Genomic DNA, 42,943 nt, shown 5'->3' on the forward strand with positions numbered 1-42,943 from the left:
CGAAGGCCTTCTTCATACACGCGGCATGGCTGCATCAGGCTTTCGCCCATTGTGCAATATTCCCCACTGCTGCCTCCCGTAGGAGTCTGGACCGTGTCTCAGTTCCAGTGTGGCTGATCATCCTCTCAGACCAGCTAGGGATCGTCGCCTTGGTGAGCCATTACCTCACCAACTAGCTAATCCCACCTAGGCATATCTTGACGCGAGAGGCCCGAAGGTCCCCCTCTTTGGCCCGTAGGCATTATGCGGTATTAGCCATCGTTTCCAATGGTTATCCCCCACATCAAGGCAATTTCCTAGGCATTACTCACCCGTCCGCCGCTCGACGCCCATTAACGCACCCGAAGGATTGTTAGTGTCGTTTCCGCTCGACTTGCATGTGTTAGGCCTGCCGCCAGCGTTCAATCTGAGCCATGATCAAACTCTTCAATTTAAGATTTTGTCGGCTCAATGAATACTGACTTCAAAACTACAAAAAGTAATTCTAAAGCTATTATCTTTCCAACAGAAAGATAATGAATTGACTGTGCCAAATACCTTCTTTCTACAAGAGAAAGTAGTTATTTGTATTGGTCACTCAGTTCATTGAAACCAAAGTTGATTCCGAAGAATCTGTTTTATCTAACGATAAAACGTTTTGATATTCATCAACGAGTGCCCACACAGATTGATAGGTTTAAATTGTTAAAGAGCTTTGCTTCTTAAGCGTTCCTTTTAAGTAAGGAGCCTCTCGAAGTGGACGGCCATTCTAGCGAATTAACATTCAGTGTCAAACACTTTTTTAAAATTAATTTTTTGTCGCTTTCCGTCTTACTGATTCTTGCTGAAGCCTTGTGGCGTCTGCCGTCTCAGTGGTGTCGCATTATAGGGAACCCTCTCAGCTTAGCAACTACTTTTTCATAAAAAATGAATAAATAGGGGTTAACTGCCTAATAGTTCACCTAAACGTAAAAAAGAGAGCATTTCTGCTCTCTTTTCACTCAAAATCTAAAGGTATTGTTAGATAAATGCGTAAGCATCAGCGTACATATGAGCACGCTTTGCTTCTTTATTCTGAGTAAATAGGTCTCTTGCAGCACCCGCCATTTCAAAACGACCTGCAATATAGATATCAAAATCAGCTAATGATTCGAAACTTTGCGTGATAGCCTCAAGCACATTACCTGTTTGACCGTGCCACACTTCCGGTGCTTCTTCTACTACTGGTACAAAATGTACGTTGCTATGCTTTTCTGCAATGCCAACCAGCTCTTCTTTCGCATATAACTGGCACTCATCTTTCGCGCCCCAATATAGGTAGATCTCTTTCGAGCTATTTTGCGCGATGCAATGATCCAGAATAGAACGCACGTAACTGAAACCAGTACCACCAGCAATCAATAATAGAGGGCGATCGCTTTCTTCTTTAATCCAAGCATCTCCGTGTGGAGCATCAATAGCAATATCGCCATTTTCAGCTTGTGCCTTCTTCATCGCTTCAACCACTTCTAGTGCGTAAGCATTGTGCTCAGCAGCGCCTATGTGTAGTTCAAGTTCACCTTCGTGACGGCAAGGGCTACTTGCGATAGAGAATGGGCGCTTATCTTTCTCGCCCATTTCAACCATCAGATACTGGCCCGCTTTAAAAGCGACGGGTGTTTCTGGGTGAAGTAGGATTTGGTAAGTATTACAAGCCAAAGGCTCGATAGACTTCACTTTACATTTAATAGTCATGTTCTTCCTCTTACTAACCCTTAATCGGCAAAGGTTAGAACTAAATTACTTTCTGCAAATGCTTGGCAAGCAAAAATCCAGCCTTGTTGCTGCTCTTTCTCTGTGAGCATGGGTTCAAGGTGGTAACTCACTTGCCCTTCTAATTTTTTGCACATGCACATTGCGCATGCGCCAACTTGGCAACGGTTTGGGAAATAGATATCGCTGTTGAGCGCAGCATCCAAGACCGTTTGCCCTTTTTCTACGGTGAAACTGATGTTTTCTGGGTATAAGACTACTTGGTAGCTCATGAAATTCCTAGCTGTTCCCAGATGCTATCAATCTTTTTGACGACATCAGGATCTTTTGTGATTGGTACACCCCATTCACGAAGGCATTCACCTTCCCACTTATTGGTCGCATCGAGACCCATTTTGGAGTGTCCATTTTCATTCTGTAGGAATAACGTATCTCTCTCCGGATCCATTCTTGTCGTTACCGCCCAAATAATGTCATTCCAATCACTCACGTTGACATCGCCGTCACACACGATAACAAACTTGTTCTCATCAAATTGAGACCAAACCGCTTCCATGATTTTCTTACCATTACCGGCTGCTTGCTTATCAATAGACACCACAACCATACTGGCGTTGTCGTTCTGTAGGTGAATATCAATAATTTCAGGGTGAGCTTTGGTTAGTTCAGCTAAGCCACCTTCGATATGTTCACTACTTACAGAAGTAGATTCAACTTCAGGCGATAGTGCTAACTCGGCATCCCACTTCTTAGTGATATCTAGGCCCATCTTAGAACCTAACCCAACCACGGGCGATGCAAAATCCAATGAATCGATCGGCGTGTTCTCTATCATCAAGCTATCGCGTGACGGATCCATATGTTCGCACATCGCTGCGGTTACTTGAGACCAATCGCGTGCATTGACATCTTCATCGCACACCAATACAAATTTGGTGTACATGAATTGGCGTAAGAAAGACCATACACCCATCATCACTCGCTTGGCGTGACCTGGGTATTGCTTCTTCATGGTCACGACTGCCATTCGGTACGAACAACCTTCAGGCGGTAGATAAAAATCTTCAATCTCTGGGAACTGCTTTTGAAGAATAGGCACAAACACTTCATTTAGTGCAACACCCAATACCGCAGGCTCATCAGGTGGACGGCCAGTATAGGTGCTGTGATAGATAGGGTTTTCGCGCATAGTTACATGAGTAATAGTAAACACATGGTGCTTTTCTTTCTCGTTGTAGTAACCAGTATGGTCTCCGTAAGGCCCTTCATCCGCAAATTCATTCGGGTCGATGTAACCTTCCATCACGATTTCAGCACTTGCAGGAACCTCTAAGTCGTTGCTGATTGATTTAACGACCTCAGTTTTACTACCACGTAGTAAGCCTGCAAACGCGTACTCAGATAAAGTATCCGGCACTGGCGTAACCGCACCAAGAATGGTGGCAGGGTCGGCACCAAATGCTACCGATACCGGAAATGGTTTACCTGGGTTGGTTTCTATCCAATCGCGTAGATCCAGCGCGCCACCACGGTGGGCTAACCAACGCATGATGATTTTGTTCTTACCGATCTTCTGCTGACGATAGATACCTAAGTTTTGGCGTTTCTTGTTCGGACCACGAGTAACCGTTAATCCCCACGTTAGCAATGGCGCGACATCGTCAGCCCAACAGCTCATCACGGGGATTTTATCTAAGTCGACGTCATCGCCTTGCCATACCACTTGTTGGCAAGCCGCTTTGCGAAGGCGTTTAGCTGGCATGTTTAAGACTTGCTTAAACACAGGCAGTTTATCAAGAGCGTCTTTAAAGCCTTTTGGTGGCTCTGGTTCTTTTAGGTAAGCAAGCAACTTACCCACTTCGCGCAGTTCTTTGACTTCCTGACGCCCCATACCAATAGCAACCCGATTAGGTGTACCAAATAGATTAGTCAAAACAGGCATGTCATAGCCTAATGGATTTTCAAACAAAAGAGCCGGGCCACCAGCACGTAGAGTACGGTCGCTAATCTCGGTCATTTCGTAGTCTGGATCGACTGGGTGAGAAATGCGTTTCAACTGACCAATACTTTCAAGATGGTCGATAAAATCACGTAAATCTTTAAAACTCATAGGACTTCTACATGCTGATTATTCTGCGCTCAGTATATCAAAAAGGGTGACGCTGAGATCCCCCTTTTTAGTGTGGTTATTGAGAGGCAAAATCCACTTTACGGCAATGCTTGCTCGATCAAAGAGCTCTTCACCTGAGGGTTATCATTGACGAGATCTTGCAACCATCGCGTATGACCTTGTTTGGCGAGTTCACGAGCAACTAATGAGGCTTCATCGGCTATCGCCATCCGAGAGACAAGAAACTGTTTCACCTCTTCTGAGAGCGGGTTCACTTTGGTCAAGAGCATGATGGCTTCATCTTTCAAACGCGGGTTCTTGGTCGCAGCCATAACCTGTTCAAGCGCGAAAGTTTGTTTGGTTTCAGCAAGACGTACCAGCTCTGCTTGGCTATGGTAGTCAGCCTTCATACGCCATAAGATCTTGTAGACCTCAGGGTCTTCACTAACTTGTGCCAGTCGAACCACAACTTCCGTTGAGGGCAACCAACTTACGATAGACGAAGTGGTCAGTTGCTTAGTCAAATAATCAACGGCTTCAGGTGACAAACTATCGAGCTCTCTGATTAACAGCGCTTCTCGCGCTTGAACCTGATGTTCTGGGCCAGATAACCACTCTTTTAAATCGAGGTCCTGCTTCTCTGCATCTAGCACAAACACCAGTGTCTTCTGATCTTGACGCCACTGCTTGATGAGACGATTAGCAATTGAAGGATAATTAAAGGCAGGTACCGTAAACTCGTAACCATCTCCACGCTCTAATACTTGATAAGTGGGCGTGATAGCGAGTTGCTGCTCGATGAAGATAGACATCTTGGGTGTGAGTACGATTTTTTGCTGTTCAAGCTTCTTCAAGAGTTGGTAACGAGCCACCTCTTGCTGGGGAAATGTCAGGCGCTCAAGCGCAAAGCGTAGTGAGTTGACTTCGTCACGTACGATAAGCTCGAGTAGTTCAGCAGTTTTCAGTTTTACTTGATCATTCTCAAGCCAAGACTCTACTGTAAGTGGAGACATCTCGGTGGCATAGCTCATACCAACCGGTGAAAATAACAGTGAAGTAGACAAGAGTAATGATGACAACAGTCCATGTTGCATTTTAACTTCCTTGTAACACTTTTGCTCATTCTGCAAGCTACCGCTACAAAATGCAAATAAAAAGCGCCACCCGAGGGCAGCGCTTATTAAATAACGATCAGCTAATCAATATTACTGACGACGCATTGCGTCAAAGAACTCATCGTTCGTTTTGGTCATTGCTAGCTTGTCGATAAGGAATTCCATTGCATCGATTTCGCCCATTGGGTGAACAATCTTACGCAGGATCCACATCTTCTGTAGTTCATCGTTCTTGGTAAGAAGCTCTTCACGACGAGTACCAGAACGATTGAAGTCGATAGCTGGGAATACGCGCTTTTCAGCAATCTTACGGTTAAGGTGCAGTTCCATGTTACCTGTACCTTTGAATTCTTCGTAGATAACTTCATCCATCTTAGAACCAGTATCAACCAGTGCTGTTGCGATGATCGTTAAGCTACCGCCTTCTTCTACGTTACGTGCCGCACCGAAGAAACGCTTTGGACGATGTAGAGCATTCGCGTCAACACCACCAGTAAGAACTTTACCTGATGAAGGGATCACAGTGTTGTAAGCACGAGCTAGACGAGTAATAGAATCCAGTAGGATAACTACGTCTTTCTTGTGTTCAACAAGGCGTTTCGCTTTCTCGATAACCATTTCTGCAACTTGTACGTGGCGAGATGCTGGCTCATCGAATGTTGAAGCAACTACTTCGCCTTTAACTAGACGCTGCATTTCCGTTACTTCTTCTGGACGCTCATCGATAAGCAGAACCATTAGTTCACACTCAGGGTGGTTACGAGCAATGCTTTGAGCAATATTTTGCAGAAGCATTGTCTTACCCGCTTTAGGCGGAGCAACAATCAGACCACGCTGACCTTTACCAATCGGAGATGCAAGGTCAAGAATACGAGCCGTAATATCTTCAGTCGCGCCATTACCCGCTTCCATCACCATACGTTCGTTGGCGTGAAGAGGAGTAAGGTTTTCGAAAAGAATCTTGTTACGAGCGTTGTCTGGCTTGTCGTAGTTAACCGTGTTTACTTTAAGCAGTGCAAAGTAACGTTCGCCATCTTTAGGTGGACGGATTTTACCGCCAATAGAGTCACCTGTGCGAAGGTTAAAACGACGAATTTGGCTTGGAGATACGTAGATATCATCTGGGCCAGCCAGGTATGAACTGTCGGCGCTACGTAGGAAACCAAAACCGTCTTGAAGAATTTCTAGAACACCATCACCAAAGATGTCTTCACCACTTTTTGCATGCGCTTTAAGGATGGAGAAGATAATGTCTTGTTTTCTTAGGCGAGCTTGATTTTCAAGACCTAAGCTTTCGCTAAGTTTAACAAGCTCAGACACAGGTCTGTTCTTCAGTTCAGTAAGATTCATAGTGGTGGAAGTTTGTTTAGTCAAAATAGGATCTGTTTTCTTAAGTTAAGAAGGATTTGGTCACAGGATCGACCAAGAAGAGAAATTCGTTCAATTAACGTGCGATAAATTAGCACTAAAACTAAGACTAGTCCATAGCTTAGAAAAAACAAAACCGCGCATTTGTTAACTGCACGGTTTCTTTTCAAATGCTGACCTGATTAAAGGTTAGCGTCTAAGAACTCTTTAAGTTGAGTTTTAGATAATGCACCAACTTTAGTCGCTGCTACGCCGCCATCTTTGAAAAGAAGTAGCGTTGGAATGCCGCGAATACCAAATTTTGGTGGAGTACCAGCATTTTGGTCGATATTTAATTTACCGATTGTGAGCTTGCCTTCGTACTCGTCTGCGATTTCGTCAAGAATCGGCGCAATCATTTTACATGGACCACACCATTCTGCCCAAAAATCAACAAGAACAGGGCCTGCAGCGTTGATTACATCGTTATCAAAACCGTCATCAGTTAGCTGCAAAATCTTATCACTCATCTTCCACTCCAATGTGTTTTTTAGAACTGGTTGGATGATAACCAGTAAATAGATGCCCTATTGGAATGTATTTACTTTCGTATTGCAAGCTTAAGCTGATATTCTATAGCAATGAAAAAGACGCATATCACAGAGCAAAAGTTCGCCGACTTGGATTTACTTCCGCAAGTCATTGAAGGATTGGAGAAAAAAGGGTTCGATTATTGTACCCCTATCCAAGCCTTGGCGCTCCCGGTACTGCTCACCGGCCAAGACATTGCAGGCCAGGCCCAAACGGGTACTGGTAAAACGCTTGCGTTTCTTACTGCTACTTTTAACCACCTGCTAAAAACACCTGAGCATGAAGGGCGTAAGCCTAACCAGCCACGTGCGATTATTATGGCACCAACGCGTGAACTCGCGATTCAGATCTACAACGATGCTGACTCTCTGGTTGAAAGCACAGGTATCAAGGCAGCACTTGCTTACGGTGGCGAAAGCTACGACAAGCAACTAGGTAAGATCGAAGAAGGCGCAGATATCTTAATTGGTACGACTGGCCGCATCATCGATTTCTACAAGCAAAAGGTATTTAACCTTAACCACATTCAAGCTGTTGTTCTTGACGAAGCCGATCGCATGTTCGATCTTGGTTTCATCAAAGACATCCGCTTCTTGTTCCGCCGTATGCCTGAGCCAAAAGATCGCCTGAACATGCTGTTCTCTGCGACATTGTCTTACCGCGTACAAGAACTAGCGTTCGAACACATGCACAACCCAGAGCATGTTGTTGTTGAGCCAGAGCGTAAAACAGGTCACCGTATTCAGGAAGAGCTATTCTACCCATCAAACGAACACAAAATGGCACTGCTACAGACGCTAGTTGAAGAAGAATGGCCAGAGCGCGCTATCATCTTCGCTAACACTAAACACAAGTGTGAGTCTGTTTGGGGTCACCTAGCTGCAGATGGTCACCGCGTTGGCCTGCTAACTGGCGATGTTCCTCAAAAGAAACGTGAAAAGATTCTTGAGCAATTCACTAAAGGTGATGTTGACCTGCTTGTCGCAACCGACGTTGCAGCACGTGGCCTACACATTCCTCAAGTAACACACGTATTCAACTTCGACCTACCAGACGACTGTGAAGATTACGTTCACCGTATCGGCCGTACAGGTCGTGCTGGCGCAAGTGGTCACTCGATCAGCTTTGCTTGTGAAGATTACGCAATCAACTTGCCACCAATCGAAGAATACATTGAGCACGCTATCCCTGTGTCTGACTACGACTCTTCTGCACTACTAGAAGATCTACCAGCACCATTGCGCTTACGCACACGTAACCCGCAACAGCGCCGTTCAAACAACAATGGCCCACGCAACGGTAACCGTAAGCCAAACCAAAACCGTCGCCCACGCCAACCGCGTCATAACAAGGAAGCTTAGTCGCTTATGAGTCAAACAGTGTCACCCCCGCTTTACGCTGCAATCGACCTCGGGTCGAACAGTTTTCATATGCTCGTTGTGCGTCATATCGATGGCAGCGTACAAACCATGGCTAAAATTAAGCGCAAAGTGCGTTTAGCTGCAGGCTTAGATGAAAATAATGCGCTGAGTACTGAAGCCATGCAGCGCGGTTGGGACTGTTTGAGTCTCTTTGCAGAGCGACTGCAAGATATTCCGAAAGAAAATATCCGCATTGTCGGTACAGCGACCCTACGTACCGCTATCAATGTGGATATCTTTCTAAAGAAAGCGAACCAGATCCTTGGTTACGACATCAATGTTATCTCTGGTGAAGAAGAAGCTGCGACTATCTATAAAGGCGTAGCGCACACTTCTGGTGGCAGCGGCCGCCGACTGGTTGTTGATATTGGTGGCGCAAGCACCGAGATGATCATTGGTGAAGGCTTCTCAGCGAAAGCACTAACCAGCCTAAAGATGGGCTGTGTTACTTGGCTTGAGCGCCACTTTAAAGATCGCCAATTAACCGCAACTAACTTTAACAACGCCATTGAAGCGGCGAAGTCGACGTTAGCTCCTATCCTCGATAGCTACACTGATATCGGATGGGATGTGTGTGTGGGTGCCAGTGGTACTGTTCAGGCACTGCAAGAAATCATGTTGGCTCAAGGCATGGATGAAGTAATTACTCATGCCAAACTTAAGCGCCTACAAAAACAAGCCATGATTACTGAGCGCTTGGAAGAGCTAGAAATCGAAGGACTGACTCTTGAACGCGCATTAGTGTTCCCGAGTGGCCTTTCTATTCTTATTGCTATTTTTGAGTTGCTTGAAATAGATTCAATGACACTCGCAGGCGGTGCACTCCGTGAAGGCCTAGCCTACGAGATGGTTGATGAGCTGCGCCAAGAAGACATCCGTGCACGTACCATCAAGAGTGTTCAATCGCGCTATCAAATGGACGTAAGCTACGGTGAACAAGTTGCTGTAGTTGCACAAACTCTGTTAGATCAAGCGGGCGCCGAAGCGTGGGTTTCAGAACCTCAAGCTGGTGTCCTACTGCAAACTGCAGCTAAGCTTCATGAGATTGGTTTAACCATCGATTTCAAAAAAGGCGGCGAGCACAGCGCTTACCTGCTGCAGAACTTAGACCTACCAGGCTTTACTCGAGCGCAAAAGCACTACTTAGGTGAGTTAACTCGTCGCTACCGCGAGCAGTTAACCTCATTGCCAGAGCAACACGCAATATCAGGAACGAGTAGCAAACGTATCTTACGTATTCTGCGTTTGGCTATTTTGTTGACTCACCGTCGTAATCCAGCGCTAGAGCCTGAGTTCAAGCTGACGACGGATGATAACAATCTAACTTTAACGCTTTCTAAGCAATGGTTAGCAGATAACCCGCTTACTGCTGCAGAGCTAGAGATCGAGTCGAATAGACAAACCGATATTGGCTGGCCACTGAATATTGAATGCCTCTGATATTAGTATCTGACGTTAGACATTAAAAAAGCCCAAGTTAGTAGACTAACTTGGGCTTTTTCTTATCTTGGCATTAATGCGTTTCTAACCTGAATCCTTAAACGTTCACGCCTGTCGCTTTAAAGTCTGGGTTTACCGCCGTCAGCTTTTTAACGATGTAGTTCAAAAACACGCCGTACATCGGAACGAATAAACCTAAGCTGATGATAAGTTTGAAGCCGTAATCAACCAGTGCAATCTCAGTCCAGTGTTCAGCCATGAATGGATCTGGGCTTTGGTAGAAAGCAATCGCAAAGAAAGCGATGGTATCAATCGCATTACCGAACAACGTTGAACACGTTGGGGCAACCCACCACTGTTTAAGCTGACGTAAGCGGTTGAAAACATGCACATCCAAAATCTGACCAAGCAGGTAAGCCATGAAGCTCGCCGCGGCGATACGTGCAACAAACAGGTTAAACTCGCCTAGTTGGCTAAACCCTTGGAATGAACCTTCAAAGAACACCACTGACAAAAAGTAAGAAACGGCCAGTGCAGGTAGCATCACTAAGAAAATGATTTTACGAGCAAGCTGCGCACCAAAAATGCGTACAGTCAGATCAGTCGCTAGGAAGATAAACGGGAAAGTGAAAGCACCCCAAGTGGTGTGCATACCGAAAACGGTAAAAGGTAGCTGAACCAGATAGTTGCTTGACGCAATGATGACTAAATGGAACAAAACTAATAGTGCTAGGGCTTTGCGCTGTTGCGCAGGGGTAAAGTTACTCATGCTGTACCTTTTTAGTTTGGTTTGGGGGTGAGGGAACCCAAATCGAGTCATTTCTTCGAATAAACTAAGAAAGCTCTTACCAATAATGTGAATTTAAAATGTTTCTAAAATTTGCTCTATCGAGCGGCGGGCGATTATACATTAATCAATATTGGCTGCAATGGTGAGAACAGACGCAAACGTTTATTCTCACTTTTATTGGTGAGCGAAGTTAAAAACCGCGTTTGAAAAGCGTCGCGAGATAATCAAACTCTTCTCTGCTTTCTTCCGCGTTTAACGACTCAAACCAAATGGATTCACTGTAATGTTCAGACTTTAAAAACATCCGACAATCTTCAAAATCAATCAACCAAGAGTGCATGTCAGCGTCCCACTGCTTTTCAACTACAGAAGCGGACAACAATGCCACTAGCTTTTCACCCAACACTTCATATGAATCAAAATCAAAACTTGGAGACGTAATCAATAAACGTCCTTCCTCAGCCAAATACTCTCTTAAGCCAAACTCTGTTGGTGTTGTCATGTCCCTATCAACCTTATTCTTGTTCTATAAGCTAATCGTTTTTAAAATCTATGCTTTTCTGAAAACGATCCTGAAAATTAGCCGTGTGTCGTGATGTGTTCTTGAATCAAGTCTAAGAATGGATCGGCGTACTTATCAAGTTTACGTTGACCAACACCGTTAACCGCTAGCATCTCACCGTATGAAGTAGGCAGCACTTCCGCCATATCAATCAAGGTCGCATCACTGAATACCACATAAGGTGGCAAACCATCTTCATCAGCAATCGACTTACGCAGCTTACGCAGTTTGGCAAACAACTTCTTATCGTAATTCTTGCTGCTGAGTTTATCGGACTTAGCATTGCGCACCGCCGTATCTAAACGAGGTACAGCCAATTCCAAAGACATCTCACCGCGCAGCAGCGGGCGTGCCTCTTCAGTTAACTGTAAGGTTGAGTTACGAGTGATGTTCTGGAACAACAAACCTTTATGGATTAACTGGCGGAAGATACTGATCCAGTAATCATGGCTGTGGTCGCGGCCAATGCCATAGGTAGAGAGCTTGTCATGACCATTATCGCGGACACGAATGTTCTGCATACCGCGCATCACTTCAACCACGTAGCCCATACCAAACGACTGATTCACACGGTACACACAAGACAACGCCTTCTGCGCTTCTTGAGTCGCATCAAAGTGCTTAGGTGGATCGAGGCAGATATCGCAGTTACCACATTGCTTCTCGCGATATTCGCCAAAGTAGTTAAGCAGAACCTGACGACGACAGGTTTGCGCTTCAGCAAAAGCACTCATCGCATTCAGTTTGTGCATCTCAACCTGCTTTTGCGGGCCTTCTTCTTTCTCATCCAGCATACGACGCAGCCAACCCATATCAGCCGGATCAAACAGCATCATTGCTTCTGCTGGCAAACCATCACGACCCGCACGGCCTGTTTCTTGATAGTAAGATTCGATGTTGCGTGGGATATCAAAGTGCACCACAAAGCGCACATTGGGTTTGTTGATACCCATACCGAAAGCTACAGTCGCGACAACGATCTGAATATCATCACGTTGGAAGGCTTCTTGAACGTAAGCACGCTCATCGGTGTCCATACCAGCGTGATAACCCGCGGCGCGAATACCGTTGTTGCACAGCTTCTCAGTCACCATCTCCACTTTCTTACGGCTACCACAATAGATAATGCCGCAATTGCCTTTCTGTGTTTCTAAGTAGCGAACCACCTGTGACACGGGCTTATGCTTCTCGACGAGGTTGTAGCGAATGTTAGGACGGTCGAAGCTGCCCAAGTAGGTATGTGGATCCACCAGCTGCAGACGCGAAATAATGTCTTTACGTGTTGCATCATCAGCGGTTGCCGTCAGCGCCATATAAGGCACATGCGGGAAATATTGCTTAAGTTGACCTAATGATGCGTATTCCGGGCGGAAGTCATGTCCCCATTGAGAGATACAGTGCGCCTCGTCTACCGCAATCATCGAAAGCGGTAAACCTTGCAGACGCTCGATAAAGTCGCGCATCAACACACGCTCTGGTGACACGTAAACCATCTTCAATTGGCCTGAATTCATACGATTGAACACATTCAGCAACTGGTCACGGGGCATGGAAGAGTTAATACACTCAGCAGCAACACCATTGGCCTTCAGTTGGTCGACTTGGTCTTTCATCAGCGAGATCAGCGGTGAGATAACCAGAGTCAGACCTTCACGAACCAAAGCGGGGATTTGGTAACACAGAGATTTACCACCACCGGTTGGCATTATCACCAAGCTGTCTTTGCCTTCAACGGCCAGGTCAATGACCTCTTGCTGACCATCGCGAAAGCTTTGATAGCCAAACACATCTTGTAAGATGGTTTGCGCATCATTCGCGGGAGTTGGTATTTGCTCAGCAATCAGAGTGGCGGTCATTGTGGTTCCTAATCGAGGTATGAAATCAGCAAGCATCTTCGGCAAGCAAGTCGCACATTGTAGAGGGGAACGCTGGTGAATTAAACCGCAAATTGTTAGGTGAAAAGGGTTATCGCTCCTATACTGACCAACTCTCTTATAAATCTTATTAATAAGCACTCTGTGCTAGAGAAAGATGCATGACTCCAGAAGAACAACAACGTACGCGCCAAGGTATTTTGCTTGCTGTCGGTGCTTACACCATGTGGGGTATCGCCCCTATATATTTCAAATCTTTAAGTGACGTTTCCCCGTTAGAGATCCTTAGCCACCGTGTAGTATGGTCTTTTTTCCTACTCGCTTTTTTACTACACATTGGCCGCAGCTGGCGTAAAGTTCGCGACACCTTGACATCAAAACCAAAAATGCTCTATTTGGTGGCGACCTCTACTTTAGTGGGTGCCAACTGGCTGATCTTTATCTGGGCGGTCAACTCCAATCACATGCTTGATGCCAGTTTAGGGTATTACATCAACCCGCTGATTAACGTGTTGCTCGGTATGCTCTTCCTAGGCGAACGCTTGCGTAAACTACAATGGTTTGCGGTTGCTCTGGCTGCCATTGGTGTATTAGTCCAACTGATTGCATTTGGCTCAGTGCCGATCGTCGCCATTGCCCTAGCCTTCAGCTTTGGTTTTTATGGTTTACTACGTAAGAAAGTCAGCTTAGAAGCGCAAACAGGATTGTTCATTGAAACTCTGGTGATGCTACCTCTCGCAGCTACCTACTTACTGTTTATTGCTGATAGCCCAACTTCAGACTTATCGATGAACCCGATGCAACTCAACCTATTACTGATTGCTGCAGGTGTTATTACAACCATTCCACTACTGTGTTTTACTGGCGCTGCAACTCGCTTGAAGCTATCGACACTCGGTTTCTTCCAGTACATAGGCCCAAGCTTGATGCTACTGCTGGCCGTGCTGATTTATGGAGAAGCATTCACCCAAGATAAAGTAGTCACCTTCGCCTTTATCTGGGGCGCGCTGCTTGTCTTTACCTTTGATGCGTATCGAGCGAATAAAAAGAGCAAAAAACAGCTCTAACCTCAAGCGTATAATCAACCTAAACATCAAATCAGAGCTTGGTAATCACGCCAAGCTCGCCCCCTTTAGCTATAAACCCTGCTACAGCCCACTCACAACAAATGACTCAAAGTAACTCTAAGTAACATTCACCGAATTGATCTATCTAATAAATTCATACATTTAGATGGTATTCAACTTCAACATTTCTATATGCAACACTACACATTTCATTGGGGTTTTCACACAGGTTCACACTCTCGGGAAGCCCTCAACTTCTGACTAGATTCATCTCCTTCTAGCAACTAATCCTTAATACACCAGAAATATAACTGGAAACCAGCTATTCATTTTCTGGGGATCACTATTTGGCTAGAGGAAATCATATGGATAACTTAACTCACCAACAGGCTTCTCGATTCTTAGACTTGGCAACCATGGGCGTTCGTCAATCGGAGTTAAATGCGTTTAAAGAACAAGACGATCGTTCTTATTGGATAGATCAACAAATTGCTAAACCCTACATGCGTCATCTTGAGCGAACTTATCATCAAGCGAACCGAAGGAATCTCACCAACCCAAATCAGGAGTGTCGTGTAGGGGCATGGTTTGACACTGCGTTATGGGACGAAGCACAACTACGTCAACGGATCGCGTTCGCGCTAAGTCAAATATTTGTAGTCAGTGAAAAAGATGCCAACCTTGCTACCGATCCAGAAGCGTTAGCAAATTACTATGATTTGCTTGCCGACAATGCCTTTGAATCATTTGCTACGCTACTTAAGCACATCACTCTCTCTCCTGCTATGGGACAGTATCTCACCATGAATGGTAATAAACCGGAAAGCGTGACCGGACAAGCGCCCGATCAGAACTACGCCAGAGAAATCATGCAACTCTTTACCATTGGGCTTTATGAGTTAAACCAAGATGGAACTCAAGCCACTTACCCAGATGGTAGCGTTATCGAGACGTATGATGATGTCGATGTAGAAGGGGCTGCAAGAGTCTTTACCGGTTGGGATATCACCAATAACAACACGCTTGAACCCATGACTGCAGACAACTCACTGCATGACATGGATGAAAAATGGGTACTTGGTCAGTATTACCCTCCCGGCCAAACTGCTGAAGAGGATCTTGACCAATTCATTGTCCAAATAACAACCCATGCCAATGTCGCGCCTTTTATTTCAATAATGCTGATTAAACAGTTAACGACCTCCAACCCAACTCAAGCGTACGTTTCACGCGTATCCGCTGAATTTATTAATTCAGGCGGAAATTTAGGCTCGGTGATCAAAGCAATTTTAACCGACTCAGAGTTACTCAAAACCAGTGATATCAATGTCACCAAAGTCAGAGAGCCTATCCTAGCGATGACCTATCTCTATAGAGCAATGGAAGCGTACGTAGGTGGCAGCGGAGATATTGTTTATGACCCAATGAACTATAAAGAAAGCTTTAATCAGTACCCACTTGGGTCTAATTCGGTATTTAATTTTTATCAGCCGAGTCACAGCCCACAAGGCGCGCTTGCAGATGCAGGCCTAACAGCACCCGAGTTAGAGATTATTGACTGGAATCAACTTATCGACATGAACAACATTTTTTACAGAACACTCAAAGACTTTGGGCAGAACCGTGGAAATAGTAACAACAATAAAGAGCTCTATATTGCTCCTTCTGATTTAGAAGATTTAGCGAGGGCAGAAAATGAAACTGAGCTTATTCAAACGATTAATTTACGCATTCTCAATGGACAAGCATCCCAGGAAATTACTGACCTACTATCCGCTATCTATCACGGTCATGGGAACAAATATTACGCAGTACCCAAGATGTTGTTCATGGCGTTCATTTCACCCGATTTCATGGTTCAGGAGTAGATTATGTCAATTACACGCAGAAGTTTTCTCAAAGGTGCCTCAGGTACAGCCGTATCTGGGATGGTCCCACTCTCTTTATCCATCCCAGTCAGCAGCGCCTTTGCTAATGAACAAGGTGGATATAAAGCGTTGGTCTGTCTTTTCTTACATGGCGGAAATGACTCGTTCAATATGATCGTGCCTACCGACGCTAACAACCAAAGTAACTACCAAGCCGCGAGACCAAACATCCAACTCGCCAGCTCTGAAATCTTAGCCATTCCAAACACAGAATCTGGGCAAGCGCTTGGTATCAACGCTAGCATGTCTAACCTTGCCAGCATGATGAGCTCAGGCCAAGCCGCAGCCATAGTTAACGTAGGACCATTAGTAGAGCCAACCAACAAATCCAACCTTTACGATGTCAGGAAGCCATCGAACCTTGGAGCCCACAATAAGCAACAAGCCGCTTGGCAGTCGAGTTGGGGAGATAATGGTTACCATAGCTACGGTTGGGCAGGAATGATGATGGATGTCCTTCGCAGTGAAACAGCGATCATTTCCGACTCCATTTCATTTGCTGGAAATGAACTATTAACTGGCGCAAATTCTAAAGATATCTCAATGTCTTCTGGTGGTGTAAGAGCTATGGATGCTCTTGGGCATTCAAGTGCAATAAACAATAACTTCATCAAATTGGTTAATGCACCTTACGGTTCACCGTTCAAACAAGAGTATACAAAACGGCTGAAAGGCATATTAGATTTCCAGCAGGAAATCCAACTCGTGCTCGATTCATACCCAGAAGACGGCTCCATTCCAAGTAGCTCATTAGGCTCACAGCTAAAAATGGTCAGACGAATGATCCAAGCATCATCCGATCTCGGTCATAGCCGTCAGGTCTTTTTTGTTAATATTGGTGGATTTGATAATCACAGCAACCAACGAGGACGCCATGATGGGCTTCTTTCTACCATCGACCAAGCCGTTAGCGCTTTCCATGCCTCTCTTGCTGAACTTGGCTTGGAAGACAGTGTTGTGACATCGACCATGTCAGATTTTGGGCGAACCATAGAAAACAACAGTAAATCAGGCACCGACCATGGTTGGGGAAGTAATCAACTAGTGGTCGGTAATGCCGTCAATGGAGGTAACAGCTATGGGCGATACCCCGAATTTATCAAAGATGGTCAAGATGCTTGGGGCAATAAATTTATCCCCAGCCAATCCTCAGAACAACTTGCTGCGACCTTATGTCGTTGGATGGGGTTGAGTGAACAAGGTGTGGATGTCATTTTCCCTTCGCTTTCGCCAGCCAACAGCAATCCATTTGCTAGTCGATATCTTGGCGTTCTGGGAGACTATCATCAGGAAGGACAGGAAAACGAACTATCCATTGCCAACGTCAGTGCCACTGAAACTCGCGTCGACCATACACCGCAAATGGCCGTAGACGGAGACAGTACAACCAAGTGGACGGCGAAAGGGCAAGGTATTCAATATCTAATTGAACTTAGCACGGCAGCGAACGTCACTAAGCTTCTCTACTCTCAAGCTAAAGGGGATGTTCGACAATACCTATTTGATCTCGAAGTGAGTAGCGATGGCATCAACTTCGGTCTGGTAACCAACGTCTTGACGCCTGGAACCACAACCAATTTGGTGGAACAAGCCGTTAATAGAGCATCGGTTAAGTTTATTCGCCTCACTTGTAACGGTAATAATGGCGATGTTTCAAGCTTAGTTCTATGGAATAACTTCCAAGAACTCAAAGTGGTCGGTTATTAGTATCACGACACTTCAATAATCAGAAAAAGCTTTTATTCTCTTTCTCTTTAAAGGATCGACCCTATAAAAACTCTGTCAGAAACCACTAGTACTGATCGTTTTTTACAAGACAATCGCTGAATACGAAGATAAGCTTGGTTGAATTGATGATAATTTAACCAAGCTTTTTTATGCCATGGATAAAGTCCACTACTATTCGACACCTAGCCAAGATATCAGCCTGATCCAAGCTCAATACCAAGAGTTTGCCTTTCAGCGCCACTATCATTTGGACTTTCATATCGGCCTAATCACTCAGGGTCAGCAAAAGTTTGTCTATAAAGGGACGAGCTACCACGCTGGCGCTGGGCAAGTGGTGATGATGCCACCTGATGAACTGCACGATGGCCATTCAAAGCTAGAATCTGGCTACCAAGTGAGTGTGTTTGCTGTCTCGCCGCAATGGTTGGGCGATCTTGCCGATCACAGCGGAAATGGTCACGCTTTAGGCTTTTCGGATTTGATCCTCTCCGATCAAGCGACTTTTTTACAATTGTGCAACCTTCATGGGCTACTTATCAATCCAAACATCAGCCAACTCGCTCAAGATTGCCTACCGTTCGAAGGATTCTCGACAATAGTTGATCGTTACGCTCAGTTTGGATCGAAAACTCAGGTGCAACTTGGTACTCAGTCGGTTAACACGCTAAAAGACTATTTGATGGCAAACCTCGACCAACCGGTACGCCTAGAGCAGCTGTCTGAATTGTGCGATCTCACCACCACACAGTTTCAACGCCACTTTAAAAACAAGATGGGCATTACCCCTTATGCTTGGCTAAGCCGTTTACGTATGGAACAAGGCATGCGACTGATTAAGTCTGGTGTTGGCGGCACCGAGGTCGCTCATCAAGTCGGTTTTTACGATCAAGCCCATTTCTCAAAGGCATTTAAGACTGCATTTGGCGTTTCTCCGTCGAAAATTAACTAAGTGTTGATAATTTACAATTGAGAGATTCGAAATCACGGTAAGCTGCGCTCAACAACTCTCAACAGAACAACCCAGTTATTGAAACAGATATGAATGAAGTCACCATATTAGTCACCCTCGCCTCTATCCACTTTATTGCCTTGATGAGCCCTGGCCCTGACTTTGCCCTTGTGGTACAAAACGCAACACGCCATGGACGACAAACTGGCTTATACATTGCGCTGGGGTTATCTTGTGGGATCTTGCTGCATTCGCTTCTGAGTTTAACGGGTATCAGTTATCTGGTTCATCAGCACCCAACTCTTTTCGCCACCATACAGTTAGCTGGCGGTAGCTACTTATTGTATCTCGGTGTTGGTGCACTAAAGGCAACTTGGCAGATCATTACTCATCACGAAGATGAGACCAATCCTGTCGATTCAAAGGATCTGATTCTCACCAATAAACGTCAGGCCTTTTCGAAAGGGTTTGCAACTAACATCTTAAATCCAAAGGCGTTAGTGTTTTTCATCAGTTTGATGTCGAGCCTAGTACCTGCCGACATGTCTCTATCCGGTAAAGGCTTTGCTCTGCTTATCCTATTCGGCCTTTCGCTATTCTGGTTCTCGCTACTGGCTTGGATGCTTTCAACTAAAGCACTGCAGAAAAAGCTGAGCGAAGCAACGGTATACATTGATGGCTTATGTGGCGTGCTATTCAGCCTGATTGGCCTGAGTATTCTTTGGCAGTCGCTGTCTGGTTTAATCGCTTAAATTCGAATCAAGATTACAATTCGTTAACAACATACTGGCTATCTTATCTTTCCACTGCCAATCTAGCTCTGCATATTAAAAGGAGAAGATCATGCAGTGGAAAACAAAACTAACAACCCTCGCCACTTCTACCCTACTTTTTGCCTCTCACGTCAGTTGGGCAAATCAAGCTGCCGATTCCGTCGCTCCCGAACAAAGTAGTGGTTTAGAAACCAAACAACTCGTTAAATCCAACGACTGGATGGTCACTGCGGCTAACCCACTGGCGACCCAAGCGGGAGCCGATGTACTTGCTCGTGGTGGTAACGCGATTGACGCCATGGTTGCCGTGCAACTGATGCTTGGCTTAGTGGAACCGCAATCGTCAGGTATTGGCGGTGGTGCATTCCTTGTTTATTTTGATGGCAAGGACAAGCAACTCAAGACCTACGATGGCCGTGAAACCGCACCACTTGATGCAACACCACGTCTGTTCCAAGACGGAAACGGTCAACCGCTTAAGTTTTATGATGCCGTGGTTGGTGGTCGCTCTGTTGCTACACCTGGTACAGTCCAATTGTTGTGGGACACTCACCAGAAATACGGCAAATTAGAATGGTCATCCCTAATCAAACCTATCGCTCAACTTGCTGAGAAAGGTTTTACCATCAGTCCACGTTTAGCCACCTTGATTGAAAATGACCAAGAAAGACTAAGCCGCTTTGCCACAACCAAAGCCTACTTCTTTAATGCCGATGGCAGCCCGAAAACCGCAGGTACGCTACTTAAGAACCCAGAATACGCGGCAACGTTAAACGCTATCTCAAAAGATGGTGCTAAAGCTTTCTATCAAGGCGAAATTTCCGCTGACATCATCAATACAGTTCAAACCGCCAAAGGTAATCCTGGCGTATTGGCACAGAAAGACTTCGATGCGTATTCAATTAAGCAACGTGAACCGGTTTGTTCCGCGTATGAGAGTTACGATATATGCGGAATGGGACCACCGAGTTCAGGTGCATTAACGGTTGGGCAGATCTTAGCGATGACCGAACAGTTTGATCTTAAATCATGGGGGCCAAACGACGCGAGATCTTGGCAAGTGTTAGCGGACGCTTCTCGTCTAGCCTTTGCAGACCGTGGTATGTACATGGCAGACCAAGATTACGTTCCGATGCCAACCCAAGGGTTAGTGAATACTGACTATTTGCAGGAACGTGCCCAGTTAATTACTGCTGGAAAGGCACTAGACAGTGCACCATCAGGTACCCCACCGTGGGATCATGCCATGCTGCGCAGCCAAGATGTATCTATTGAATTGCCGTCCACCAGCCACTTCAATATTGTCGATAGCGATGGCAATGTCGTATCCATGACCACCACCATTGAGAATGCATTTGGCTCACGCCTGATGGTAAGAGGCTTCCTACTGAATAACGAACTGACCGACTTCTCATTCAAGACTCATAACGATGGCAAGCCTATCGCGAACCGATTAGAACCAGGCAAACGTCCACGCTCTTCGATGGCACCGACCATCATCATGCAAGACGATAAGCCTTACATGGCAATTGGTTCTCCGGGTGGCAGCCGTATCATAGGTTATGTGTCGCAAGCGATCATTGCCCATACCCAGTGGGACATGGATATCCAGCAAGCGATCAACCAACCACACTTCCTAAACCGTTTCGGCACCTTAGATTTGGAAAAAGGAACATCGGCGGAAAACTTCAAGCCTGAGCTAGAGAAGATGGGATTTGAGGTCAACGTTCGCGATCTTAACTCGGGTTTACACGCCATTCGCATCACAAAAGATGGTCTAGAAGGTGCAGCAGACCCTCGTCGTGAAGGTGCAGCTATTGGCCAATAGGGAATAATCCTCCCTTTTTACTCGCGGCCTTGTGCGAGATCTCTCACAAGGCAGTGAGTAAATATCGATATTTGATGACGAAATTAGTCACCTAGAAACCATAACCAATTGAAATTAAACAATACGTATATTTATCATTCAAATAATTATATAGAAATTCGCTTATGCACCATTGCTGATAAATAAGGAATCGGTAATATGAATGGTGTCGGAAGGATGCTGACACGGAACAGGAAACGCCAAGGACTTGGTTATCTTCAGGATGAAGATTCGATTACTCAGGATGAATAATCGGCATGGATAGCGAAATGGACATTGAATGGACACAATAGTAACTAGGATGGTTGCTACTAAGGAAAGACAATGGACACCTCTGGACGAGGAAAGGACTGAACATCAGGATGATGTAAAGGACACCGCTCAAGGAACAAGTGACGCGCGCTAACGAGGATTGTTGGCAGATCAGGATAAGATCAAGGACACCGCTAGGAAGGCGACGAAAGGAATACGCTGAAGGATAACAGCACACTATCATGGATTTGATGCATGGAGCACACTTAGTAGCCGGATTGCTGCGAGTAAGACTATAGACCCCGATGAGCGCAAGCTCTCGGGGTTTTTCTTTATCTGTCGTCTCACCTTTTCTTCCCCTAAAACAAATAAATCAAAGACCTTTGATTACAATTCTGACATTTAAACCATTCACTTCTTAACCACTTCCGAGTAACGTAAGTCTTACTAGGCTCAACTAGTTTCATAACCATAATTAAATTAAGGACAAATTCATGTCACACGTTACCTTCAAAGGCGCTGCTGTACCGCTAACTGGCACATTCCCACAAACTGGCGAACAGGCACCAAGCTTTGCACTGACTGCAGGCGATCTTTCTGAACTGACTCTTGCTTCTCTTGCAGGCAAGAAAGTGGTTCTAAACATCTTCCCAAGCATCGACACAGCAACTTGTGCAACGAGCGTACGTACGTTCAACGCAAAAGCGGCAGAGCTTGAGAACACGGTTGTTGTTTGTATTTCTGCTGACCTACCATTTGCTGCAGGTCGCTTCTGCGAACTAGAAGGCATTGAAGGCGTTCAACACGCTTCGACTTTCCGTTCTCCTACATTCGCATCAGACTACGGCGTAGCGATTGCAGAAGGCCCACTAGCAAGCCTAACAACACGTGCAGTTGTCGTTGTTGATGAAAAAGGTGTGGTAACACACAGTGAGTTGGTTGCAGAGATCACTGAAGAACCAAACTACGAAGCGGCACTTGCAGCACTGTAAGCTCCCTTCTAGTCAGTCATGTATTGCGATCGCTTAAAGCGATACGCAATAAAAAAGAGCAGCCATTGGCTGCTCTTTTTGTTTTCAATAATGAACGGTTATTAGATGCAGAAGTAATAGATTAAAGCTGCTCTAAACGCGCGTAAGCCGTTACTAACCACTTAATCCCTTCACCGTTAAACGCCACTTGAACTCGACTCTGTGGGCCACTTCCTTCGAAGTTGATGATAGTGCCTTCGCCAAACTTAGGGTGCTTCACGCGAGAACCCAAGCTAAAACCAGTTTCATTGAAGTTCTCTTTCACAGCGGTTTGACTAAAGCGACCACTGCTTGCAGGGCGACTGACTTGCGCTTTCATACGCACTTCATCCAGACAGGTTTCTGGTAGCTCACGAATAAAACGTGATGGTTTGTGGTACTTGTCCTGACCGTACAAACGGCGCATCTCTGCGTAAGTGATGTACAGCTTCTCCATCGCACGAGTCATGCCCACGTAACACAGGCGACGCTCTTCTTCTAAACGCCCTGCTTCTTCCGCAGACATCTGGCTTGGGAACATGCCTTCTTCGACACCCACCATGAATACCATAGGGAACTCTAGGCCTTTGGCACTGTGCAGAGTCATGAGCTGAACCGCGTCATCAAACTCATCAGCCTGACCTTCACCTGCCTCTAACGCTGCGTGCGTTAAGAACGCCGTCAGCATGCTCATCTCATCCGCTTCTTCCGGTTTTTCAAACTGACGCGTTGCCGTTACTAATTCTTCCAAGTTCTCAATACGTGCCTTCGACTTCTCGCCTTTCTCTTGCTCGTACATCGCAAACAGACCCGACGATTTGATCACGTGGTCAGTTTGTTCATGTAGACTCAGTTCTAAAGTGTCATCTTCAAGCGCATTAATCAGCTCGATAAAGCGGCTCAATGCACCCGCAGCACGACCGGGTAGCACTTGCTCTTCTATCAAAGCAACACTTGCTTCCCACATGGTTGCACCACGATCACGCGCTGCAAGACGAATCGTTTCTAACGTTTTATCACCCAAGCCACGCGTTGGCGTGTTTACCACACGCTCAAACGCCGCATCATTACCGCGATTGCTCATTAGGCGCATGTAGCTCAAGGCGTCTCTAATTTCTTGACGCTCGAAGAATCGCATGCCGCCGTAAATTCGATAAGGTAGACCAGCTTGGATCAAAGCTTCTTCAAGAACACGCGATTGTGCGTTGTTACGATATAGCATTGCCGTATCTTCTAACGCACCGCCTTTCTCCTGCCACTCTTTGATTTTGCTAACCGTGAAACGCGCTTCATCTAACTCGTTATAAGCAGAGTAAACAGAGATTGGCTCGCCATCGTTGCCATCAGTCCACAGCTCTTTACCCATACGCTCGGTGTTGTTTGAGATAAGCTCATTCGACGCCTGAAGAATGGTTTTGGTTGAACGGTAGTTTTGTTCAAGTCGAACCGTTGAAGCGCCTGGAAATTCATCCAAGAACTTCTGAATATTTTCAATTTTAGCACCACGCCAGCCATAGATAGACTGGTCATCATCACCCACAATCATCACGCGACAATCCGGGCCTGCCATCATGCGAAGCCAAGCGTATTGAATGTTGTTGGTATCTTGGAATTCGTCGACAAGAATGTGCTTAAAGCGAGCTTGGTAGTGCTCGCGGATGTGTTTCTTATCGCGCAATAGCTCATGCGATCGCAACAAGATTTCAGCAAAGTCGACCAAGCCAGCACGATCACATGCCTCTTGGTAAGCAGAGTAAATCTTTAACCACGTTTGAGTTATTGGATCATGGTAGGCGTCAATGTGACTTGGGCGCAGCCCTTCGTCTTTCTTGCCATTGATCCACCAAGAAGCTTGCTTGGCAGGCCACTGCTTTTCATCAAGGTTTTGCGCCTTGATTAAGCGACGCAGCAAACGAATCTGATCATCTGAATCAATGATCTGGAAATCTTCTGGCAGTTTTGCATCTAGGTAGTGAGCACGAAGAATGCGGTGACAGATACCGTGGAAGGTGCCGTTCCACATGCCCGACGAGCTACCCATCATCAACTCTTCAATACGACCACGCATCTCTGCTGCCGCTTTGTTGGTGAAAGTAACTGACATGATAGAGAACGATGATGCTTGCTCTACGCTTTGTAACCAAGCGATACGATGCACCAACACTCGCGTTTTACCACTGCCAGCACCTGCCAGAATAAGTAGGTTTTCTAAAGGTGCTGCGACCGCCTCACGTTGTTTGTCGTTTAGGCCATCGAGTAAAAGCGAAGGATCTATCATTGGATATGCTCACTACTGGGTATTTATACATAAAAGTCGATTATAACCTAAACACTAGGCTGCGTTTAGGATAATAAGAAGAAAAAATAATCAAAAATTAACATCATAAAATCAATAAGTTAAAAGGCAACTCATCATTAATATTGATATTTCTTATAATGTCGTGAAATTATTTCCTGGTTGTTCCTATCCTTTTTAGTAAGCAAGTTAACAAGCCATTAACCTGCGATGTGAAAATACTATTAAGTCCTAGAGGGAATGACTATGAAAAATTCTAATCTTGCTGTTACAGCTGCAATCACAAGTGTACTAGCGTTCGGCGGTGCAGTTCTTACATCAGCACCTGCGGAAGCAGCAGCAAAAGAAAAATGCTACGGCGTGGCAAAAGCTGGCCAAAATGATTGTGCAACCAAAACAAGCTCATGTGCGGGTACAGCAAAAGAAGACAACCAATCCGATGCATTCGTGGTCGTACCTAAAGGGCTATGTGGCAAATTATCAGGTGGTAGCACTCAATCTTCTTAATTGAGCAGCTTAGTATGGTGGGCTGACATACAGCTCACCTCCACTTCTTGTTAGGAGAATCGTTGTGACTCAAACTCTTCACCCCAACGCAGGGGTTGGCCTTAGAACACCACACTTGGACTTCTTTAGCCAAAATCCAACCTTAATAAGTTGGTTAGAAGTTCACAGCGAGAACTACTTCTTAGCTCAATCACCGCAACGTCAACAACTCAGAGAAATTCGTAGTGCCCACAATATAAGTTGTCACGGTGTTGGATTGTCTCTCGGTTCTGTTGAGCGCATCAATCAAAATCATCTGGTGCAATTAAAAGAGCTCATTGATGATATCGAGCCTTTCTTGATTTCTGATCATCTCAGCTGGAGTCAGACTGGTGGCCATTACTTCAACGACTTGCTGCCGCTGCCTTACACAGAAGAAGCATTAGAAGTATTCTGTCGCAATGTCATCGAGGTTCAAGACAGCTTGCAACGCCCAATGTTGATTGAGAATCCATCGAGTTACCTAGCCTTTAAGCATTCAACTATCCCAGAGTGGGAATTCTTGGCTGAGGTACAAAAGCGCACCGAGTGTCGCCTACTGCTCGATTTCAATAATATTTTCGTCTCATCTTTTAATCATGGCTTTAGTTGTGAAGAGTACTTAAGCGGAATACCTGCAGACAAAGTGGAAGAGATTCACTTGGCCGGTTTTACCAAAAAGAAACTTGAACAAGGTGAGATCTGGATAGACACACACAGTAAACCTGTCTGTGACGAAGTGTGGAAACTCTATACTGACTGGATAGCACAACATGGTTCACGCCATACCTTGATTGAATGGGATCTCGATATCCCAGAGCCACAAGTTTTATTGGCTGAAGCAACCAAAGCCAGTGACATCTTGTATCAACACGACAAGTTCAACCAAAGGAGTCGCGCATCATGAGCCACTCCCTAGCAGATGTTCAATTGGAGTTTGCTAACGCCCTGCGCTATCAAAACAATGGTGAGCACTGCGACATAGTGAGCGACCATTTTACCGATGAACAGCGAATCCAGATTTACCGCAATAACTTTGTGATCAGCTTGAGCGAAGTTTTGGCAGCAACCTACCCACTCACTGAAATGTTGGTTGGAGAGGAATGCTTCCAACAGATGGCTCGTCAACATGTCTTAAGTTATCCATCGACCTCTGGTGATGTCAGTGGTTACGGTGAACACTTTGCACAAACTATCCAAGCCTTTCCTGCCGTTATTGAGGCTGCACTTTATCTCGGTGAAGTGGCGTTGTATGAATGGCAGAAAGATAACCTGATGAGGTGCGCTTCAGAATCACATGTCGACCAACGTCCTCTTTCTTGTTTAGCCGATGTGCCACCAGAGCAACAAAGCGCTTTAGTCTTTCACCTCAAAAATTCAATAACGCTAATTAGCTCTAGTTACACGATTATCGCGCTTGAGCAAGCTATCTATCAGCAACAACTCGACGGGTTAGACATCAACCAACCTGAATTTGGGGTGTTAATCCGAGCCGAGAATTCACAGGTTGAGAGTCATTGTTTGACAGAAGAATGCCACCAACTATTAACTGAATTGCAATCGGGTCAAACGCTCGCTGAGATTGCCCCTTCACTACTACAACACCTGAATACTGTCATGGCGCTTAACGTCATCTCAGGTTTTTCAATCGATGCCGAATTGGAGACATAATATGGATAACAACACAGTCACGAACATGATGGCTCAATACGACAATTTGATTGAGAAATCACAGGCACTTTTTGTTCCTGTCCTACTTCTGTTTTGCCGCCTATGGGTGGCGTGGGTCTTCTTTAATTCTGGGTTAACCAAAATAGCAACTTGGGATAGCACTCTTTACTTGTTTGAGTTGGAATACCAAGTACCACTGCTACCTTGGGAATTAGCAGCTTACATGGGTACTGCCGCTGAGTTAATTCTGCCAGTGTTTTTAGCACTCGGTTTATTAACACGACCGATGGCCGCAGTGCTGTTCGTGTTCAACATCATAGCTGTCGTGTCTTACCCGGTGCTGTGGGAACAAGGTTTCTATGATCATCAGTTGTGGGGATTAATGATTCTTATCGTTGTGGTATGGGGAGCCGGACCATTTTCACTTGATAGAATCTTGAAGAAACAATTTAGCAACTAGTCTTCGCCGCAGATTCAAAACGCAAAAAACCACTCAATTGAGTGGTTTTTTTAACTGGCGTCAGCTTATTTATTTAGAAAAGCTTGTAGCTCTTCAGCAGAGATACCTTGCTCGGCTAGCTCTTTTGCGAGTAGCTGAACCTGCTCTCCCTTACGAGACTCTACCACTCGCTGAAATTGGTAAATGATATCTCGCAAAGTATCGATTGGAACTTGTTTTGCCGCACTGCGAATACGCTCTTCACTTTGGTTGCCTAGCTCTTTAAGCAGTTTACCAAACATGACCTTTTCAGGTGCATCTTCCATTTGTTCTAAGACGCGCGCCATTTCGTAGGTTGTTAATGACATTACAGTATTTTCCGTTGGGGACTAACGTTTCAATGAGTGACAAATATACCATGTTTTAACGTTTCGCAAACCGCCATTTGTATATTTTGTCACCCTTGTAACTTATGCCTTAGCAAACGTTGCGTGCCAAGACTTACCCGCCTTGCTCGCAAGCACTAGTAATGCAGGAACAATCAGGAACATTTGCAACGCGATCATCACTTGCGACGTTAAATCAAGACGTTGCATGGTACCCACAAGAAGTCCTGAACCACTCATTTGGAACAAGCCTAGTAACGCAGCTGCGGTGCCCGCACGGTCACCGAAAGGTTCCAGAGCTTTACCCGCCGCAGCACCAAGAATCCAAGCAAAGCCAACCGACGATAAGAAGATCGGTAGCATGAACGCGATTGGAGTCGCGTGTTCAGCAAGCACCAACATAATCACACCCGCTAAGCCCAGCGTTGAAATACCAACAACCAGTGCTTTATAAGTACCAAAACGGTCCATGAACTTCGGTGCAGTGAATGCAGCCGTGATGTTGATAACCGCATTAATACCAAACCAGAAGGTAAACTCGTTCATCGTCAAACCTAGGTTCTCCATCAACACAACCGGTGCAGAGGTAACGTAAGCAAGGATTACTGCCATCGCCATCAAGCACAATGTCGCATGGAAGATGAATGATGGTGTTTTCAGCACTGACCAGTAACGCTCTAGTTTGAACACAGCAACCTTCTCTGTCGCCGGGTTAGACTCTTTCATTTGGAAGAATAAGATACTGCCAACGACTACCGCGAAGCCAGCCATAAAGCTGAAGTTCGAGCGCCAGCCAAATTGATGCGTTAACCAAGCGCCAAGAATTGGTGCCAATGCAGGGATAAAACAGATCGCACCATTGAGGTAACTGATCATTCGGCCACTCTTCTCTGGGCCAAATAGATCGCGAACCGTTGCAAAGGCTGCTACAGAAGTCGCACAAGCTCCTAAGCCTTGTAGCAGCCGAGCTATTAGCATCATATCAATCGATTGAGCTGCCCACGCCAAGCAAGCACTCAATGCATAGATACTAACACCTCCCAATGCAACGGTTCGACGTCCTAACTTATCAGCCAAAGGGCCAGCAAACAGTTGGCCGACACCCATGGCAAATAAAAACCAAGTAATCGTATCTTGTGCTAGTGCATGTTCCACGTGAAACGCTGTCGAAATTTGTGGCAGAGCTGGTAGGTAGATATCAATAGCCAAAGGGCTAAATAGAACCAGCATTGCCAATAAAGCAACCTGCAGTTTACTAGGGGTTGGAAGCGCGTTAGAAGGCACAAGATTCTCCGGATGAGTTAGTTTAGGTGCATAATAACCAACTAAAGATATGAACAAAAATGGCATATACTCATTAGCATTATTCCAAATAGGAAACTCACATGAATATCGAGAAACTATCGCGCCTCGACCTAAATCTATTAGTTTGCTTACAAGTACTGATGGAAGAGCTGAGTGTTACTCGCACTGCGCATCGATTATGCCTTAGCCAGTCAGCAGTGAGTAAGTCATTGGCCAAACTTCGTGAGCAATTTAATGACCCCCTTTTTACGCGAAGTGCTCATGGTCTGCGACCAACGCCAAAGGCAGTCTTTCTCAAACCTAGATTAGAAACGCTGATCAACCAACTTGATGTGCTCACCCAACCAGAGACGTTCATTCCCAACAACAGTGACCACAGTTTTCACATTGCAGCGGTTGAAAGTGTCTACCCGTTGATTCTTCCTCACTTCTTACCTGCAATCTTTCGACAAGCCCCTAAGGTGAATATCAACACCCATGCTTGGACAGAGCAAACCTTTAAAAAATTGCAGCTTGGTGAACTCGATATCGGACTCACGGGTAAAGACATCGACATCAACGATGCACGTTTAACCATGTTGCCGCCAGATGATATTTGCGAACAAGAGATCTACCGTGATGCACAGATGTGTGTGCTAAGACGCAACCACCCTGCTCTGAGTGGCAAATGGGATCTGGAAACCTACCTTGCACAACGTCATGTACAAGTAAGATGTGATGGTAACGACCGTTGGTTACTCGACTACAAACTTGCCGACCTTGGTCACCAACGTGATATCGCTATTTCTGTTCCTGACTTCAATAGTGCGGCTAGCTTGTGCACCTACACTGACTTCGTGTTTACGGCACCAAGTCACTTCACCTACCTTGTTGCCAAACAGCTCGACTTAGTCGTTGTCCCTCTACCAATGGAATTTCCGCCGATGGCTTACACTCTGTTTTGGCACCGTGATAGAGAAAATGACCCAGCCTTAACTTGGTTACGAGATATCATCAAAGAAAAAACTCTGCACCTTAGATAAAAATGGCGTACAGCGTTTGCAGCAAACGAACAAAAGCGCTAGCTTATTGACCTAATAAGTCCCCTCGCATGTATATCAACTGTGAGTGTTAACAAGGACCCTAACAATAAGGATAAACACAGATGCACAATATCACTGCGGAACGCGTTGCTGCGGTTCGAGCTTGGCTTGAAACAAACAACCTAGATGCGGTTATCATTCCACATGAAGACGAATATCTAGGTGAATACGTTCCCGCTCATAACGAGCGACTTCACTGGTTAACAGGTTTCACTGGCTCTGCAGGTGCAGCGGTTATCACTCGTGAAACTGCTGCTATTTTTGTAGATGGTCGCTACACCGTTCAGGTTCGTAAGCAGGTACCAGCAGAGTTATTTGAGTATCGCCACCTTATTGAAGAACCGGCTTTAGATTGGATCATCAATTCATTGCCACAAGGCAGTAAGGTTGCATTCGACCCACGCATGCACACCGCCGCTTGGTTGAAAGGCGCACAAGCAAAACTAGCAGAGAAAGTTGAGCTAACAACGCTATCAGCAAACCCGATTGATGAGCTTTGGTCTGATCGCCCTACACCTGTTGTATCTGATGTTCGCCTAATGGCGACCGACGCCGTTGGTCAATCAAGTGAAAGCAAACGTGCTGAAATTGCAGGCCTGCTAAAAGCCAAAGGTGCGGATGCCGCTATCCTTACTGAACTAGACTCTATTTGCTGGTTACTCAACGTTCGCGGTTTGGACGTGTCTCGCCTGCCGGTTGTCTTGTCTAATGCCATCATTCACGCCGATGAAAGTGTCGATTTCTTCTTAGACCCGGCTCGTATCCCTGCTGGCTTTGAAGCGCACGTTGGTAATGGCATTCGTGTTTCTCACCCATCCGAACTTGAAGCACGTCTTCACTCTTTAGAAGGTAAGAATGTGTCAGTTGATTCAGGCACAAGCAATGCTTGGTACACACTGGTTCTACAAAACGCTGGCGCTCATATCATTGAAGCAGCAGACCCATGCTTAATGCCAAAGGCTGCTAAGAACGCAACTGAAATTGCGGGCATGAAAGCGTGTCACATTCGAGATGGCGTTGCGATGGCCAAGTTCCTATCGTGGATTGATGCTGAAGTCGCGCAAGGTAACCTACACAACGAAGCGGTATTGGCTGACAAAGTACAATCGTTCCGCGAGCAAGACCCAACGCTGATGGACCTAAGTTTTGACACCATTTCTGCAGCAGGCGGCAACGCAGCTATGTGTCACTACAACCATGAGAACCAACCTGAACCAGGTCAGCTAGAACTGAATACTCTGTACCTAGTCGATTCAGGTGGTCAGTACTTAGATGGTACAACCGACATCACTCGTACTATCGCGATTGGCCAGCCAAGCGACGAGATGATCCAGCAGTTCACATTGGCACTTAAAGGTCACATCGGCATTGCACGTGCGCGTTTCCCACAGGGTACTCGTGGTTTCCAACTTGATATCCTAGCGCGTCAGCACTTATGGGCAGAAGGCTTCGACTATGACCACGGTACTGGTCACGGTGTTGGTCACTTCCTAAGTGTTCATGAAGGTCCGCAAAGTATCTCTAAGAAGCTTATCGACGTACCTCTCGTTGAAGGTATGGTGTTATCAAACGAGCCGGGTTACTACCGTGCTGATGAGTTTGGTATCCGCATCGAGAACCTAGAATTGGTCGTTGAGCTTCCTACTCAAGGTGACTTCTCAGTACTAACGTTTGAATCGCTAACACGTTGCCCTATTGATAGGTGCAACATCAACGTCGATCTACTGACACGACCTGAGCTTGCATGGCTAAACGATTACCACCAGAAAGTATGGAACGATGTTAGCCCATTAGTTGAAGGTGATACGTTGGAATGGCTACGCCAATCAACAACACCACTTGCTCACGCTTAATGACTTGCTAGGTAGGTAACTGAACCCAAGCTAGTTGGCTCAGTTTGATATTAATACGGCTACCCTTAGGTAGCCGTTTTTGTTTGTCGATTTCACATCATTGATGTTTCACGTGGAACATCAGCCAAGATGTTATACCAAACTGGATAAGTAGGTGATCAGATAATTGCGCAGGAAAAATCACTTAGAGCAAGGCATAGATTGCAGCTAGCTAGTTGGCCTACCTACAAAATCTATAACGATGCTATCAGCGATTTTAACTAGCAAGAATGTCCAGATACTTATTTAGATTGGTATTAGTTAGCCTGAGTAAGCGCTATGCCAATCTCGCCATACCGGGTCGAAGCCTCTTTGACGAATCATAGCCTCAACATCAGCCGCACTTCGTTCATCACTTATCTCAAACTGCTCAAGCTCTTCCTCACTCGAAGCATAACCGCCCGGTTGAGTTTTTGATGCGGCAGACATGCTAGTGATACCTAATGGCAACACGTTATCGCGGAACGTTGCAGACTCACGAGTCGAAAGAGACAACTCCACCTCAGGGTTTAATAGTCGATAAGCACAGATAAGTTGCACCAACTGCTTATCACTCATAACAGACTTAGGCTGCAAACCACCCTCGCACGGACGAAGGCGTGGGAATGAAATCGAGTAACGCGTTTGCCAGTAAGTTCGCTCTAAGTAATCCAAGTGAGCGGCCACGAAGAAGCAGTCCGTTCGCCAATCTTCCAAACCAATCAAAGCACCAATCCCTATCTTATCAATACCCGCTTTTGCCAGACGATCAGGCGTTTCGAGCCGGTATTCAAAATCCATTTTATTGCCACGTAAGTGGTGTTCAGCATAGGTACTTGGGCTATAGGTTTCTTGGTAAACCATCACAGCATCTAAGCCAAGCGTTTTGAGCTCCGCGTAGTCGTCTTGATCAAGCGGCTGCACTTCCATCGCAAGGTAGTTAAATTGCGCTTTGATATTCGGCAGCACCTCGCGGAAGTATTTCATCCCAACCTTGGTTTCGTGCTCACCGGTCACCAACAATACACTATCGAATTTCATCTTTTTGATGGCCGCGCTCTCGGCATCAATTTCATCCAAAGTTAATGTGCGACGCTTGATGCGGTTCTCCATCGAGAAACCACAATAGGTACACGCATTCGCGCACAAGTTAGATAGGTACAAAGGAATATATAGCGACATCGTATTACCGAACCGTTTACGCGTTAGCGCCAACGATTGTTGTGCCATCTGCTCTAAGTAAGGTTCTGCCGCTGGAGAGATCAAAGCCTTAAAATCTTCTAAGTCACGTTTAGGTTTACTCAGAGCACGTTCAACATCCGCCGCCGTTTTACTGAAGATGGACATACCAATGTCATCCCAGTTGAGCTGTTTAAATCGATCAACAAACGTCATGGCAATACTACTCGTCTAGGAATGAGGTTAGCGGGCTGGAAGCAACCGCGTGAGATACCTGACCAGCGAGACCAGCAAGGTAAGCCATACGACCCGCTTCAACTGCCAACTTGAAAGCAATCGCCATTTCAACTGGCTGTTTAGAAGCAGCTATCGCCGTATTCACTAACACAGCGTCAGCACCCATTTCCATTGCACGCGCCGCGTGTGAAGGAGCACCAATGCCAGCATCAACAATCACAGGAACATTAGCTTGGTCGATAATGATCTCTAGGAAGTCGGCTGACGCGATTCCCTTATTAGAACCAATCGGTGCACCGAGTGGCATCACCGCAGCACAACCAACCTCTTCTAAGCGCTTACACAATACAGGGTCGGCATGGCAATAAGGCAACACAACGAAGCCATCTTTCACCAACTGCTCAGCAGCGTTAAGTGTCTCGATTGGGTCTGGCATTAAGTACTTTGGATCCGGGTGAATCTCAAGTTTTAGCCAGTTGGTACCTAGTGCTTCACGAGCCAAGTGTGCGGCAAAAATCGCATCCTTCGCGTTCTTCGCGCCAGAGGTATTCGGAAGTAGATTAACGCCAGCATCAATAATTGGCTGTAAAATATCATCTTGTTCAGAGCGAATATCAACTCTCTTTAGTGCCATAGTTGCTAGCTGAGAACCTGATACTTCGATAACACTCGCCATCAAATGCTTGTTTGCGAACTTGCCGGTTCCAGTGAACAGACGTGATTGAAACGTTTTATCTGCGATGGTTAACATGGTTAGCCCCCTGCAATAGCTTGGAAAAGAGAGATGGAATCGCCTTCGTTGACGATGGTTTGTTGCCATTGGCTGCGCGGTACAACCGCATTATTGATAGCAAATACACACCCTAAATCCGGTAGCGAAAGCGAATGAATAATATCTGCAAGAGAAGATGATTGCGCGACCTGCTCTGGTTGCTCGTTTATTGAAATAGTTATGTTGCTCATAGTGCTTCTTCTAAATTATTGGTCACTGACGCATTGCACACTGGACATTCACTATCTTGAGTGACACTTAAGTTTTGCCAGTTCATCGTCTGGCCATCGAACAGTTTGAGTTGATGTGTTTTAACTTGGAACTCGCCAGTACTAATACGCTGAATCGCAGCAAGTGCTTGGAGGTTGCCTATGGTACCAACGACTGGGCCGATGATTCCGCTATCACTACAACGCGTTGTTTGTGGATGGTGCTCAAACGGGAAAAGGCAGTGGTAGCACCCTTTCTGGTTCTGATAATCAAAGACAATAAACTGACCTTTCCAGCCGATTGCAGAACCCGATATCAAAGGTGTATTAGCTTTGAAACAAGCTCGGTTAACCTGCTGGCGTGACGCGAAGTTGTCAGTACAATCCAATACGAGATCAGCCAACATTACTTCTAATTCAAGTTGGCTTTCACTCATTCGTTGATTGATGGTTCTTACTTGGCTTCGACCATTGAGCTCATTCAGTTGTTGTTTAAGTGCTTCGACCTTAAGTGAACCTAATTGGCTTTCCTTGAACGCTACCTGTCTCTGCAGGTTGGACGAATCAACAGAATCGTCATCGACCAACACGATTCTTCCAACACCAGACGCTGCAAGATAAAGAGCAGCCGCATTACCTAAACCACCACAACCAATCACCAACACATGACTGTTTAACAGGTTTCGTTGCCCTTGCTCACCAACCTCAGGTAATGCAATTTGTCGTTGGTAACGGATGAACTCAAAGTCACTCAGCATAGCTAGGCTCCCGCATAACCTCTTTACTAGTCATTGAAGACCTAGGAGCCATCAGCTTATCGAAGAATTCGATCACTTTTTGTGGGTCTGTCGCTAATGTAATCGCACGTACAACCGCTAAGCTCGATACACCACACTCCCAAACCTGCGCAGCTGTCGATTGGTCAATACCTCCAATAGCAACCGTCGGATAACCGGTAAGTTCTTCTGTGTATGGGATAGTATCAATTAGCTGTTGGTACAGAGATAAACGCACCAAGCCTTGAGGCTTTGATGGCATCTGTTTCGTCGTGGTCGGAAATATATGACCTAGTGCAATGTAGCTTGGATTAATCTGGACGATGCGTAGCAACTCATAATAACCATGAGTCGATAGACCGATCTTAATACCCGCTTGGCTCAGTTGGGAAAGGTTTGATTCTTCAATATCCTCTTGTCCCAGGTGCACACCAAAAGCACCATGCTTGAGTGCAAGCTGCCAGTAATCGTTAATAAAAACCTGAGCGTTATGTTCTCGACCAAGTTCGATCGATCGTGCGACTTGTTGCTCTAAATCGGCTTGTTGAGGGTTCTTAATACGTAGTTGAACAGTGTTAATTCCAAGCTTGAGCAACCTTTCGATCCACTCAACATCATCAACCACAGGGTATAGCCCTAGGCTACTCTTGCTCAATTCAGGGAACGAAAGTGATGTTCCTTGGTGGGCCCAACCAACACTAATATCCAGTCGCTCATCTTCCAATACTGGAATTGGAAAGTTTTGGTAATGTGCTGGCCATGTTCCACGTGAAACATTGGACGATGCGCGAGCTAAAACCAATGCGTCCTCTAATGGGAATTCCAGAGCCAACAAAGTAAGTAACCAAGCAAAGTGGCCGCGATTATCTAATTCCTGATGAGCTGTAGTTTCACTCTTGATAGCACGATTAGCATCTCGGTGTGACCAGATATCCAGTATAGTTGAATCATCTGAGACACCGACATAGGTGGTATTCGGAGTTTGTATAAAGGCATCACAAACGTCAGTTAGCGCGACTGAATTACTGTAATCAACAACATGGTTCAGTTCCGCTAACTGACACTCAGCCAATGAATCAACATCATGAGCAAAGCCAATAGATAACGCCTGCTGAGTGTCAACGATAGAGAAGTATTGAGTTGGGCTTACACCCAACTCAACTGCATCGGTTGCCAAGCCTTGTCGCTTAGCAGCCAATAGACAGTTCTGCACCTCTCCCGTTAACTCAATATTTTGAGATGGGATGAGTATCTTCACTGTCATTATTCCTCTAATTGAGCTTCTTTTGCACCTACTGCAGGGTGGTAAAGTTCAGACCCAGTATCACGGAACTCTTGTGATTTCTGACGCATCCCTTCCAACGGGTTATCTAGCATCTTAATCTCAATAGCCTGATCCGCGGCTACTTGTTCTGTATCTTTCGCATACTCTCGGACTTCCTGAGAGATCTTCATCGAGCAGAATTTAGGTCCACACATTGAGCAGAAGTGAGCAACCTTACCGGATTCTTGTGGCAGAGTTTCATCATGGAAAGAACGGGCTGTTTCAGGGTCTAAAGCTAGATTAAATTGGTCTTCCCAACGGAATTCAAAACGTGCTTTAGATAATGCATTATCTCGGATTTGAGCGCCTGGGTGTCCTTTTGCCAAATCCGCAGCATGTGCTGCCAGCTTGTAAGTGATTAAGCCGGTCTTCACATCTTCTTTGTTTGGTAAACCTAAATGCTCTTTAGGTGTGACATAGCAAAGCATCGCACAACCGTACCAACCAATCATCGCCGCGCCAATTCCAGAGGTAATGTGGTCATAACCCGGTGCGATATCTGTAGTCAGCGGGCCTAATGTATAGAAAGGCGCTTCATGACAGTGCTCCAACTGCTCGTCCATGTTCTCTTTGATAAGATGCATAGGTACATGTCCAGGGCCTTCGATGATCACCTGAACGTCGTATTCCCAAGCTACTTTAGTTAACTCACCTAGAGTACGTAACTCCGAGAACTGAGCCTCATCATTGGCATCTGCAATAGAGCCTGGACGCAGGCCATCACCTAGTGACAGAGCCACATCGTACTTCGCACAGATCTCACAGATCTCGCGGAAATGGGTATATAGGAAGCTTTCTTGGTGATGTGCAAGACACCATTTTGCGATAATAGAGCCACCACGGGAGACAATGCCAGTCACACGTTTAGCCGTCATCGGTACATAACGAAGAAGTAAACCGGCGTGGATAGTGAAGTAATCAACACCCTGCTCTGCTTGTTCAATCAAGGTATCACGCATTACTTCCCAGTTAAGGTCTTCCGCAACGCCATTCACTTTTTCAAGCGCCTGATACATAGGAACCGTACCAATTGGTACAGGGCTATTACGTAGGATCCATTCGCGAGTCTCGTGGATATTACGGCCGGTGGAAAGGTCCATCACGGTATCGCCACCCCAGCGAGTCGACCAGACTAGCTTCTCAACTTCTTCTTCAATCGAAGAGCTTACTGAAGAGTTACCGATATTAGCGTTCACCTTCACTAAGAAGTTTCGACCAATAATCATCGGTTCTGATTCTGGGTGGTTGATGTTTGAAGGGATAATAGCTCGACCTTCAGCAACCTCTTTACGCACGAACTCAGGAGTGATTTCTTTCGGCAGGTTTGCACCAAAGTTATGGCCAGGGTGTTGATGGTTAAGCTGCTCATCAGCGAACTTCTGACGTCCCATGTTCTCACGTATGGCAATGTACTCCATTTCAGGTGTGATAATACCCTGACGAGCATAGTGCAGCTGAGTAACACATTGGTCGCCAGTCGCGCGACGAATTCGAGGCAGGTTTCCGTAACGAAGGTCGTCTAGGGTTTCATCTTCTAAACGTTCTTTGGTGTAAACAGAGCTTACATCATCAAGCAATTCCGTATCACCACGCTCTTCAATCCATTGCTCTCGCAACTTAGGAAGGCCGCTATAAAGGTCTATTTCATGCGTAGGATCGGTATAAACACCGGAGGTGTCGTAGACATGAATAGGCTCATTAGGTTCGAATACAGGCTCTTTTTTGGTACCACCAACAAGGCTATCTGCGAGTGAAATTTCTCGTACAGGGACTTGAATGTCCTCTCGAGATCCTTGGATGTAAGCTTTTTTTGAATTTGGATAAGGTTGTACGGATAAAGAATCAATGAAATTCTTCGCTTCCAGTCTTGCTTGTTTACGACTCGACATAGCATTTTTCCTTGGCTTTTAGCCATTATTTATAGGGATAAAAATGCTTGACGGATAAGATGCTACAAGAGGGATCACGGTAAGAAATACAGTTGTGATCTGGAGATAGATCTCTAGAAGGATTCTAGTTAGATATCTACTCTTGTTCCCTTCGCAGGTATTAGCCTGATCAGGTTCAACGGATCCCGAGTTAACGGTCTCAGCCATATGGCACTCCGACAAGTACGATCGAGTATATAAAAACGGCTTGGATAAACCAAGCCGAGTTGTTAACAAATCGTAAGAAAGTTTTAAGACTTTATCAAAAGTTGGAAGCCGATCCATGCGGCTGAAATACTGAGAACCACATTGAGCAGTACATTGAGTCCCATCTTGAAGAACGCGCCCTGCTGCATAAGAAGCACGTTATCCATCGAAAACGTAGAAAATGTTGTCAGGGCTCCAAGGAAACCAAGACCAATAATTTGTCTCCATGGCTCCGTCGCGACCATCTCATTTTCAAACGCGGCGATGAGCAATCCCATAATCAAAGAGCCAATTACGTTAACAGTCAGCGTACCGTAAGGAAAACCACGCCCTAACATTACAACGCATAACTCTGAAATCAAGTAACGTGAACAAGCACCAAACGCGCCACCGATGGCAATAAAACCTAGAATAGATAACTGACCCATGAATCCTCCCAAACAATAATCCCTATATTCTAGCTTTAACGCCGATAAAAGCGAGGGTAGAAACTAAGAATGCATGCGCAAATATTAAACGTTACAGGTGTCACTTAACTTCAATATATCCCATCAAACCCGTTTTCATGTGTTCGATAACATGACAGTGATACATCCAGCGGCCAGGGTTGTCGGCAACAAATGCAGCTTTAGCACGGCCGTTTTTTCCAAGTAACACAGTATCGGTATGGAAGGGCTCTTCTATTTTTTTACCATCAAGTTCCAATACAGTGAATGTATGACCATGAATATGAATTGGGTGATGGTACTGAGTGACGTTCTTGAGGTCGAATATATAAGTTTTACCTAACTCCAAAGTCGCCAACGGGTCTGGAACACTGTCTTTACTCATTCCCTCCCACGCACGTTTATTCGTAAGCCAAAACTTAGGCATCGACTTCCCATCTTTAGATACCGGTGATACCGCCCCTTCCCACTCAAACACAAAATCGATTTCTTCTGCATTAGCGAGGTTTAAGTTAGGCACAGGATTGAGGGGCAATAAAGGAAGTGTTTGGCCTTCGATTAACGTTGAATCAACAGCCTCAAACTCACACAAGGAAAAAGGAAAACGCCCTTTCATTTGAAGGACACTCACTCGCTCCCCCGCCTTGGGAGCAATCAGCCCGAGATCGACACGCATACCTGGGCCAATCTTGTGTTGAGTCAGCTTATAAGGTGTCTTTACAGGGTTACCATCAATAGCAATGACCCATGCCTCAGCCCCCTCAATGGCTATAGGATAGGTAATCGTGTTATCAACATTAGCGATACGCAGCCTAGTCGTTGCATGCTGCTTCAATTGATAGATAGGTTCATGTACTCCATTAACGCTACTCCACTCTCCCGGCGTGCCCATACGAGCGCTGAGGCGAGGGATCATTAAGTCTTTCCACTGACCTTGTTTGTCGATATGCCAATGTTTAAGCATCAGAGCATGCTCTTCATCGAACTGAACTGCCGCACTCTCTTCGACAATAATAAGCCCGACCAAGCCCATACCAAGTTGCTTAACACTGTTCATGTGTGGGTGATACCAGAATGTACCCGCATCTGGTGGCGTGAACTCATAGACAAACGTTTCACCGGGCATAATCGGAGGCTGACTTAAGAAAGGAACCCCGTCCATTTCAATCGGAATTCTCAGGCCATGCCAATGAATTGTGGTCGGTTCTAATAGCTTGTTGGTAAATCGAATCGTTACCTTTTCGCCTTGTCGACAGCGAATAATCGGCGCTGGAGTCTGTCCATTAAAGGCTAAAACATTAGTACTAAATCCCTTCACCAACTCAGCGGTTGAAGGCTCAGTTGTTAAGTCATAAACGAACTTTCCTTGCTCATCAACAGACCGCTTCATTGAGCAAGCTGGTAGGACGGTTAGTGCAGATATAGCGAGAGATGATTGAATAAACTTACGACGGGAAATATCCATATTTGTTGCCTTTTAGTAATAACGACCAAAATGTAACAAAATATTGAGAATAATTCTCATAAAGAAGTATGGTTTGTGCTGTCGATTGTTTATAAAAGAAGCTGAGATAAGTAAGCACTTACTGAAAAGTCGCTAGGTTCTGTTAAAGATAGGAATTGTCGACAAAAAAAATCGAACAAACAGAAAGCAAAAAGGCTCCAGCATTTCTGATGGAGCTTTAAATATGGCAGGGGTGGACTGGGCCGGCACTCCGGAGATTTGACCGGGCTGGCGATTCTGCTCACAACATTGCTTCGTAGAAGCAACAGATATAAAAAAGCCCCAGCATTTCTGCTGAGGCTTTGATATGGCAGGGGTGGAGAGATTCGAACTCCCAACACGCGGATTTGGAATCCGCTGCTCTGCCAATTGGAGCTACACCCCTAAAACTTTTTACTACTTCAGATTCGAAAAAACCTCGCACTAGGCGAGGTTATCGAATAAGTGGCGGAGTGGACGGGACTCGAACCCGCGACCCCCGGCGTGACAGGCCGGTATTCTAACCAACTGAACTACCACTCCGCAGTGGTCAACTCACTAAGTGAGCGTCTAAAGCCTGGCGATGTCCTACTCTCACATGGGGAAGCCCCACACTACCATCGGCGCTATTGTGTTTCACTTCTGAGTTCGGCATGGAATCAGGTGGGTCCACAATGCTATGGTCGCCAAGCAAATTTTGCTTTTACTTTCAGTTTTTAAAAAACTGAAGGCAAATAATCTGGAAAGCTGTTTTTGTTCTCTTCAAACTCATTCAAGCGTTTGGTATTTCTTTGAGTCCACAAAACCCCTTGGGTGTTGTATGGTTAAGCCTCACGGGCAATTAGTACAGGTTAGCTCAATGCCTCGCAGCACTTACACACCCTGCCTATCAACGTCGTAGTCTACGACAACCCTTTAGGACGCTTAAAGCGTCAGGGAAAACTCATCTCAAGGCTCGCTTCCCGCTTAGATGCTTTCAGCGGTTATCGATTCCGAACTTAGCTACCGGGCAATGCCATTGGCATGACAACCCGAACACCAGAGGTTCGTCCACTCCGGTCCTCTCGTACTAGGAGCAGCCCCTTTCAATTTTCCAACGCCCACGGCAGATAGGGACCGAACTGTCTCACGACGTTCTAAACCCAGCTCGCGTACCACTTTAAATGGCGAACAGCCATACCCTTGGGACCGACTTCAGCCCCAGGATGTGATGAGCCGACATCGAGGTGCCAAACACCGCCGTCGATATGAACTCTTGGGCGGTATCAGCCTGTTATCCCCGGAGTACCTTTTATCCGTTGAGCGATGGCCCTTCCATTCAGAACCACCGGATCACTATGACCTGCTTTCGCACCTGCTCGAATTGTCATTCTCGCAGTCAAGCGGGCTTATGCCATTGCACTAACCACACGATGTCCAACCGTGTTTAGCCCACCTTCGTGCTCCTCCGTTACTCTTTGGGAGGAGACCGCCCCAGTCAAACTACCCACCAGGCACTGTCCGTAATCCCGATTCAGGGACCAACGTTAGAACATCAAAACTACAAGGGTGGTATTTCAAGGACGACTCCACCACATCTAGCGACGCGGTTTCAAAGTCTCCCACCTATCCTACACATGTAGGTTCAATGTTCAGTGCCAAGCTGTAGTAAAGGTTCACGGGGTCTTTCCGTCTAGCCGCGGGTACACTGCATCTTCACAGCGATTTCAATTTCACTGAGTCTCGGGTGGAGACAGCGTGGCCATCATTACGCCATTCGTGCAGGTCGGAACTTACCCGACAAGGAATTTCGCTACCTTAGGACCGTTATAGTTACGGCCGCCGTTTACCGGGGCTTCGATCAAGAGCTTCGACCGAAGTCTAACCCCATCAATTAACCTTCCGGCACCGGGCAGGCGTCACACCGTATACGTCATCTTACGATTTTGCACAGTGCTGTGTTTTTAATAAACAGTTGCAGCCACCTGGTATCTGCGACTCTCGTCTGCTCCATCCGCAAGGGACTTCACTGATAAGAGCGTACCTTCTCCCGAAGTTACGGTACCATTTTGCCTAGTTCCTTCACCCGAGTTCTCTCAAGCGCCTTGGTATTCTCTACCCGACCACCTGTGTCGGTTTGGGGTACGATTCCTTACAATCTGAAGCTTAGAGGCTTTTCCTGGAAGCATGGCATCAATGACTTCACTACCGTAGTAGCTCGACATCGTATCTCAGCGTTAGTAGCGGTCCGGATTTACCTAAACCACCCGCCT

Annotated in this window: 35 protein-coding genes, 2 tRNA genes, 3 rRNA genes and 1 riboswitch; of the genes, 15 read left to right on the top strand and 25 right to left on the bottom strand. The window is 45.8% G+C overall.

Annotated features, from left to right (window positions below; translation table 11 throughout):
• The 7 genes from CWO13_RS22660 to trxA all read right to left on the bottom strand — a co-directional run.
• Positions 1-433 (bottom strand): 16S ribosomal RNA (locus CWO13_RS22660); the annotation flags it as partial.
• A gap of 566 nt (positions 434-999) precedes the next feature.
• Positions 1,000-1,713 (bottom strand): NAD(P)H-flavin reductase, encoded by a 714-nt coding sequence (fre, locus tag CWO13_RS22665; RefSeq protein WP_048661170.1) that lies wholly within the window; start codon positions 1,711-1,713, stop codon positions 1,000-1,002.
• A gap of 20 nt (positions 1,714-1,733) precedes the next feature.
• The gene (locus tag CWO13_RS22670) at positions 1,734-2,003 is read right to left on the bottom strand and encodes a 2Fe-2S iron-sulfur cluster-binding protein (protein WP_008224727.1); all 270 of its coding nucleotides are present in this window, start codon (positions 2,001-2,003) and stop codon (positions 1,734-1,736) included.
• Positions 2,000-3,841, bottom strand: coding sequence for a 4-hydroxy-3-polyprenylbenzoate decarboxylase (ubiD, locus tag CWO13_RS22675; protein WP_108083492.1), 1,842 nt, complete (start codon positions 3,839-3,841; stop codon positions 2,000-2,002). The genes CWO13_RS22670 and ubiD overlap by 4 nt, the downstream gene beginning before the upstream one ends.
• A 98-nt stretch (positions 3,842-3,939) precedes the next feature.
• The gene (locus tag CWO13_RS22680; RefSeq protein ID WP_108083493.1) at positions 3,940-4,935 is read right to left on the bottom strand and encodes a hypothetical protein; all 996 of its coding nucleotides are present in this window, start codon (positions 4,933-4,935) and stop codon (positions 3,940-3,942) included.
• A gap of 111 nt (positions 4,936-5,046) precedes the next feature.
• On the bottom strand, positions 5,047-6,306 hold the full coding sequence (rho, locus tag CWO13_RS22685; protein ID WP_017062978.1) for a transcription termination factor Rho: 1,260 nt from the start codon (positions 6,304-6,306) through the stop codon (positions 5,047-5,049).
• A gap of 200 nt (positions 6,307-6,506) precedes the next feature.
• Entirely contained in the window at positions 6,507-6,833 is a 327-nt protein-coding gene (trxA, locus tag CWO13_RS22690) for a thioredoxin TrxA (RefSeq protein ID WP_010440700.1), read from the bottom strand.
• A 111-nt stretch (positions 6,834-6,944) separates the two neighbouring features.
• Between trxA and rhlB the strand changes: the two genes are divergently transcribed.
• Both rhlB and gppA read left to right on the top strand, forming a co-directional pair.
• Entirely contained in the window at positions 6,945-8,255 is a 1,311-nt protein-coding gene (rhlB, locus tag CWO13_RS22695; RefSeq protein ID WP_019820068.1) for an ATP-dependent RNA helicase RhlB, read from the top strand.
• Positions 8,256-8,261: 6 nt separating this feature from the next.
• Positions 8,262-9,755: a guanosine-5'-triphosphate,3'-diphosphate diphosphatase gene (gene gppA, locus CWO13_RS22700; RefSeq protein WP_048661173.1), complete on the top strand. Its 1,494-nt coding sequence runs from the start codon at positions 8,262-8,264 to the stop codon at positions 9,753-9,755.
• A 97-nt stretch (positions 9,756-9,852) separates the two neighbouring features.
• On the opposite strand, the gene CWO13_RS22705 is transcribed toward gppA, so the two are convergent.
• From CWO13_RS22705 to recQ, 3 genes are all read right to left on the bottom strand, one after another.
• A complete protein-coding gene (locus CWO13_RS22705; protein ID WP_108083494.1) occupies positions 9,853-10,524 on the bottom strand; it encodes a 7-cyano-7-deazaguanine/7-aminomethyl-7-deazaguanine transporter in 672 nt (223 codons plus the stop codon).
• A gap of 211 nt (positions 10,525-10,735) precedes the next feature.
• Entirely contained in the window at positions 10,736-11,047 is a 312-nt protein-coding gene (locus CWO13_RS22710; RefSeq protein WP_009848192.1) for a DUF3630 family protein, read from the bottom strand.
• Between the two features lie 77 nt (positions 11,048-11,124).
• Entirely contained in the window at positions 11,125-12,963 is a 1,839-nt protein-coding gene (gene recQ, locus CWO13_RS22715; protein WP_055319881.1) for an ATP-dependent DNA helicase RecQ, read from the bottom strand.
• Positions 12,964-13,142: 179 nt separating this feature from the next.
• Here recQ and rarD point away from each other — a divergent pair, with 179 nt between their 5' ends.
• From rarD to tpx, 7 genes are all read left to right on the top strand, one after another.
• Positions 13,143-14,048, top strand: coding sequence for an EamA family transporter RarD (gene rarD, locus CWO13_RS22720; RefSeq protein WP_102480838.1), 906 nt, complete (start codon positions 13,143-13,145; stop codon positions 14,046-14,048).
• A gap of 365 nt (positions 14,049-14,413) precedes the next feature.
• A complete protein-coding gene (locus CWO13_RS22725; RefSeq protein WP_108083495.1) occupies positions 14,414-15,916 on the top strand; it encodes a DUF1800 family protein in 1,503 nt (500 codons plus the stop codon).
• Between the two features lie 3 nt (positions 15,917-15,919).
• Positions 15,920-17,683 (top strand): DUF1501 domain-containing protein, encoded by a 1,764-nt coding sequence (locus CWO13_RS22730; protein ID WP_108083496.1) that lies wholly within the window; start codon positions 15,920-15,922, stop codon positions 17,681-17,683.
• Between the two features lie 175 nt (positions 17,684-17,858).
• Complete coding sequence (locus tag CWO13_RS22735; protein ID WP_108083497.1) at positions 17,859-18,653, top strand: helix-turn-helix transcriptional regulator; 795 nt, start codon at positions 17,859-17,861, stop codon at positions 18,651-18,653.
• 89 nt (positions 18,654-18,742) lie between these two features.
• Positions 18,743-19,405, top strand: coding sequence for a LysE family translocator (locus CWO13_RS22740; RefSeq protein ID WP_108083498.1), 663 nt, complete (start codon positions 18,743-18,745; stop codon positions 19,403-19,405).
• Between the two features lie 91 nt (positions 19,406-19,496).
• The gene (gene ggt, locus CWO13_RS22745; RefSeq protein ID WP_108083499.1) at positions 19,497-21,254 is read left to right on the top strand and encodes a gamma-glutamyltransferase; all 1,758 of its coding nucleotides are present in this window, start codon (positions 19,497-19,499) and stop codon (positions 21,252-21,254) included.
• A gap of 785 nt (positions 21,255-22,039) precedes the next feature.
• The gene (gene tpx / locus CWO13_RS22755; protein WP_017065742.1) at positions 22,040-22,537 is read left to right on the top strand and encodes a thiol peroxidase; all 498 of its coding nucleotides are present in this window, start codon (positions 22,040-22,042) and stop codon (positions 22,535-22,537) included.
• A gap of 121 nt (positions 22,538-22,658) precedes the next feature.
• On the opposite strand, the gene uvrD is transcribed toward tpx, so the two are convergent.
• On the bottom strand, positions 22,659-24,833 hold the full coding sequence (uvrD, locus tag CWO13_RS22760; protein ID WP_108083500.1) for a DNA helicase II: 2,175 nt from the start codon (positions 24,831-24,833) through the stop codon (positions 22,659-22,661).
• A gap of 264 nt (positions 24,834-25,097) precedes the next feature.
• Between uvrD and CWO13_RS22765 the strand changes: the two genes are divergently transcribed.
• The 4 genes from CWO13_RS22765 to CWO13_RS22780 all read left to right on the top strand — a co-directional run bounded on the left by CWO13_RS22765 (position 25,098) and on the right by CWO13_RS22780 (position 27,507).
• Positions 25,098-25,358, top strand: a complete 261-nt coding sequence (locus CWO13_RS22765) for a BufA1 family periplasmic bufferin-type metallophore (RefSeq protein ID WP_060983713.1) — start codon at positions 25,098-25,100, stop codon at positions 25,356-25,358.
• A 64-nt stretch (positions 25,359-25,422) separates the two neighbouring features.
• Positions 25,423-26,283, top strand: coding sequence for an MNIO family bufferin maturase (gene bufB, locus CWO13_RS22770; RefSeq protein ID WP_108083501.1), 861 nt, complete (start codon positions 25,423-25,425; stop codon positions 26,281-26,283).
• The gene (locus tag CWO13_RS22775; protein ID WP_108083502.1) at positions 26,280-27,047 is read left to right on the top strand and encodes an HvfC/BufC N-terminal domain-containing protein; all 768 of its coding nucleotides are present in this window, start codon (positions 26,280-26,282) and stop codon (positions 27,045-27,047) included. Before bufB ends, CWO13_RS22775 begins: the two co-directional genes overlap by 4 nt.
• A 1-nt stretch (position 27,048) precedes the next feature.
• Positions 27,049-27,507 carry a DoxX family protein gene (locus CWO13_RS22780; protein WP_048661185.1) on the top strand — a complete coding sequence of 153 codons (459 nt, stop codon included), beginning with the start codon at positions 27,049-27,051 and terminating at the stop codon, positions 27,505-27,507.
• Positions 27,508-27,572: 65 nt separating this feature from the next.
• Here CWO13_RS22780 and tsrA read toward each other — a convergent pair whose 3' ends face one another.
• Positions 27,573-27,854 carry an H-NS-like global regulator TsrA gene (gene tsrA / locus CWO13_RS22785; RefSeq protein ID WP_009848181.1) on the bottom strand — a complete coding sequence of 94 codons (282 nt, stop codon included), beginning with the start codon at positions 27,852-27,854 and terminating at the stop codon, positions 27,573-27,575.
• A 102-nt stretch (positions 27,855-27,956) separates the two neighbouring features.
• The gene (locus CWO13_RS22790; RefSeq protein ID WP_198591316.1) at positions 27,957-29,156 is read right to left on the bottom strand and encodes a multidrug effflux MFS transporter; all 1,200 of its coding nucleotides are present in this window, start codon (positions 29,154-29,156) and stop codon (positions 27,957-27,959) included.
• Positions 29,157-29,257: 101 nt separating this feature from the next.
• Here CWO13_RS22790 and CWO13_RS22795 point away from each other — a divergent pair, with 101 nt between their 5' ends.
• Both CWO13_RS22795 and CWO13_RS22800 read left to right on the top strand, forming a co-directional pair.
• Complete coding sequence (locus CWO13_RS22795; protein ID WP_012605070.1) at positions 29,258-30,199, top strand: LysR family transcriptional regulator; 942 nt, start codon at positions 29,258-29,260, stop codon at positions 30,197-30,199.
• Between the two features lie 122 nt (positions 30,200-30,321).
• A complete protein-coding gene (locus CWO13_RS22800; protein ID WP_108083504.1) occupies positions 30,322-32,112 on the top strand; it encodes an aminopeptidase P family protein in 1,791 nt (596 codons plus the stop codon).
• 300 nt (positions 32,113-32,412) lie between these two features.
• On the opposite strand, the gene thiH is transcribed toward CWO13_RS22800, so the two are convergent.
• The 12 genes from thiH to CWO13_RS22860 all read right to left on the bottom strand — a co-directional run.
• Positions 32,413-33,525: a 2-iminoacetate synthase ThiH gene (gene thiH, locus CWO13_RS22805; protein WP_108083505.1), complete on the bottom strand. Its 1,113-nt coding sequence runs from the start codon at positions 33,523-33,525 to the stop codon at positions 32,413-32,415.
• Between the two features lie 7 nt (positions 33,526-33,532).
• A complete protein-coding gene (locus CWO13_RS22810; RefSeq protein ID WP_108083506.1) occupies positions 33,533-34,297 on the bottom strand; it encodes a thiazole synthase in 765 nt (254 codons plus the stop codon).
• 2 nt (positions 34,298-34,299) lie between these two features.
• Entirely contained in the window at positions 34,300-34,509 is a 210-nt protein-coding gene (gene thiS / locus CWO13_RS22815; protein WP_008221537.1) for a sulfur carrier protein ThiS, read from the bottom strand.
• Positions 34,506-35,285, bottom strand: coding sequence for a HesA/MoeB/ThiF family protein (locus tag CWO13_RS22820; protein ID WP_108083507.1), 780 nt, complete (start codon positions 35,283-35,285; stop codon positions 34,506-34,508). Before CWO13_RS22820 ends, thiS begins: the two co-directional genes overlap by 4 nt.
• Positions 35,275-36,567 carry a thiamine phosphate synthase gene (locus CWO13_RS22825; RefSeq protein WP_108083508.1) on the bottom strand — a complete coding sequence of 431 codons (1,293 nt, stop codon included), beginning with the start codon at positions 36,565-36,567 and terminating at the stop codon, positions 35,275-35,277. Before CWO13_RS22825 ends, CWO13_RS22820 begins: the two co-directional genes overlap by 11 nt.
• Positions 36,567-38,516 carry a phosphomethylpyrimidine synthase ThiC gene (thiC, locus tag CWO13_RS22830; protein WP_017062996.1) on the bottom strand — a complete coding sequence of 650 codons (1,950 nt, stop codon included), beginning with the start codon at positions 38,514-38,516 and terminating at the stop codon, positions 36,567-36,569. Before thiC ends, CWO13_RS22825 begins: the two co-directional genes overlap by 1 nt.
• Before the next feature lie 129 nt (positions 38,517-38,645).
• Positions 38,646-38,744, bottom strand: a riboswitch (TPP riboswitch).
• Positions 38,745-38,806: 62 nt separating this feature from the next.
• Positions 38,807-39,190, bottom strand: coding sequence for a fluoride efflux transporter CrcB (gene crcB / locus CWO13_RS22835; protein ID WP_004736665.1), 384 nt, complete (start codon positions 39,188-39,190; stop codon positions 38,807-38,809).
• Between the two features lie 100 nt (positions 39,191-39,290).
• Positions 39,291-40,673 carry a multicopper oxidase family protein gene (locus CWO13_RS22840; protein ID WP_108083509.1) on the bottom strand — a complete coding sequence of 461 codons (1,383 nt, stop codon included), beginning with the start codon at positions 40,671-40,673 and terminating at the stop codon, positions 39,291-39,293.
• Between the two features lie 347 nt (positions 40,674-41,020).
• Positions 41,021-41,097, bottom strand: a tRNA-Trp gene (locus CWO13_RS22845).
• Between the two features lie 60 nt (positions 41,098-41,157).
• Positions 41,158-41,234, bottom strand: a tRNA-Asp gene (locus CWO13_RS22850).
• Between the two features lie 32 nt (positions 41,235-41,266).
• Positions 41,267-41,382, bottom strand: a 5S ribosomal RNA gene (gene rrf / locus CWO13_RS22855).
• Between the two features lie 129 nt (positions 41,383-41,511).
• Positions 41,512-42,943 (bottom strand): 23S ribosomal RNA (locus CWO13_RS22860); the annotation flags it as partial.

The sequence above is a fragment of the Vibrio sp. ZF 223 genome, assembly GCF_003050585.1.
Lineage (GTDB): Bacteria > Pseudomonadota > Gammaproteobacteria > Enterobacterales > Vibrionaceae > Vibrio > Vibrio crassostreae.

What these genes read in the sequence shown, in the direction of transcription:
- fre (WP_048661170.1), bottom strand. Translation starts at nt 1,713, where the DNA reads ATGACTATTAAATGTAAAGTGAAGTCTATCGAGCCTTTGGCTTGTAAT.
- CWO13_RS22670 (WP_008224727.1), bottom strand. Translation starts at nt 2,003, where the DNA reads ATGAGCTACCAAGTAGTCTTATACCCAGAAAACATCAGTTTCACCGTA.
- ubiD (WP_108083492.1), bottom strand. Translation starts at nt 3,841, where the DNA reads ATGAGTTTTAAAGATTTACGTGATTTTATCGACCATCTTGAAAGTATT.
- CWO13_RS22680 (WP_108083493.1), bottom strand. Translation starts at nt 4,935, where the DNA reads ATGCAACATGGACTGTTGTCATCATTACTCTTGTCTACTTCACTGTTA.
- rho (WP_017062978.1), bottom strand. Translation starts at nt 6,306, where the DNA reads ATGAATCTTACTGAACTGAAGAACAGACCTGTGTCTGAGCTTGTTAAA.
- trxA (WP_010440700.1), bottom strand. Translation starts at nt 6,833, where the DNA reads ATGAGTGATAAGATTTTGCAGCTAACTGATGACGGTTTTGATAACGAT.
- rhlB (WP_019820068.1), top strand. Translation starts at nt 6,945, where the DNA reads ATGAAAAAGACGCATATCACAGAGCAAAAGTTCGCCGACTTGGATTTA.
- gppA (WP_048661173.1), top strand. Translation starts at nt 8,262, where the DNA reads ATGAGTCAAACAGTGTCACCCCCGCTTTACGCTGCAATCGACCTCGGG.
- CWO13_RS22705 (WP_108083494.1), bottom strand. Translation starts at nt 10,524, where the DNA reads ATGAGTAACTTTACCCCTGCGCAACAGCGCAAAGCCCTAGCACTATTA.
- CWO13_RS22710 (WP_009848192.1), bottom strand. Translation starts at nt 11,047, where the DNA reads ATGACAACACCAACAGAGTTTGGCTTAAGAGAGTATTTGGCTGAGGAA.
- recQ (WP_055319881.1), bottom strand. Translation starts at nt 12,963, where the DNA reads ATGACCGCCACTCTGATTGCTGAGCAAATACCAACTCCCGCGAATGAT.
- rarD (WP_102480838.1), top strand. Translation starts at nt 13,143, where the DNA reads ATGACTCCAGAAGAACAACAACGTACGCGCCAAGGTATTTTGCTTGCT.
- CWO13_RS22725 (WP_108083495.1), top strand. Translation starts at nt 14,414, where the DNA reads ATGGATAACTTAACTCACCAACAGGCTTCTCGATTCTTAGACTTGGCA.
- CWO13_RS22730 (WP_108083496.1), top strand. Translation starts at nt 15,920, where the DNA reads ATGTCAATTACACGCAGAAGTTTTCTCAAAGGTGCCTCAGGTACAGCC.
- CWO13_RS22735 (WP_108083497.1), top strand. Translation starts at nt 17,859, where the DNA reads ATGGATAAAGTCCACTACTATTCGACACCTAGCCAAGATATCAGCCTG.
- CWO13_RS22740 (WP_108083498.1), top strand. Translation starts at nt 18,743, where the DNA reads ATGAATGAAGTCACCATATTAGTCACCCTCGCCTCTATCCACTTTATT.
- ggt (WP_108083499.1), top strand. Translation starts at nt 19,497, where the DNA reads ATGCAGTGGAAAACAAAACTAACAACCCTCGCCACTTCTACCCTACTT.
- tpx (WP_017065742.1), top strand. Translation starts at nt 22,040, where the DNA reads ATGTCACACGTTACCTTCAAAGGCGCTGCTGTACCGCTAACTGGCACA.
- uvrD (WP_108083500.1), bottom strand. Translation starts at nt 24,833, where the DNA reads ATGATAGATCCTTCGCTTTTACTCGATGGCCTAAACGACAAACAACGT.
- CWO13_RS22765 (WP_060983713.1), top strand. Translation starts at nt 25,098, where the DNA reads ATGAAAAATTCTAATCTTGCTGTTACAGCTGCAATCACAAGTGTACTA.
- CWO13_RS22775 (WP_108083502.1), top strand. Translation starts at nt 26,280, where the DNA reads ATGAGCCACTCCCTAGCAGATGTTCAATTGGAGTTTGCTAACGCCCTG.
- CWO13_RS22780 (WP_048661185.1), top strand. Translation starts at nt 27,049, where the DNA reads ATGGATAACAACACAGTCACGAACATGATGGCTCAATACGACAATTTG.
- tsrA (WP_009848181.1), bottom strand. Translation starts at nt 27,854, where the DNA reads ATGTCATTAACAACCTACGAAATGGCGCGCGTCTTAGAACAAATGGAA.
- CWO13_RS22795 (WP_012605070.1), top strand. Translation starts at nt 29,258, where the DNA reads ATGAATATCGAGAAACTATCGCGCCTCGACCTAAATCTATTAGTTTGC.
- CWO13_RS22800 (WP_108083504.1), top strand. Translation starts at nt 30,322, where the DNA reads ATGCACAATATCACTGCGGAACGCGTTGCTGCGGTTCGAGCTTGGCTT.
- thiH (WP_108083505.1), bottom strand. Translation starts at nt 33,525, where the DNA reads ATGACGTTTGTTGATCGATTTAAACAGCTCAACTGGGATGACATTGGT.
- CWO13_RS22810 (WP_108083506.1), bottom strand. Translation starts at nt 34,297, where the DNA reads ATGTTAACCATCGCAGATAAAACGTTTCAATCACGTCTGTTCACTGGA.
- thiS (WP_008221537.1), bottom strand. Translation starts at nt 34,509, where the DNA reads ATGAGCAACATAACTATTTCAATAAACGAGCAACCAGAGCAGGTCGCG.
- CWO13_RS22820 (WP_108083507.1), bottom strand. Translation starts at nt 35,285, where the DNA reads ATGCTGAGTGACTTTGAGTTCATCCGTTACCAACGACAAATTGCATTA.
- CWO13_RS22825 (WP_108083508.1), bottom strand. Translation starts at nt 36,567, where the DNA reads ATGACAGTGAAGATACTCATCCCATCTCAAAATATTGAGTTAACGGGA.
- thiC (WP_017062996.1), bottom strand. Translation starts at nt 38,516, where the DNA reads ATGTCGAGTCGTAAACAAGCAAGACTGGAAGCGAAGAATTTCATTGAT.
- crcB (WP_004736665.1), bottom strand. Translation starts at nt 39,190, where the DNA reads ATGGGTCAGTTATCTATTCTAGGTTTTATTGCCATCGGTGGCGCGTTT.
- CWO13_RS22840 (WP_108083509.1), bottom strand. Translation starts at nt 40,673, where the DNA reads ATGGATATTTCCCGTCGTAAGTTTATTCAATCATCTCTCGCTATATCT.